Origin of the sequence: Dysgonomonas sp. Marseille-P4677, assembly GCF_016652235.1 — a bacterium.
GTDB lineage: Bacteria > Bacteroidota > Bacteroidia > Bacteroidales > Dysgonomonadaceae > Dysgonomonas.
Window position 1 is genome coordinate 1 of sequence record NZ_JAEPKU010000015.1, and the last position, 51,428, is coordinate 51,428.

Genomic DNA, 51,428 nt, shown 5'->3' on the forward strand with positions numbered 1-51,428 from the left:
GCAATGGCGCGAGATAGGTCCTGTTGCAAGAGAATTGCGTGAGGAAGTCTGGACAAAATTTAAAGATGCTTCGACAGCTATCAATAAAGAATACCAAACCCACTTCGAATCATTAAAAGGTAAAGAGGAAGAAAATCTAGCAGAAAAAACGGCCATTTGTGAAGCTTTGAAAGCAATCGATTACTCTGCTCTTACGTCATTCAAAGAATGGGATGAAAAAAGCAAAGAGGTTATTGAGTTGCAAGCTAAATGGAAAACTATCGGCTTTGTCCCTAAAAAAGTAAATACTCAAATATTTGAAGAATTCCGTGGATTATGCGATGCTTTTTTTGAAAAGAAAAGTGAATTCTTTAGAGGTGTGCGTGATGAGATGGATATTAATCTGGAAAAGAAACGCTCATTATGCGAACAAGCAAAAATGCTGAAAGATAGTACAGAGTGGAGATCAACAGCTGATAAATTGATTGCCATACAAAGAGAATGGAAAACGATAGGACCTGTTCCTCGTAAATATTCGGATGCAATCTGGAAAGAATTTGTAAACGCTTGTGATTATTTCTTTGAGCAAAAGAAGAAAAACGAATCTTCACAAAAAGGAGAAGAGTTAGAGAATCTAACAGCGAAAAAAGAAATTATCGAAAAAATAAAGAATGTAGATCAATCACTAGAATCGTCTGAACTAATTGCGCAGGTACGTACTCTTGCCGATGAATGGCATAAAATAGGATTTGTTCCGTTCAAAGAGAAAGACAAAATCTATAAAGAGTTCCATGAGGCAGTTGACGCTCATTACGACCGACTTAAAATAGATAAGACAGAACGTAGGTTCGAGGCTTTCAAATCGAATGTAAAAGATGCAGCCAGACAGGATAATCCTAAGAAAATATTATATAAAGAAAGAGATCATCTTATGCATCAGTACAATAAGGTGAAGACCGATCTTCAAACATATGAGAATAATATGAACTTCCTTTCTGTATCATCTAAAGGTGGAGGTGGATTATTGAAAGATATCACTCATAAGATAGAAAATCTAAAAAATGAGATGGATTTACTCGTTAAGAAGATCGAAGCTATCGATGAAAGTCTAAATGAACTGGAGAAATAAAATACAAAACAAAAAATGGAGTCTAAAAAATAAGACTCCATTTTTGTATACTGACATTCTTTAATTTTAGTTTTTAGTTAATCCTTTAGCAGTCTCCATCAATCGTACAAATTCGCGGCGATACCCCTGACTATCATTACTATATCCTGATCGAGCCAGCAATATTGCTTTATCGAACGATCCATCACCTTTATATTGAGAATCTTTCATTACTTGTCCAAACATAGCTACGGCAGACGCAAAACGGAAATCATCAGATACTTCATCTCTCTTATTATCAATTAATGGTACTTCTATTTTCTTGCTTGTATCTCCATTGGGTTGTTTATACCTCAACTTCACTGTTAATAAATCCGGGTGAAAACTGGAGTTTATCTGTTTTTGAATTGGAGTTTTGGCTTCGTCCTGATATTTTAGAGGATCAACATTCCCCAGAAGGTTAGTTTTTATACCGACAGGTATAATTTCGTAGAAGGCAGTAACGGTATGGCCTGCACCCATTTCGCCAGCATCTTTTGTATCATCATTAAAATCTTCTTTATTCAGCAGACGTGTTTCATACCCAACTAACCTATATGCCTGGACATTCGCGGGATTAAATTCTATTTGTAGCTTGACATCTTTTGCTACAGTATACATAGTAGCACCAAACTCATTTACCAAAACCTTATTTGCTTCCTGTAGATTATCAATGTACGCATGATTGCCATTACCTGCCTGTGCAAGAGTTTGCATCTTACTATCTTTATAATTACCCATTCCGTAACCTAATATTGATAAGAAGACGCCTGTTTTGCGCTCGTTCTCAATCAATTTTTGCAAACCTTCATTACTTGATACTCCTACATTAAAATCTCCGTCTGTACAAAGGATAATACGGTTATTGCCACCTTTTATAAAGTTTTTCTTGGCTATCTTATATGCCAACTGAATCCCTTCTCCTCCGGCGGTAGAACCACCAGCCGATAGATCGTTCAAAGCTTCTCTTATCCTTTGTTTATTCTCTCCCGAAGTGGACGGAAGCACCTCTCCTGCCGAACCTGCATAAACAACAATAGCTACACGATCTTTGCTCCGAAGATTATTAACCAACAGCTTTAAGGATGACTTAACTAAATCCAGACGAGTAGGTCCTTCCATAGACCCTGATACATCTATAAGAAATACAAAATTAGACGCAGGCAAATTATCCGAAGCCATACTTTTAGCTTTTAAACCAATCCTCACCAAACGATTTTGGGTATTCCACGGACAAGATCCAACTTCGGTGGTTATCTTGACGGGATCATCGCCCGTTGGTTCGGGATAGTTATAACTAAAATAATTAATCAGCTCCTCTATACGCACAGCATCTTTATACGGTAACTCTCCCTTATTTATAAATCTCCGCATATTACTATATGACGCAGCATCTACATCTACTGAAAATGTAGAAAGTGGTTCTTCTCTAGCAATACGAAACGTATTTTCTGCAAACTGACTATACTCTTCGTTCTTTTGCCTATCATACTGAGAGGGTGCTATATAACAAAAGATCTGAGGCGCCTCTTCAGCGACTATCATTTTATGTTCCTTCAATTCAGCTATACTTATCGCCTGTTTATCATCACATCCCACAATATTTTCAACACTTACCATTTCCTTTTCATCAGGAGCAATTACAGGTGGCACAAATTTCTGATTTGCCATCATTGGTGGCGGTGGTAACTCCTCCTCAACCTGAATATTTTCTAATACCATATAAGCCTCATCTGTCGAAGTCTTTTGTTTATTTCCGCCACATGAGAAAAAGAATAATCCGGATAGAAGAAAGATTCCCAATTTGTATGTTTTCATAATCTATTTGTATTAAGTTAATAATTTTAATAATTCAACGTTTAATACATAGATCAAAAAAATCTCTTATTCCATAATTACATCAAAGAAAACAGCCCCACCCTAAAAAGAAAAGTACCTCAACATTATATAGCTGAGGTACTTTTCAAAAAGAGAATTAAATATTTTTTATTCTGCTGGAGCCGCTTCCGAACCTTCCAGTTTCTTTATTTGCTCTTCAGCTTTATTTCTTAAGTTCTGGCCTTGCTTTTCAGCTTCTTGAACCAATTTTTTCCCGGCCGCCTTAGCTGCAGTTTTTGCTAATGGGTTACTTCCTGCTTTATCGACTAAGGCTTGTGATTGTTTTTCAGCTTCTTCAACAAGTTTTTTAGCTGTATTATCCGCTTCTGTTCTTAGTTTTTCTATCTGTTTTGCTTTTTCTTCAGATAATGAAGCCGAGGCATCCCCATCTTTTCCTCCAAGCAATTGATTAGCCAAAGATGAAGCGGCGTCAGTCAATAGACCTTTAGTATCTACACCAATCTTAGGATTTGAGAAAGTACCACCTATTGTAATCGGAACATTATTAATAAAATTATTAGCCATTGATTTAGGTAAGGTTACAGTTCCTTTATAATTGATGCTTTGATCTAGTCCTGTCGAACCTTCCAACTTCATCATTCCGCCATTACCTATATTAATATTAAATGGTTTTGTTATTAACTTACCATTATCAATAGAAAACGGTAAATTTAAATCTTTAGGGGATATCGTTTTCAGAGCATCGGTTTTCAGAGCAGAAGATAAAGCAGTTAATGCTGCTACATTCTGCACCTTGATATCACTGGTCTGCAAAGCTCCACTACCGGTAAGACTGGCTAATGTTTGCATAATAGATTGGCCAAGTGATGTATTAAACTTCAGATTCATAGAATAAGTACCAAGTAGGTTTTCGAATATCGGGGCAAACTTCTGAATAGATTCTACTGACTTAAATGTTTCGGCAAACGACACTTTTGATAGTGCTATATCAAAATCTACTTTTGGAGTCTTAGGGTCAGATGTATTGTATGAACCACTAACTTTACATGAGCCTCCTAAAGCATTTGCGCCTACATTATTCAATGTAAGTATACCGTTTCTTACAGTCATAGCTCCTACCATATTGGTGATATTCATTTTACCATACACAATCTGATTAAGAGCAGCATTTAACGTAAAATCTATATTCTTTGGTATAATAATATCCTCCGATGTAGCTGTAGTATCTGCAGCTGCACCTGATGTCTCGCTACTGATAAAATCGTTAGCATTCAGATAATTCGATTTAATATTTAATTGACCTTTCAAAGTCTGGTCTTTCAAAGCATAAGCAATAAAGTTTTCTAAACGTCCATTCGCTGAAATATCATTCTTCCCTATCTTCACATCTAATGCAGGAAGATTTACATAACGAGGTGTAAACTCAAGAGCAGCATTATTTATCAATACCTCAGGCATATCAGCTCCCTTATATACCATATTGCTTAGTTTCAGACTACCTGAAGCAGATACATTCTCATATTGTTCTTTCTCTATAGCCGACATTCTTGTGGCAATATTGAGATCAGCTGCAATCGTTCCATTCAGCTCAGTACCTTTTTCTAATGGATATACTTCTTTTATCATACCCAGATTGATTGTTCCATTAGCATGAGCCTTCAAATTAGGATCGCTCATTGGAGTCGTAATGTTCAGGTTTCCACTGAATGGATTACCCCCCAGATTGAAACTAAACTTACTAATATCGATTACTGTGTTATCTAACGATCCACCTTTACTATTTACAGCTATAGCAACATTAATATCATTTACTGATTTTGGCAAAGATGGATATTGGAACATAGCATTATTTACCAAAATTTTCACATCGAATGCAGGATACGTTTCATCTTGCATCAACCCTTTGATATAAGCATCTAAAGAAGCCGTACCTGATGTCTTCACATCTTTGAAATCGGCTGTATACATAGCAGGAAGTAAAGATAAAATATCTTTGAACTGTGTATCGGGCGCATTTAGTTTCAGGTCGAAGTCCATTCCTTCATAATCCTTACCCACCATTGCAAAAGACCCGTCTATAGAAGCTTTCAACTCGTTTAGCTGTAGATCGCTTTCGGTGAAAGTAAATTTCATATTATCAAGATTGGCATTCACTGTTGCTTTAGCAATAGCCTTTACCCTGTTCAAATAAGGGATACCATCCATAATAAACGAAACCTCATCTATTGTTGAACTCGTTTTAAGAGTAGTTTCACTAGCAGAAAAGTCTCCTGATATCTCACCATTCCACTTATTTAAAACAACTTTCATTTTTGTAGAATCATCCTGATACACAACATTACAGTCATTTAAGGATACTTTCTTCAGGTTCAGTTTGAAAGGAGTTTCGCTCTCTGCTTCAACAGTAGCAGTAGAGTCAACCTTCATTATATCGTAGTTAACCCTGCCATCTGCCAATATCTTAGCATATACTGAAGCCTTATCTAAATTAATTTTAGAGATATTATAATTACTGCCGAACAAACTCATCAAGTCGATGGTCACACTTGCCGATTGGGCCTGCAATAAAGTATCCTTTTCAAAATCTCCTACCCCAATTACTGTTGCATCATCAAGAGACAATGTAGCATTCGGAAAGTTAGAGAACAGATTTAATCCAAAATCTTTGATATCTACTTTAGCATTCAACTGCTCGTTTGCTGCACTCAATACAGCATCTTTTATCTTGCCTTTAAACAAGAATGGGATAGCTATCATAGCTACAATAATAACAGCTAGTATAACACCAACAATAGTTAGTCCTTTCTTCATAATTTTATTGATTTACGTAATTTTTCGTTTAATTTTTAAACGTAAAATTTGTGTTTTTGTTTTCTTTTGTTTGTTAAGAATATAGCTCAAAGTTAGTGTTTTTTTGAATATGGCAGAAATACAATCGAGTAAATGTAACTATATATTACTTTAGTTCTCTTTTATCGACCTTGTTAGCTTGTCCAGCATCGGTTCAATTAACTTATTATAAAAAAGAGACATTGCAAATGATATCACAATAGTCAAAAGCAGGTGTTCTAAGGCCAACAATAATACATCAGGCTGATCTTTTCCATAAACATATCTAATGGTATACGCTCGCAATGGACCATTAATTAAGAACATGAACATACTAATACTTCCAATAAAGAACAACGATTTCTGAATAATCTTAGAAGAATTATTGTATATCGGATAGCATACATATAATATCAGAACAGTTGCCGAAGCAAAACTAAAAGGAAAGAAATATTGAGAAAAATTGGATAAAACAAATAATAAAAGAGCCGGCAATACAATTTTATAATCTAACCTAAACTCTTTAAACATAGCAAATCCCATCGCTAAGATAAATTCAGGCAGATGTCCTATAAAATTAGCAAACAACGGGATATTTAAAGTATTAAAGATTGGATATAGGCCATAGATCAATAAGTAACTGAAGCCAATCAAAATGAAGAATCCTTTCTCTTTATATTTATCCAACAAATAATATAAGATAGGAAATATCAGATAGAGCTGAATTATAAATCCAAAATACCACCACGGACCAGCATAGGGATAAAAAAACAGCGTATCGAAAGAAAAGTTATTGCATAATAAAAGAGAGGATTTGACAAATTCTAAATACAAATCTACCGAAATAACATTGATACGGTAAAGAAGGAGAAAATAACAAGCCAAACCAAAAAGAATCAATCCATATATTTTAATAATCTTAGGTAAAATATAAACCATATACGATGAAGGCTCCCTCTTCATAAACTGCTTTACTAAGCCATAACCACTAGCAAAAATAAATATTTGTACTCCAAAATGACCGAAATAAGTAAAGCAAGCATTTATCAATGAAAGAGGATCATTTGCAACGGTATCTATCAATCCTTGAATATGACTACTTTTAAATACAAATTCATTTTCTCCTATAGAATTAGTCCAATGAAAAAAATTGTGTAAAACAATAGCAAGCATACCCAAGCCTTTCGCCAAGGTAATTTGGTTTTTGGAAAGATTGTATAAGGATATTTTCATTAGTTATTTCTTAAACCGCGCATATACACTCAATGGGAGATTTTTTCCCAACCGCTCCGGTATAATTAACTCTCCAAACTGACAATCCTTTACCTCCGGGAAATAGTCTTTAATTAAGTTTTCTGCAATCACAGCCGAGAAACCCATCGAATATAGATTAAGTATGAGGAAAGAATTCTTGTCTTCCAGCAAACTACTGCACAATGACATTAATTCGGATATATTCTCCTCTAATATCCAACGTTCGCCATCGGGCCCACGACCATATGCGGGTGGATCGAGTATAATTCCATTATATTTTTTTTCACGCTTAACTTCTCTACGACAAAACTTCAGAGCGTCTTCGACAATCCAACGAATATTATCCAACTCCGAGGCTTCCATATTCTCCCGAGACCATGTAATTACCTGACGAACAGAATCGACATGGGTAACATCCGCCCCGGCACTTTTTGCCGCAATAGATGCACCTCCGGTATATGCAAAGAGGTTTAGAACCTTAGGTTCGTCTACAGTTATACCTTTAATTGTATCATAAATAAAGTTCCAATTTTCGGACTGCTCAGGAAAAATACCTACATGCTTAAAAGAAGTCAAACCCAATCTAAATTTGAGAGCCATCCCTTTGTACTTATAATTTATGAACCATTGATCTGGCATACCCTTCTTTTGCACCCATATTCCTTTGTCATTGCCATCTTGGGAGGTCTTCCCTTTTTCACGTTTAAATGTAGCATCAGACCGGCTTTCCCACTCGTATTCGGATAGCGATTTACGCCAAACAGCCTGTGGTTCGGGACGACGGATAATATATTTACCAAATCGTTCAAGTTTTTCGTATTCTCCCGAATCGATCAGTTCGTAGTCGATCCAGTGTTGAGGTTTTAATAATTGCATTAATATTTATTTCTTTTTCGATGATCCTTTAAAGAAAGTACTGATAAATTGTTTTGCTAATGGAACAACAACTCCTGTAGCTATAGTTCCCCAAAAGCGTTTTCGCTGAACAGCTTCCTGACGTGCAATCTTTTCTTGTTCTTTTTGTAACTTCTCCTGTTCCTTCTGAGCTTTGGCTTCGGCTTTGGCTTGTGCAGCCTGTTCTTTTTCGCTCAGGGTTCCTTGCAAGCGTTCTGTCAAGATTTCGTAAGCTGATGCCCGATCTTGTGCTTCTGCGTAGTGCCTGTATAGAAGTGATGTTTCTGTCATCTTCTTACGTTCTGCTATATCGAGAGGTCCTATTTGTCCTTGAGGAGGTAGAATAAAAGCTCTTTCAACTTCGTTAGGCCGTCCTTTCTCGTCAAGAAACGAGACTAAGGCCTCACCTGTACCAAGCTCAGATATAACGGTTTCGGTATCAAATTTAGGATTAGCACGGAAAGTCTGAGCTGCAACCTTAACAGCTTTTTGATCTTTAGGTGTATACGCACGTAGGGCGTGCTGAACCCTATTCCCTAACTGTCCCAATACGGAATCGGGAATATCAGCCGGAGTTTGGGAAATGAAATAAACACCTATTCCTTTCGAGCGAATAAGACGTACGACCTGTTCTATTTTTTCTAACAACGCTTTTGGAGCATCTGAGAATAGCAGATGCGCTTCATCAAAGAAGAAAACCATCTTTGGCTTATCCGGGTCTCCGACTTCGGGCATTACTTCAAACAGCTTTGTCATCAACCACATGAGAAAGGTTGTATAAACTTTCGGCGAATTCATCAACTTATCCGCTGCCAGAATATTTATGACTCCCTTATCCCCTTCTGTCTGAATAAGATCATCTATATTAAGATTCGGTTCTCCAAAGAACTGATCCGCCCCATCATGCTCCAATGTTATCAATCCACGTTGAATAGCTCCGATACTGGCTGTAGATATATTTCCGTATGATGTTGTAAATTTATTTGAATTATTACCTACATATTCCAATAGTTTTTGCAAATCTTTCAAATCAATAATTTCTAAAGATTCATCTTTTGCTATCTTGAATATAATAGTTAAGACAGCCGACTGAGTGTCGTTTAACGACAACAAGCGACTCAGCAGCAATGGCCCCATATCTGCGACTGTCGCTCTGATAGGAGTTCCTTGTTCTCCGAACACATCCCAAAACTGCACCGGAAAAGCTTGAAATTTAAATCCTTTTTCACCCAATTGATAAGACTCTACACGCTGGGTTACACTTTCTTTATTTCCTCCGAGAGCTGCAACACCCGACAAGTCACCTTTTATATCGGCCGCAAACACAGGCACTCCCATTTGGCTGAATGTCTCTGCCATAGTTTGTAATGTCACTGTTTTACCTGTCCCTGTAGCACCGGTTATTAATCCATGACGGTTTGCCATTTTGGGTATCAAGCAAACTTCTTTACCTTCCGATATGGCTATAAAAGCTCTTTTCTCATTATCAAACATTGCTTTTCAATTTAGATGTTCCCAATATATTTTATTATTAGAAAACTTAGAACGAAAAAAAGTTCGTGAATTATAGAACAAAAGTAATCATTTATTTAAATCCCTGATAATTGTACCTTCAGTTTGGCATACTTTTCTTTCAACATGCAAGGCTAATAGTAAAAGCAAATAAAATATCTCCATTTTCCACAGTATATTTTATAGAATTATTATACCTTGGCAAACAGAATTAGACTTCAAAATGTTTTACAAAAAACAATTTAAATTATAAATTGAAACAGAGTAGCAAAATATGGATATGGTGTAATGATAATCCTATAAAAACGATTATCATCATAGGTGTATTCATACGTATTATAATTGCAATTTTGTATGGACATATTACCTTATATCCCGATAGTAAAGATTACATCAATTTAGCAGAACGCCTGTTGAATTTCGATTTAGCAGGTTATCAAGGAGAAAGACCTCCGGGTTATCCCCTATTTCTATCTATCAATGGTATATCTAATATTATCACAGTACTACTCCAATCAGCAATGGGCGTATGTACGCTAATATTTGCCTATAAGACTCTAATATTAGGCGGAGCAAAACGGCAATTAGCATTAACCATTACATTAATTCTGGCATGTTATCTGCCATCTATTTTTTTTGAGTTCGCAATTCTTACCGAAAGTCTCACTTTACTAATTATAACACTTATATTCTATATATTCTTTGGCATTATACAGAATGATAAATCTGAAACGAAACATTATATATGGTTAGCCTTGCTATGTGGATATCTGGTTATGATAAAAATGTTTTACATATATCTTGCTTGCTTATTGTTTATGATATTAATATTTCACAATCATAAGTCAATAAAAACGATTATCAGTAAATATCTTTTAGTCATAATTATTCCTATATCCATTTTTCTTGGCTGGTCTTATGTAAACAAAATAAATACAGGATACTTTACATCCTCCACTTTTTATGGTTTCAATATTGCTCAAAACTGTGTTTGGTTCTCAGAAAACACAACACCCGAATATCAAGAAATAGGAGACATCTATGCAAGCTACAGATATGATGATCCTAAAGAAAAAGAAGTTGCGATGACTATTTGGGAAGCTTACCCTGAATTAGTAGCAAAAACAGATTTATCTTTTCCCGACTTGTCAAAAAAATTATATGACTACAGCATTGCTACAATTAAGAAGAACCCTATTAAATACTTGGAACAAGTCTCTATTTCGTGGCGCGACTTTTGGAAAACATCTCTTTATTGGGAAGCTTATAGTTTTTCTGTACCTCAGGCTAGCAATGTCATTCTCTATATTTGCTATATGGAACGAGTATTGTTACAACTTGTGAAAATGATTTTCGTTCTATTGATTCCATATAATATTTTTATTGCCTTTAGACGAAAAGTAATCGCGCCCCCTATGATTATAACAATTGTAGTCTTTGCAGCATCAATACTTCAAGCCTTTGCCACATACGGCACAAACTCCCGATTCAGCTACCCATTCGAGATTCTAATGATAACATCTGTCATAATTAATATTTTAGAATATACCAGATATAGGTCAAAACAAAAAGCTACATCTTGAACTATCAAAATGCAGCTTTACTCTTTATTCTTAATAAGATTACTTTACTTATCCAACTCTTTATCTGCAATATTCTGTCTGGCTTTAGTCAGAAATTGTAACATAGCAGTACTATCTTTGTTCTCTATTATCTCTAAAAGTAATTTAAGCTCTTTACGAATGCCTTCTACCTGTGCAGGTGTGTATGGATTGAATAATATTTCGGTCAACAAGTAATCATCTTCGGAAAGCAATCCTTTAGCAATATCCATATGACGCTTAAATGTTGTGCCCGGAGCTTCCTGATGTTTCATTACCGAAGTAAAGACAAGAGTAGAAGCAAAAGGAATAGAAAGAGAATACGCAATAGTCTCGTCATGCTCTTCAAAGGTGTATTCAAATACTCTCAGGTTGAGGCTATTATATAAATTTAAGAAAAACTCTTTTCCTTTAGGGCTTGATTCTGATATGACAATAGCACTTTGAGTGCTCAGATTGCGTAAATCTGCAAAAGTAGGGCCAAACATAGGATGTGATGAAGCAAACGGTTGGTCTACTGTTGCATAAAATTCTTTCAACCCTGTTTTCACAGATGCAATATCAGAGATTATACAATCTTTACTAATATAAGGCAATATCGTTTTAAAAGCATCAATCGTATACTTTACCGTAGCTGCATTGATAACCAACTCCGGATTGAAATCGGCAATCTCCCTTGGATCACTCATCCGTACTGTATTGTATATAAATCTCAACTTTTGAGGGTCTACATCAAATACAGCCAGTTCGTGATCGAAACTTAAAACATCGCCAAAAAAAGATCCCATTTTTCCGGCACCGAGTATCAAAATTCTCATATCTTTTTTATTTTCTGCTGCAAAGATACAAGAATATGAAATAATCTATCATCTTATAAAAAATAATTTACGCCTTACAACAAAGTACTAGCAACCTCCGATAAACGGCTTCTCTCCCCTTTCACCAGATTGACATGAGCAAATAAATCCTGTCCGCTCATTTTATCTATCATATAAGCTAACCCATTAGATTGAGCGTCGAGATATGGAGAATCTATTTGCTGAAGATCTCCAGTAAATATCATTTTTGTACCTTCTCCGGCCCGCGTAATAATTGTCTTTATTTCGTGAGGAGTCAGATTTTGAGCCTCATCTATAATACATATCATCTCTGACAAACTTCGTCCACGAATATATGCTAATGCTTCTATTTCAAGTTTCTTTGTTTTCTGCATTTCTTCAATATTCCGAGACTCAGATCCTCCGTAAGGGATATTATTTTTTATAACCAATAAATTATCGAAAAGAGGCTGCATATACGGTGCTATCTTTTGCTTCTCGTCTCCCGGTAAAAACCCTAACTCCTTGTTGCCTAATGCAACAATAGGCCGAGCTAATAATATCTGATCAAAATCTTCACTCTGTTTAAGCGCCGATGCCAAAGCCAGCAATGTCTTTCCTGTTCCAGCTTTTCCAGTCAATGCAACCAACTTTATATCCGGATCACATAAAACCTCCATTGCAAATGTTTGCTCTGCATTACGAGGTTGAATTCCGTAAGCAACTTGCTTATCTATCCGTTTTATCTTATTCGTAAAAGGGTTGTAACGAGCCAAAACACTTTTTCGTCCGTTCTTCATCACAAAACACTCATTGGGTATTACCGGCGATTCCAAATCAAACTCTTTAATATCTACACCGTCTGCATTTGCATAAAGACTATCGATAAGAGAAGCGTCCATGTCTGTAAAAGTCTTATGCTGCTTTTCGAAAATAAAAACATCAGCAACCTTATCATTGATATAATCCTCTGCGATAAGGCCAATAGCCCGAGCCTTCATCCTTAGATTAATATCTTTCGTTACAAGTATTGTTTTATTCTTATCTCTCTCAGATATCTCCAGTACAGCAGATAATATACGATGATCGGGAATTCGTTCGGGAAACATTTGCAAAACTCTTTCTTGAGCTTTAATCCCTGTTTCCACAAAAAGATTCCCCATACCATTGCCTAAAGAAGTCCCTTTGGTGAAAAGATTATCATCTGTTATGGAGTCTAGCTGGCGTAGAAATTCACGTGCATTATAATTGATCTGATCATTACCCTTTTTAAATTTATCCAGCTCTTCAAGAACTACTATCGGAAGGTATATATCATTCTCCTCAAAATTATCTAAACACCTGAAATCGTGCAGTATTACATTTGTATCCAGTACGAAGTTTTTCTTTCTATTTCTGCCCATACTTATCTTGTTTTATTATATAACAATAAATGTAGTCCTTTTGGTTCTCAAGTTACAAATATTATTAAAACAAATCATTACCTTTGCACTTGAAGATATTATGCGGTGTAATTAGACAAGTTAAGACAAATTAAAATTCAAATTCATTCTAGAAATGAATCTTCTTTTCCTTTATTAATTTTTTACAGCATTAATTATTTAAGTGATATAATTAATGCAAAAGGTTATTTTACAGCAAAAAACATGAAAAAGAGAAATATTTTTAACCTCTTGTTGATTCTATTTTGTATTCAACATGGTTTATTCGCTCAGCAAAGCAGCAAATATAAGAACGTTGAATACAAGTTCGACCAAAAAGATGTACATGTAAGCATGCATCTATATCTAAGAGATTATTTCATAAACCGGGGAGACTCTTTAACGCTAACCCCTATTATTAAATCGGAAACCAATACGGCAATCCTTCCCAATATAATTATGATTGGCAACAATTATACATTTTATTGGTCGAATGATAAAAACGTTTTTCTCAAAGACGGAAATAGTCCCACCTACATTACTTATAGGACGAATATTCCTTATGAGCCATGGATGGAAGACTCCAAGCTAATTATAAAAACAAATCTTAACCGAATAGGTGGAGCTGAGCTGTATAATTATACAGAAACTCTAAAAAAAGCTCTTACCGCAGAATACGATCAGCCTATCGGTATTACAACGAACAGGTCTCCAAATATTACGAATACAGAAACTGCTGATAACCACTCCTTGAAATCTAATATATTTTGTCTAAGATATCCCTATAAGAATGCTATAGAGGTAGCAAATACTCAAGAACTGAATGATCTGAAAAACATGATGGATTATATAATGGCTAATAAAGAAATTACATTGATCAAAATAGATATCAATGCAATAACCTCTATAGACGGCATATATTTCGACAATGAACAACTCACACAGAAACAAGCAACTGTATTTAAGAACTACTTACAACGATCCTATAATATCCCTGAATCTTATTTTAGGATAAAAGGGAGCAGTGAAGATTGGGATGGCTTAGCCAAATTAGTCGAAGACAGTAATATGCCTTACAAACAAGATGTATTAAATATAATGAGTAAATATGGTATTTTTAACGGAAGAGAAAGAGAGTTAATGCTATTAAAAAACGGAGAACCATACATATATATGAAAAATCGAATGTTTTCTCAATCTCAAAAAATCGAATGTAAAATTATATATCGTGATATCAAGAAGTAAAATATTAAATATAAATAATGAAGTCCTTGTTGACAGATTAACAAGGGCTTCATTATTTATAATCTCCTAATTAGAACTAGTATTACAAAACTATCTTTACCAAAAATCAAATATAAAAACATAATATTTGTATCTTTGATAAAGATTAAAACCACAAAGCGATCTGCTAGCTAAGTATAACAGATCAATATTATTGGTGCTAAATCTTAAATAAGGCTATAATTCTTTTGTATACTCAGAAATTAAAAATACTATTTATAATATGGATTTGACTAACCTGAAAAATGATAATTTTTTCCTGCTTGCAGGCCCTTGTGTTATTGAAGGAGAAGAGATGGCTCTTCGCATTGCAGATAAAATAAAAACTATTACAGATAAACTAAATATCCCGTATGTATTTAAAGGGTCATACAAAAAGGCAAACCGATCTCGTGTTGATTCCTTCACCGGTATAGGGGATGAGAAGGCTTTAAAAATATTGCAAAAAGTAGGAAAGACCTTTGGTATACCAACGGTTACCGACATACACGAAACTAATGAGGCCGCTATGGCTGCCGAATATGTAGATGTACTGCAAATACCTGCATTCTTGTGCCGCCAGACCGACTTACTGATTGCTGCTGCGAAAACCGGGAAAATCGTCAATATAAAAAAAGGTCAATTCTTGGCTCCAAACGGAATGAAGTTTGCAGCTCAGAAGGTTGTAGACTCAGGCAATAATAATGTTATCATCACCGATAGAGGAACATCTTTTGGTTATTCGGATCTTGTTGTTGATTTTCGTGGAATACCCGAAATGAAAGAATTTGGTTTCCCTGTAGTTCTAGATGCTACACATTGTTTGCAAAAGCCCAATCAGGCATCAGGTGTTACCGGTGGGCAACCCCAACTGATAGAAACAATGTGTAAAGCCGGTATAGCGACAGGAGTAGATGGCTTATTTATAGAAACACATTTCGATCCTGCGCACGCCTTATCCGACGGGGCAAACATGCTTCCTCTAGATCAACTGGAAGGACTGATGGTTAAACTAATTCGGATTAAAGAAGCAATAAAAGAATGAAAATAGAAGTCTGCTTCTCCCCTGCTTTATATCCCTATTATACAAGCAACAACGATAAAATTGTCGTTGTTGTAGATATATTCAGAGCCACAACCTCGATGTGCGCAGCATTAAAAAATGGTGCAAAATGTATTATACCCGTAGCTTCTATCGAAGAAGCTCAGGATTATAAAGCAAAAGGATATTTGGTCGGTGCAGAACGAAATGTAAAACGATGTGATTTTGCCGATTTTGGCAATTCTCCGTTCGACTACACACCTGAGAAAGTAAAAGATAAAGAAATCGTCTTTACAACAACCAATGGCACACAGGCTATCGAAGCTGCAAATGACGCGCATATTTTAATTATCGGGGCATTTTCAAACATAAGTATTATAGCTGATTTTTGTAATAAGGAACAAAAAGATGTAATAGTGCTTTGCTCAGGATGGAATAACCGCTTCAATATAGAAGATACTTTATTTGGAGGAGCTTTGGTTTGGAGACTACTACAAAAAGGATACTCTATTAGTTCAGATGCAGCTAAAGTAGCTCTTTCTATGTGGATGGAGGCTGAATCCGATGTTCGTGAATACATCAATCGGTCAGAACATATAAAGCGTCTGGAAGCTAACAATCTGCAAGATTCTGTAAATTATTGCCTGACTGAGGATACCGTAAACCTAGTTCCTATTTACAATAAAGAAACAAAACAAATTACGGCTCTCTGAAATAATATGGCCGAACATAACGACATAGGAAAAAAAGGAGAAGATACCGCGGTAGATTTTCTACAGAAAGAAGGGTATCAGATAATTGAACGTAATTGGATAAACGAAAAATACGAAATTGATATTATTGCCCGTAACGAAGAGTATATCGTTTTTGTAGAAGTAAAAACAAGAAGTTCTGATAGGTGGGGTAATCCAGAAGAGGCAGTTTCTAATAACAAAATAAAAAGAATAGTGGCCGCTGCCGATTTCTACCTCAAAAAATACGACATAGATATGCCAGCCCGTTTTGACATAATTTCGGCTATATGGACTGGAAAAACTTTTAAAATAGAGCATATCGACGATGCTTTTTTAGCACCTATAAATTAGTCATTATGAATATAGAAGAAGTTCGCGAAGCTTGTCTTTCCATCAAAGGAGCAACCGAGAGTTTTCCTTTTGGAGAAGATACATTGGTGTATAAAGTAATGGATAAGATGTTTGCATACATGGGGCTAGAATCTCGGGATGGTGAATTTTGGCTAAGTCTGAAATGCGACCCGGAAAAAGCCATTGATCTACGCGAATTATATACCGGAATTAGACCTGGATATCATTCAAACAAAAAATATTGGAACACAATTGTCATAGAAAGTGATGTTCCCGATAGAATGATTTTAGAACTCATTCAGCATTCAGTAGATGAAGTAATAAAAAAACTACCTAAGACAAAACAAGCAGAGTATAACAATCAACTTAACGGCTACTAAAACGAAAATGCCTCCAATAATACACCTCATAGAAACCGATTCTACAAATAACTATATTAAAAACCTTTTGGTAGAAGAAACCATAGAAGAAGGGACTATTGTATATACAAATTTCCAAACCGCTGGTAAAGGACAAAGAGGAAACAGTTGGGAATCGGAGAAAGAGAAAAACTTATCATTCAGTATTGTTCTTTACCCCAAAAGAATAAAGGCTAACGAGCAATTCATCTTATCGCAAATAGTTTCACTTGCAATTGCTGATTATATAAGATTTAGGATCGACAATATACACATCGATGATATTACGATAAAATGGCCAAATGACATATATTGGCAAGACAAGAAATTATGTGGTATATTAATTGAAAGCACATTGATAAATGATAAAATAGATGTCTCTGTTATAGGTATCGGAATCAATATAAACCAAACTGAATTTAGGAGCAATGCTCCAAATCCTATTTCACTGAAGCAAATAACAGGACAGAATTATGATATTCAATATCTGATACAAGATATACAAGATTATATACTTGATTATTATACAAGACTACAACAACATAGAGCAGAACTTGCTCTACAATATAAAAATATCCTTTTTCGCAACAATGGTTATCATTTATACAATGATGGAAAAGCCAATTTTACGGCTAGGATAAAAGATATCAAACCTTCCGGAATACTGGTACTAGAAACTAAAGATGGAGAAGAAAGATGTTTTGCTTTCAAAGAAGTAAAATATATCCTCTCTTAACTTCTCCTAGAAATAAGTACTTATTAAGAATTTAGACTTTTTTATCCTGGAAAAGTTTTGAATATGCATATTTATGTATATTTTTGCATCAAAATTGCATATTCATACATAAATGACTAAAAAATATAGACATAAAATAATAAAAGAAATATTGGCTGAAGTAAATGTCAGTAGTCAAGACATGCTTCTTAAGATACTTACAGAAAAAGGGTTTGCACTTACACAAGCTACTCTTTCGCGTGACATTAAAGAACTTCAGATAATCAAATTACCAACATCTCAGGGCGGATATATTTATCAAATGTCAGGTGGATTAAACAGCAATCAAAGTGACATGTCTCATCTCTCGGCCATTGGATTTGTCAATATCGAATTTTCGGGACAACTGGCCGTGATGAAAACCCGCCCCGGATATGCTATGGCCATTGCCAGCGAAATAGACAGTAAAGCATCGGAATATATATTAGGTACAGTAGCGGGTGACGACACAATATTACTGATTCCAAGAGAAAATATAAGCAGAGAGCAAGTTATTGCTTCCCTTTCTACATTTATACAAAACATCCAATAGTAAGTAACAATGAATAATATAGACGAACTTGTATTAAAACAGCCAATGGAGCAGCAAGATCAACTGACAATACAAATAGCTAATGAAAGCCATTTAGAATATGTACAAACCATCTTAGACACTATAGAAGCCGCCGCTAAAGTACGTGGTACCGGTATTGCAAAAAGAAGCCCTGAATATCTGGAGCTGAAGATGAAAGAAGGCAAAGCAATCATAGCGCTCATGGGTAAAGAGTTTGCAGGTTTTTGTTACATAGAGTCATGGGGGAACAAACAATTTGTAGCCAACTCGGGACTTATCGTTGTAGAAAAATTCAGACAGCACGGCTTAGCTAAGAAAGTAAAGCAATATGCATTTTCTCTCGCCAGAGCGATGTTTCCCGATGCAAAAGTATTCGGCTTAACATCCGGTGCTGCTGTAATGAAAATAAATACAGAATTAGGTTATGTACCTGTTACATTCGCTCAATTGACGGATGACGAATCATTCTGGCGTGGTTGCCAGGGGTGTGTCAACTACGATATACTTACTCGCACCGACAGAAAATACTGTATCTGTACTGCCATGCTTTTCGATCCGGAAAAGCAGAAAGAAAAGAAAGAAATAAAAAACTTAATAAAAGACCTAAAAAAGCAATTGAAATGAAGAAGAAAGTTGTCTTGGCATTTAGTGGAGGATTAGATACATCGTTTTGTGCAAAATACTTATCAGCTGATCTGGGCTATGAAGTATACACAGCAATAGCAAATACAGGAGGATTTTCTCCTGAAGAACTCAAAGTTGTAGAAGAAAAAGCATATAAGCTTGGCGCAGCAAAACATGTTAGCCTTGATATTACACAAGAATATTACGAAAAAAGCATCAAATATATGATCTTCGGAAATGTACTTCGTAATGGTACATATCCCATTTCAGTAAGCTCGGAACGTATTTTTCAAGCGATTGCCATTATCAATTATGCAAAAGAAATCGGAGCCGATGCCGTTGCTCATGGTAGCACTGGAGCAGGAAACGATCAGGTGCGTTTCGATCTCACTTTTGATGTGCTAGCACCGGGGATTGAAATCATTACTCCTACCCGCGATATGCTCCTTACACGTGAATATGAAATCAACTATCTGAAAGAGCATGGATATGTTGCTGATTTCACAAAAATGGAATATTCAATAAATAAAGGTCTTTGGGGTACAAGCATCGGAGGCAAAGAGACATTGAAATCGGAACAAACGCTGCCGGAAAATGCTTATCCATCTCAATTGACAAAACATGAATCGGAAGTTTTGACTCTCGACTTCGAACAAGGTGAAATAGTCGCTGTAAACGGTGAGAAGTATGCAGACAAAGTAACGGCTATTCAGAAGATAGAAGAAATTACCTCTGCGTATGCTATCGGACGCGATATGCACATCGGTGATACAATTATAGGGATCAAGGGGCGTGTAGGATTTGAAGCTGCTGCACCATTGGTTATCATCAATGCACATAAAATGTTGGAAAAACATACACTAACCAAATGGCAACAATACTGGAAAGATCAAGTCGGAAACTGGTATGGCATGTTCCTCCACGAAGCTCAATATTTGGAACCTGTTATGCGGGACATAGAAGCAATGCTTTCAAGCTCTCAACAAAACGTAACCGGACGTGTAAGCATCAGATTACAACCATATCATTATACACTTATTGGCGTAGAAAGTGACTTCGACTTAATGAAAGCAGATTTTGGAGAGTACGGAGAAGTTAATAAAGCCTGGACATCTGATGATGCTAAAGGGTTTACTAAAATATATGCTATTCCTACTAAAATATTCCATAGTGTTCAGAAGAAAAACGGAAAAGAATAATACATATATTTTCCAATTATCTATATAAATAGTCATAAAAGAATGGCTTAGCAGATAAAAGTAACAGTAACAAAACGCAAATAAACTGTTACTTTTGTCACTTTTTAGTTAAATATACTAGTCAGGTAAATTTTATAAAGTATTTTTATGGAAAACAAATTGATGTTTTCTCTATAAGTTAAGAACCATAAAGATACATTTCTAAGAATTCCCGAAATAATAAATAATATGATAAGAGCAGGAATTATAGGTGGAGCCGGTTATACTGCCGGAGAACTAATTAGAATATTAATAAATCATCCGAATGTAGATTTGGTATTTGTAAATAGCACTAGTAATGCCGGAAATAAACTCACAGATGTACATTCCGGATTATTGGGTGAAACTGAAATCAGCTTTACCGATCAACTACCTTACGACAAAATAGATGTTTTATTTTTCTGTACAGCACATGGAGATACAAAGAAATTCTTAGAAGCTAACGAAGTGTCAAAACATCTAAAAATAATTGATCTATCAACAGACTATCGCCACAAAGCTGAAGGTAATAATTTCATTTATGGATTGCCGGAGTTGAATAAAGAAGAAATTAAAAAGGCCTCATACATCGCTAATCCCGGTTGTTTTGCAACTGCAATACAGTTAGCTCTACTTCCTATGGCCAAGGCGGGTCTATTAAATAGCGAAATACATGTAAACGCTATAACCGGCTCAACTGGTGCTGGTGTAAAATCCTCTGCAACATCCCATTATAGTTGGAGAGAAAATAATATATCTGTATATAAAGCATTCGAACATCAACATTTGGCCGAGATCCGTCAATCTTTAGAAAAGCTATATCCTGATTTTGATGAAGATATAAACTTTATACCTGTTAGAGGTAATTTTACACGGGGTATTTTTGTGTCTAGTTATCTTGAGTATAATGATTCTATTGATGAAGCTTACAAGCTGTATCAGGAATTTTATAAAGACAGTCCGTTTGTTATAATTTCCGAAAAAAATATAGACTTGAAACAAGTTGTAAATACAAACAAATGTATTCTGCATTTAGAAAAACACGGAAATAAGTTACTTATTCTTTCATGCATCGACAATCTTGTAAAAGGAGCTTCGGGACAGGCTGTACACAATATGAACCTAATCTTCGATCTAGAAGAAACAACAGGATTAAGATTAAAAGCCAGTGCATTTTAACTTATCTCCAAACACGATCATATGAACATAACTTTTGCTACAACATTCCCTTCAATAGATATTAAATACTGGTCTGGAACAGTTTTTTTCATGGCTAAAAACCTAGAAAAAAAAGCATCGGTGGACTACATCACTAATATGGAAGATGTGAATCCCCTATCTCTCAAATTGAAAAGGCGATTATTTAATCGTAATAAAGTCTACTATACCGATAGGTCTCCTGAGGTAGGAAAAGGTTATGCAAAAGAGATAATAAAAAGGATGTCTTCTTCCTCAGATATAGTATTTTCGCCAAGTTCCATCCCATTAACCTATCTTGATGTAAAGCAGCCAAAAGTATTTTACACAGATTCTACCTTTTCGTCTATGATCGGATATTATAATTGGTTCGACAATGCTTGTTCCAGATATATCAAAGAAGGAATTAAAGCCGAACGCAAATCGCTAGAAAACTGTAACTTGGCCATCTATTCTTCACACTGGGCTGCTGAGAGTGCTATAAACGACTATGGAATAAATCCTCAAAAAGTTAAAGTGGTTCCTTTTGGAGCAAATATTCACAGAAGTTTATTATTAGATGATATAAAAGATATAATAAAAAAACGAGATCCACAAATATGTAAAATTCTTTTTCTTGGTGTAGAATGGCAACGAAAAGGCGCAGACATTGTTGTTGAAGCGGTGAAGATCTTAAATGATATGGGATTACCGACAGAATTGCATATGGTGGGTCTTCCCGAACTTCCGATAAATGAAATCCCACCTTATATCAAGAATCATGGATTTATAAGTAAAGCTACAAATGACGGACTAAAAAAGATAGAGGACTTGATTCAATCTAGTCATTTTTTATTTGTACCATCCAGAGCAGAAGCTTATGGCGTAGTATTTAGTGAAGCTATGTCGTTGGGTGTCCCTTGTATATCTGCCAAAACAGGAGGAATTCCTTCTATTGTAAAAAACGAGCTAAATGGAATAATCCTCGATTTAGATGCCAAACCAAGAGAATATGCAAAAAACATATACAATACATATTCAGATAAAAATTATTACAATAAATTATCTTTATCTGCATTCAATGACTTTGAAACCCGACTCAACTGGGATGTCGCCATGGATACCATAATTAAATATATGAAAGGATTATAATATGAAGTTTGAAGTTGACTCGCAAACCTTAAAAGACTTGGAAATCTTTGATACAGTCAAAGACGGTACATCTGTTTTTAGTCTATTCAATTTTACCCAATGTCATGGTGGTAGAAGAGTGCTTTATAACTTTCTGTCAAATCCGCTGACCGACATAGATACAATCACCGAACGAACAGATACAATTGCTTTCTTTCAGAAATATCATCCGGATGGTCTGAGGGTAGATAAGAATTCTTTAGATTTTGCCGAATACTACCTCAGGCATAATGATTTTCCACCGCGCACGCCATCCTGGTTTACGGCAATCGAACGAATGATAAGTGATCGAATAAGCGCTAATGCTGAATATTATTTTGTAAAGAAAGGCGTGGAGTCAATTGTCGATTTAATAAAATCGATCAACAAATTCTTTCATATAATTACTCAAATATCTGATAAAAATAAACTCCCTAGGCTTTTAGAAAAAAATAATGAAGAGCTATCAAAAATACTCTCTAAAGGAGAATATGCTGATGTATTGAAGTTAAATACTATCAGAGCTTATGATACGTCTACTTTAGACTATATGTTTCGTAAAACACATAAGAAAGATATTTCCTTTTTTTTGGAACTTATATATGAATATGATGCTTTCTTATCTGTAGCAAAAGCAGCTATAAAACACAACTTTAGCTATGCTAAAATTGTACCTGATTCGGAGAATTGTTTTGATATAAAAGGCTTGTATCATCCATTTGTGACTAATGCTATAGCAAACGATGTAAAATTTGAACAAGCATCCAACCTCCTATTCATCTCCGGCCCCAATATGGCAGGAAAATCAACTTTTCTAAAAGCAATGGGGCTAGCTATTTATTTGGCCCATATAGGATTTCCTGTTCCGGCTTCAGTCATGAGGTTAAGTGTATTATCCGGACTATGTACTGCTATAAATATTTCCGACAACTTAAATTCGGGATATAGTCATTTCTATGCCGAAGTAATGAGGATAAAAAATGTTGCCTACAAACTGAAAACAAATAAGAATATGCTGGTTATATTCGACGAATTATTCAGAGGTACAAATGTAAAAGATGCTTACGATGGAACATTGGCTGTCGTATCAGCTTTTACCGATATAAAAAGTTCCTTCTTTGTTATATCATCTCACATTGTTGAGGTCACTAAAGAATTACAGGAAAATAAAAGTATCGAATTTGCTCATTTCGAAATCTTAGAAGAAAACGGGCATCCCCAATATACATATAAATTAAAAGAAGGTATATCGGATGTAAGATTGGGTATGTATATAATAAATAAAGAAAATCTGATAGAAATAATAAACGATATAAATAAAGAAAACTAAAATGAAACTATTTGACGTATTCCCTCTATTTAACCTAAATATAGTAAAAGGTGAAGGCTGCTATGTATATGATGATAAAGGGGATGAATATCTAGATCTATACGGTGGCCATGCTGTCATTTCGGTAGGACATACACATCCTTATTATGTAGAAAAAATAACTGATCAATTAAATAAAATTGGGTTTTACTCCAATTCTGTAATAAATGAGCTTCAACAAGAAGTTGCACAAAAACTAGGGGAACAATGCGGTTATCCTGATTACTTCCTATTTCTTATCAATTCAGGAGCAGAAGCAAATGAAAATGCAATAAAACTGGCATCATTTCACAATGGACGTAAAAAAGTTTTAGCATTCAAAAAAGCATTTCACGGACGGACATCTGTAACTGTTGCCACCACAGATATTCCGGCCTATTCTGCACCTGTAAACGAAAATACGAACGTAACCTTTGTTCCGTTCAACGACATCAATCTTGTAAAAAAAGAACTAGAAACAAAAGAATATTGCTCTGTAATTATTGAAGGAATACAAGGAGTTGCCGGCATACAAATACCGGATGACGAGTTCATGAAACAACTTCGTAAGGTATGTACCGAAACCGGAACGATCCTCATTCTTGATGAAATACAATCGGGATACGGACGTAGCGGAAAATTCTTTGCCCATCAATATACAGGAATAGAAGCCGATATCATTACGGTTGCGAAAGGAATAGGAAACGGTTTTCCTATGGCTGGTGTCTTGATTAATCCTATGTTCAAAGCTGTATACGGACAGTTAGGTACAACCTTTGGAGGCAACCATCTGGCTTGTACTGCAGCTATTGCTGTTTTGGATATAATGAAAGAAGAAAGATTAATTGAAAACTCATACAAAGTTGGAGAATTCCTGATAGATGAACTCAGAAAATTCCCTCAGATAAAAGAAGTCAGAGGCCGCGGTTTAATGATAGGTATGGAATTTGACAAACCTATTAAAGAAAAACGGAGCAAACTGTTGTACGAAGAAAAAGTCTTCACTGGAGCTACCGGAACAAATGTATTTCGCTTATTGCCTCCACTTTGCCTGACAATAGAACAAGCAAAAGTATTTCTGGAAAGATTCAAAAAAGTTTTATAATAGAGGGGAGTCTACCTCTCCTCTTATTTTATTGAGGAGGAGCAAGATAATAAAAAGGCCAGAGTGGAATATTTCTTAAAATAAAGAACAAAATAACTGATATAAGAAGGCTGTATCCAAAAGTTGATGAGAATACAAAGCTCGTTAGATATTGCTCTTGTTTCAATATATAAACCCTTACAGCCATATAATAAAAGTAAGTAAGAAAAGGCAAAGCGACAAGAAAGAAGATATTATAGCGAAAGGCATTTAATATATCGCCATGAAGGAGTAAATGCAAGGCGCGCTGCCCGCCACATCCGGGACATTCCAATCCGGTAATTTCTCGAAAGCTACAAAGTGCATTATCTCCTGTCATATTATAAAACAGATAATAGACAAGGACAATGGCAAAGGGAAATAAAATCGACAGCAGAAGTAACAGATATTTCTTCATAAAAGAGAGGAAGGTAATTCCGATGAAATTACCTTCCCATTTATAATAGATATAAAACTTTCAGGATTAACGATATGCTTCCATCATTGTTTCATACTGTTCCATAATAGCAGCAATACCACCGGCCATAACAATAGAAATTATGATCCAAACGATAGAAAGAACAACAGTACCTATAGCTATTAATGACAGTAATTTAGCATTCTTTGCTGAACTTTCTGCTCCTGCATAATCGCCCGCAAAATATTTTGAATCTACCTGTGTAGAGAAAACAATAGCTATAATACCGAGAATTACCCCAACACAGCTTACCCAACCACAACAGGTAATTAAACTTACTATTGTTGCAATAATTGCTAGAGCTAGATTATTATTAGGTTTTTCCGGTTTCACTTCGCTATCCCATGCATTAGTTTGTTGAGCAGGATCTTGATAACTTGGATTGTCTAATTCTGTCATAATAGTATATGATTTTAAAGATTGTTAATAGAATTCAAATATATAGAAAAATATAATATGCAGAAAGAAAAATTAGTTATAACTTCGTTGCCGCTCCAAATAATGCTTAGTCATGAATAAAAGACATGTTCTATACATCTTTATAACTATCACCTTGACAGCCATTCTTTGTGGAGGGCTATATATAGGTTTTACCAACGGATATATCCGCATGAACTATCCATCATTCGAGAATTATCCGGTGCAAGGCATTGATGTTTCTCACCATCAACAGAAAATAAATTGGGGTAAACTGGATAAAAAGGCTGTTCAGTTCGCATTCTTAAAAGCTACTGAAGGAGGAAATCATAAAGATTCCATGTTTCAAGAAAACTGGAGAGAAGCCATCCATCATAATATTCCTGTTGCGGCCTATCATTTTTTCACCTTTTGTAAAGATGGAGAGGAACAAGCCCGCAACTATATCCATTATGTTCCTAAAGACAGCATTGATCTTCCGCCTATTATCGATCTTGAATATGGGGGAAACTGTGCAATTGAAAATCGTAAAGAAGACTTAATCTCTGAAATAGAAAAATATTTCGAAATTATCGAGGACCACTATCAGAGAAAGGTTATAATTTACACAACGAACGAGTTTTATAAGAACTATTTGATAAATCAATTCCCGGAAAATCCCATATGGATACGTGATATACTATCCGAGCCTAACCTCCCTGATGGGCGCAATTGGATGTTTTGGCAATTTACAAACAAAGGAAAACTCGAAGGTATCAATACCCCTGTCGACTTAAATGCTTTTAATGGAAGTAGAGAGGAATTTGAGAAACTACTAATAATTAAGGAGGAGCAATAAATCGAATCTTGTTTATTATTTTCTAAATCCTTTATCTATACTTTAAATCGAAGGTATTCTCATATTAAGAACTAAAAATAATTTCTCTCTAGAAACAGTAATAAACCCGATTTTACTATTCATTAAATAAAAAGATAGCAAAACGCTTGTTTTATTCAAAAAATTATTACTTTTGCATCTATAATCATAACAAAGGTTATTAGAATGAAGAACTTTTCTTATACATACTTTTTCTTTTTTTACTTTTACTTTTTTAGAAGGTAGAACAGGATTTTGTATGAGAAAATTGAAAGTTAAGTAAAACAATCAGATATATAGAATCCTGTCAAGTATGACAGGATTTTTTTTTGAGAATAACATAACAACATGAAAAAAGTAGCCATACAAGGAGGATTAGGAGCATATCACGGTATTGCAGCAGAGAATTTCTTTGGGGAAGAAGTAGAAATAGTACCATGTATCACATTCAGGGATATCTTTTCTACTATAAGGAAAGATCCCAACACAATAGGTATAATGGCTATAGAAAACACTATTGCCGGAAGCCTACTTTGTAACTACGAATTGTTAAAAGAAAGCAAACTTCCTATCGCCGGAGAGTATAAGCAACGTATATCACACTGTATCGCTGCGCTACCCGGACAATCAATCCATGAGATAAAAGAAGTACAATCTCATCCCATTGCTTTGATGCAATGCACCAGCTACTTAGACACATTACCGGGTATTAAAATAGTTGAGCATGAAGATACGGCACTTGCAGCAAAAGATATTGCGGAAAAACAATTGACTGCTACCGCTGCAATATGTAGTGTTAGAGCTGCCGAAATTTATGGACTTAATATACTGGCGAGAGGAATTGAAACGAACAAGCACAATTTTACTCGCTTTCTTGTTTTTGGAAATAAGTGGATCACACAAGAGATTCAGATAGACGAGGTTTTGAACAAATCATCGATTGTATTTACCACACCTCACGATGAAGGAAGTTTGTCTAAAGTTCTCTCTGTATTTTCTTTTTATGGTATCAATCTGACCAAAATCCAGTCGCTGCCTATTATTGGACGCGAATGGGAATATCAGTTTTATGTAGATCTTACATTTTCAGACCTAGAACGCTATCATCAATCTTTAGATGCAATTCGCCCTCTCACTAGCGGACTTCAGATACTGGGAGAATATCCCGAAGGCAGACAAAGTGAATTATAACATCGCTAAACAATTAATCCGAAATCTTTAAATATATGAATATAATTCCGGCAGATCGCCTCAATACTTTTAGTGAATATTACTTCTCTACCAAATTGAAAGAAGTAGCTGAAATGAACGCCGCAGGCAAGAATGTTATTAGTTTGGGTATCGGTAGCCCCGACCTGCCTCCTTCTGAAGAAACTGTTATAGCCTTAAATGAATCGGCCTCAAAAAGCGATACACATGGCTACCAACCGCACGTGGGTATTCCCGAATTAAGAAAAGCATTTACAGACTGGTATGCAAGATGGTATGGAGTTAAGCTTGATTCGGCAAAAGAAGTACAGCCATTAATAGGATCTAAAGAAGGTATTCTACATATATCACTTGCATTTCTAAATCCGGGAGATGGAGTATTAGTCCCTAACCCAGGCTATCCTACCTATACATCGGTAAGCAAACTGGTAGGTGCGACAATTCAATCTTATAATCTGGATGAAAATAATGATTGGCAACCGGACTTTGAGGCTCTTGAAAAGATGGATCTATCCAAAACTAAATTAATGTGGGTAAACTACCCGAATATGCCAACCGGAGCAAATGGCTCTTTAGAACTGTTCAGAAAGTTGGTTGACTTCGGGAAAAAGCATAATATTGTCATAGCACACGATAATCCTTATAGCCTTATCTTAAATGAAAGCCCAATCAGCATATTGCAAATCGAAGGAGCGAAAGATATTTGCGTCGAACTCAATTCGATGAGTAAATCCCACAACATGCCGGGATGGAGAATTGGAATGGTAGCATCTAATCCTCAATTCATTCAATGGATATTAAAAGTATTAAGTAACATAGAAAGTGGTATTTTAAAACCAATGCAATTAGCGACTGTTGCTGCACTTAACAATTCGGATGAGTGGCACAAAAAGAATAACATTGAACTATATGCCAGCCGTCGTCAATATGCAGAAAATATAATGACTCAGCTTGGTTGCACTTTTGATAAGAGCCAGGTAGGTATGTTTCTTTGGGGTAGGATACCTGATCATTACAAGAATAGTGAAGAGCTTGCCGATAAGATATTATATGATGCAAATGTATTTCTTACACCCGGATTCATTTTTGGAGATAAAGGAGATAGATATATTCGCATATCACTTTGCTGCAACGAAGAAATGTTGAGAGAAGCATTACAAAGAATAAAAAAGATACAATCTTGAAATACAAACTTATGGAAATGGTAAACTACGACACATTACTAGAGAAGCATGCAGGTATCGCTTTTGAGAAACAATACAATCTGGCTGAGATAATCGGTGAAAATAACTGGGAGATAGATATGAGTACCGGACTTATATATTTCGGTGACGAACTCAAGTTCCCGATGCAGATACTAGGCTCCTATTCTTTCGATTCGGGAACATGGCTATGGGCATGGGCAAATGAAGCCTCTAATATTCCTGACAGCCTACTTATAGAGACAAACAGGCTAAAAGAAATAGGAGAAACCTATAATATTGAGTTCCTTACTATGCCTGAATATAACATGGAACCAACTGATGTCCATGCACTCGGATTAATTGCATCGGGTGAATTTAATTCGAGCGCTTATTATGCAGGAAACTATGGCAACGGTATCCTATTGCTTACGTTGAAAGATGAATCGATAGAGAATGTACCTTATAATGAGCAATTACGCATATTAAGCATATATCCGGAAATAATTTCAAACTTCGCTATAAACCACAGAAGAACGTTTAAGAACTATCTGGATTCTAAAGGATATAGCATACAAGAAGAAGGAAATAAGCTAACAACGAATAAAGGAGAAGGCCTGATATCAGCTGAATTCGATGACATGGACCGATTAGTCAAAATAAATGGAGAAGCAAAATAATAACAAAATATAATCATAAAACCCAATAAAGATGAAACTAGATTCAATTTTACTACCGGGCATAGACCCTAAACGTCCTTTGGTTATAGCAGGCCCTTGCAGTGCCGAAACCGAAGATCAGGTAATGAATGCAGCAAAGCAACTATCAGCCAATGGCATTAAGATATTACGTGCAGGCATATGGAAACCCCGTACCAAGCCGGGAGGATTTGAAGGTGTTGGAAGCGAAGGCCTTGCTTGGCTAAAGAAAGTAAAACAGGAAACAGGCATGTATGTATCGACTGAAGTCGCTACACAGAAGCATGTTTATGAAGCATTGAAATATGGTGTGGATGTACTTTGGATCGGTGCTCGTACAACTGCTAACCCTTTTGCTGTACAGGAGATCGCAGAAGCGCTACAAGGTGTAGACATTCCAGTATTAGTAAAGAACCCTGTAAACCCAGATCTTGAGTTATGGATAGGAGCTTTAGAACGCCTGAGCAATGTAGGGTTAACTAAGCTTGGTGCCATTCACCGCGGATTTAGCTCGTATGATAAGAAGATTTATCGGAATCTTCCTCAATGGCATATACCTATCGAATTGAAACGCCGCTATCCTGATCTTCCAATCATTTGTGACCCTAGTCATATTGGAGGAAAACGTGATCTAATTCAACCGCTTTCGCAACAGGCTATGGATCTTAACTTCGATGGATTGATAATAGAGAGCCATTGCGATCCTGATAATGCTTGGAGTGATGCTTCACAACAAATTACCCCTATCAGATTGAATGAAATCTTAGATGGATTGATCATCCGTGATAGCAAACAATCCACAGAAGACTTATCTGCCCTACGCAGACAAATAGATGAACTGGATGATCAGCTATTGGAATTACTTGCAAAGCGTATGCGTATTTCATGCGAAATAGGTACTTTCAAGAAGGAGCACAATATGACCATCGTACAAACAGACCGTTATGACGAAATACTTCACAAACGCATAGCTCAAGCAGAAGGGATGGGTATGAACCCGGAGTTTATGCGAGTAGTATTAGAAGCAATACACGAAGAGTCTGTCAGAAAACAAATAGATATATTAAATAAGTAAAACCTACTTATACATATAAAAACAGGATGCTAAAATAGCTTAGCATCCTGTTTTTTATATATCAACCTGATAATAATCACCAAATATCGGCACGTTTTTCCTTCGGAATAAACAATGAATCTTTTTCGGTTATATTGAATGCTTCATACCAAGCATTTATATGAGGTAATGTACCGTTCACGCGCCACTTACCAAGTGAGTGTGGATCAATTTTAGTGAGGCGAAGTACTTCTTCATCACGTATATTTCCGGCCCATACTCCTGCATAAGAAAGAAAGAAACGCTGAGCCGGTGTAAATCCATCAATTTGATCTCCTGTCTTGGCTTGTTCTGTCTTCTCAAAAGCATTGTAAGCTATTTGCAGACCTCCAAAATCTCCTATATTCTCACCTAATGTAAATTCTCCATTAGCAAATACATTTGGAAGCACCTCTATTTTATTAAAGTGTTGAACCAAAACTTGAGCTCGTTCGGTAAACTTCTTCGAATCATCAGCAGTCCACCAATTTGCAAGATTACCGTCTTTATCATATTGACTACCCTGATCATCAAAACCATGAGACATCTCGTGACCGATAACAACACCAATAGCACCATAGTTTACAGCATCATCAGCATCAAGGTAGAAGAAAGGAGGCTGTAAAATACCGGCAGGGAAGCATATCTCGTTAGTAGTTGGGTTATAATAAGCATTTACCATTTGCGGAGGCATATGCCATTCTGATTTGTCGACCGGTTTACCTATTTTATTGATCATCTCTGTATAGTCGAATTCACTTGCTCTAACAATGTTAGCCCAATAAGAATCTTTCTTTATCTCAAGTGTCGAGTAATCTTTCCATTTGTCAGGATAACCGATTTTGACTGTAAATGCATTTAGCTTTTCTTGAGCTTTTTCTTTTGTCACATCACTCATCCAAGAAAGATTATTTATACGTTCTCCCAATGTTTCCTGTAGATTCTTCACTAACTTAATCATTCTATCTTTAGCCTCGGCGGGAAAATATTTAGCTACATACATCTGCCCTACAGCTTCACTTAAAGCTCCATCAACTGTCCTTACAGTACGTTTCCATCTTGGTTGTAATACTTTACGTCCGGTTAGTTGCTTTCCATAGAAATCGAAATTAGCATCAACAAATTCATCGCTCAGATAAGAAGCGGCACTATTTATCACACACCATGAAAGATATGCTTTGGACTCATCCAAAGGTAAGGTCTGTATCAGTTTTACAGCAGTAGTTATCGGTTTCACCTGAGAAACATTTAGTTCTGTAAACCCTTTGGCACCCGCAGCATCAAAGAATGCAGTCCAATCAAAGTTGCCAACAGACTTATTAAGGTCTTCAACTTTCATTTTATGATAGTTCAATTCAGGTTTGCGAGTATCTTCTTTTTTGAAATGATCTTGAGCCAAGGCTGTTTCTATCTTAAGAACTGCATCAGCAGCCTTTATTCCTTCAGCTTCGCTATACCCGGCATTTACGAATTGTACTTTAATCAGATTTTGGTATCCTTTGCGAAGAGCAATAGACGTAGAATCCTGAGCAACATAATAATCGCGCTCTCCCAATCCTAGTCCTCCCTGATACAACTGTACAAGGTTCATGGAGCTATTCTTATCGTCAGCACCAACATACAAGCCAAAGAAAGGAGAATTTGCATATCTTCTTATTTCCCCGGCCAGTCTGATTATATCGGCAACATTAGTAGCACTTTTAATCGCATCTAATTCTGAAGCTATTGGTTTTGCTCCTTCCGAATTTAGGGTTACGCTATCCATCCCCATAGCGAACAAGTCTCCTATTTTTTGCTCAATAGAACCCTCTTTATGAGTCGTCTTGCCTAAATCTTCAATAATTTCCTTCACTTGCTCCTGATTCTTCTCCGCTAATTGGTCGAAAGAGCCATAACGCGCATATTCATCCTTTATCGGATTGGCTTTTGCCCACCCTCCAGTGGCATATTGATAAAAATCGTTACCCAGGATAGCCGTTGTATCCAAATTAGCAATGTCGAAATTTTTCACCTCTTCTGTTTTTTCTGTATTTGTTTTATCCTTGCAACTAAATGTAGCAAAAGCAAATACTGCAATTGGTAAATAGTAAATTCTTCTCATACGTAAACTCTTATTTATTCTATAATTGTTCTGATCTTTTCTATCCAAATAGTATAGCCATCTTCGTTCAAATGTAGACCGTCACCGGTATATTTCGCATTCAGCTTTCGCTTCGAGATAAGAAAAGAGGGGTATAAATTTATAAAAACTATATTCTCTTCTTTACAAAATCTATGAATATCTTTATTTAAACGTTCGATCTGCTTTTCTTTATTCAACAACCTCTTGTATCTATTATTCTCATTATTGATAGGTAATAAGCTTTGTACAAAAATTTCAGTTGTAGGAGAGCCTGCTTTCACCTGATATATGATTGATTTAATCCCAATCATTATCTTTTCGTTTGATCTGCCTAACGAAATATCATTAATTCCGGTCAAAATAAAAAGCTTACTTGGCTTGGCTTCTATAATTTCATGTAAACGGCCAAGGATACCTAACGTGTTATCGCCTGCAATCCCTCTGTTTGCAGGTTTCTGTATAGGAAAATACTCATCCCACTTACCTCCTTGGGTCAAACTATTACCGAGAAAAACAATCTGCCCTTGCTTCAACGGATTGTTTCTAAAATAAGCCATTCGGTCGATATAAGTCTGGTTTTCGAGTATATTCTCATCTATTTCCTGCCCCATAACATGTAATGAAAGTAACATGTATATCAATAATATAATTTTGAACTTCATATCTCAATTTGTAAAAAAAGGTGACAAAAGTTACACTTTTAGATTGTTTTTAATATACTGTATACCATCTACCTGAAGCAAACACACTTACTTTGACTATAGATAAAAGCAATGATTTCTAATAACATTTACTAAATATTATCGTTCATATTACTCAGCTCTATAGTTAGTTCTTCCCATTTGCTCATATCGCTTTCCAACTCTTTTGTGAGTAAACCGTGTTTCTCGAAAAGAGAAGTATCGGAAGCCCCTTCAGGTGTGGCAAGTTTATTCTCTATTTCGGCAATTTCAGTCTCCTTATTTTCGATTACCTTCTCTACATCTGCAATTTGTTTTTCAATTCGCTTTATCTGCCGACTTAACTCCTTCCGCTCTTCATACGTAAGTTTATTAACCGATTCTTGCTCTGTTACTTTTTCCTGAACCTGATTCTTCTGAGGTGTATTTGTTGACACTTCTAATTCTTTGAGGCTATCCATTTTCTTTTTCTCAAGAAATTCATATATGCCGCCAAGATGTTCTTTAACTTGCTGATTACCGAATTCATAAACCTTATCGACCAGCCCATTCAAAAAATCACGGTCATGGGAAACAACAATTACTGTACCTTCAAACTCTCTCAAAGCATCTTTCAAAACATCTTTCGACTTCATATCAAGATGATTTGTTGGCTCGTCAAGAATAAGCAAATTCACAGGTTCCAGTAATAAACGAATCATGGCCAAACGGCTACGCTCTCCTCCCGATAGTACTTTTACCTTTTTGTCGGAGGCTTCTCCGCCAAACATGAAAGCTCCGAGTATATCACGTATTTTCGTACGGATATCGCCTACTGCAACATAATCGATGGTTTCGAAAACCGTCTTCTCTTCATCCAGCAACTGAGCCTGATTCTGAGCAAAGTAACCAATCTTCACATTATGTCCTAATTCCAATTTTCCTTTAAAATCGGTTTCGTCCATAATACATTTAACCAAGGTGGACTTACCCTCCCCGTTTTTACCGACAAATGCTACTTTATCTCCTCTATTGATAGTTAGTGTAACATTCTTAAATATAAGATGTTCCCCATAACTTTTCTCAACATCTTCTATTATTACAGGATAAGAGCCCGAACGTGGAGCCGGAGGAAACTTCAAGTTCAACATAGCATTGTCTTCGTCGTCCACTTCTAATCTTTCCAACTTATCTAATTGTTTTATACGAGATTGTACCTGTACGGCTTTAGTTGCCTTATAACGAAAACGCTCTATAAACTCTTCCGTTTTTTGTATTTGTTTTTGCTGATTCTCAAAAGCCCGCATTTGCTGTTCCCTATGCTCTTTTCGTAGCTCTACATATTTCGAATAAGCCACTTTATAATCATATATCCGCCCCAAAGAGATTTCAATGGTACGTTGGGTAACTGCATCCAGAAAAGCCTTGTCGTGCGAAACCAATACTACGGCATTTGCACGTGTGGCAAGAAAGTTTTCGAGCCATTGGATCGATTCTATATCCAGATGGTTGGTAGGCTCATCGAGTAATAACACATCGGGGCGTTGCAATAATAATTTCGCCAATTCGATGCGCATACGCCACCCCCCGCTAAATTCGCTGGTAGGACGTTCAAAGTCTTTGCGACTAAAGCCCAATCCAGTTAACGTCTTTTCTATTTCGGCCTGAAAGTTGTTGCCTCCCGACATAAGAAATTGCTCGTGGAGATGAGTCGATTTTTCTATGAGGTTATGATATGCATCCGATTCATAATCTGTCCTTTCGGTGAGCTGTTTGTTCACTTCGTTCAACTCAGCTTCCATTTTTTGAATATGTTCAAAAGCTAATGAAGCTTCCTCAAAGACAGTATTACCTTCTTTGAGTGTCATGTGCTGCGGCAAATAGCCGATAGTTATATCTTTAGGATATGAAATATTGCCACGAGTAGGAGCTTGCAACCCTGCAAACGTTTTGAGCATAGTGCTTTTTCCAGCACCATTCTTTCCTACTAAAGCAATCCGTTCCTTTTTATTTACGACAAAGGATATGTCATCAAAGAGTGTAAATCCACCGAATTCGACCGTCAGGCCTTCTACTGAAATCACAATTAATTACGTTTTTAAATATATGCAAAAGTAGGGAATTTTAAGTGAAAGCCGATATTTATTCTTCTATTTCTACTTTCTTATTAAGTGTCGAAAAACTCCAATTGTACTTCTTATAAAGGAATAAAATAAGGATTAAACCAAATATAACCAGTGAGATCAATTCTTTATACGGATTCATTTCCTGTATACTAAATACAGCGTCTGTCTGAAAAGTCGAAGCGGCATGCGTGGTAAACAAACTAATAAACACATTATTTGCGGCATGTATTCCAATAGCCAATTCTATTCCATCGTCGAGAATACTTATTAATCCGAACATCATACCCATAAGTATATACTGAGGCATCATAATCCAGAAGCCAAATTCCTTTACCTCAGGATTAGCAACATGCAAAAGTCCGAAAATAACGGAAGGTATAATCATTACCATCCACCTATTTTTAGTTAAGGCTCCAATGCCTTGAGCAAAATATCCTCTCATAGCCAATTCTTCGAAGCTAGATTGTAGAGGAATCATAAGTAATGATATAAATACTAACGGTATAAATGAGATTATATCAAATTGACAAACAAAGTTTGACGGATCGATGATATAGTCTATAATCAAACTCACAGCCAGAATAGCAGCCCACATTCCTGCTCCGACAAAAACCCTTCTCCATCGAACATTTTTTGTTCCATTAATGATCTCCTGCCATGTCCGATGATGGAAAAGTTTTACAAACAGAAAAAGAATAAAAACACCTAAAACAAGTGGTAACATGATCAGGAATAAAACCACATTCGATGATATGCCAATTGATGAGAAAGCAGATATATCGGAAAAATTAGCTAATTCAATTAAATTTCCGCCACTTTGTATAAGTTTATAAATAAGGACGATATACAATGGTATTGATCCGACAAGGCTAGCTAGAAAGAAAGAGATTATCAATACAACAATATATTTCCAAAACTGATTACCTGGTGTTAAAGCTTTTTCTAAATGTTTCATTTTGTAGTATTTGAATTTATATATACATATATGTCGTAAAGGCTCTATAAAAAATCACAAAAGACTGCATAATGACAAAGTCAAAATGCAGTCTTCAACCACCTAATAAATAAACCGATTATTCATACTGAATAACAGTCCAACCTTTAATTAACCTTACCTAAGAAAATAACCTAACACCTAATTGATTAATTTATTTTTTATGTTTGAATAGCCACGGTGCTAATTCTTTTTCCTGAAAAGCATTTATCCAACTACCATGGTTAACACCTTTGTATTCGGTGTATTCGACATCGGAACCAAGTTCTTTCAAACGGGAATAAATTTCTCTGGAATTTTGGACAGGAACCACCGAGTCTTCGTCTCCATGAAAAATCCACACAGCAGTATTCTTTGCATAAAGAGACAGTTTATTTACATCTCCGCCTCCGCAAATAGGAAATGCCGCAGCAAAAGTTTGGGGCATACGCCACAAAAGCTCAAATGTCCCCATACCTCCCATAGAAAGGCCTCCTACATACACTCTACTTATATCCACCCTACCCGAAGATAACCAGTCCTGAATAAGTGACATAAGTGTAGACATAGACTGTGTTGGCTGGTCGGTGAGGCCAAAAGTCAACGTCATCTTATTATCAATCTGATGTCTTACGACATTTGCCCAATAATTATTTGCCGGACACTGCGGAACTATAACAATGGCAGGATAATCGGAAAGGAAGTTATCTATAAGAAACTGCTTCCCGTGCGTAAGTTGAGCCTCATTATTATCTCCCCTCTCCCCTGCTCCATGCAGCATGACAAGCAAAGGATACTCACGAGAAGAGTCATAATTATCCGGAAACATTACCTGGTATGGTAAAGTAAATCCATTTACCATAAATGAGGCGTTCTTAAATTGCCCGAAACTAAAAATTGCGCAAAGTAAAAAACAGCAGATTAATAATGTTCTTTTCATAATTTATTATTTTTAGAGGGCTTCAGCTCTTGTCCAAGTAGAAGTCCCATTCTCATTTATTGCTTCTATCGCAAAATAATATGGCTTTGTTCTATCCATACCCGGATAATAGTATTCATTTACATCATAAACCATTACACAATTGTATAACTTATCCGGTTCTTGCCCTATATAGATATTATAAGCATATGCGTTTTCAACAGGTTTCCATTTCAACCAAGCATTACGCCTGTCTGTTTCATCAGAACGTAAAGCCATAAACACTTCTACCGCATCAGGTTTTTGCCCTGCCCCCAAACCAAAGACCCTAAATCCCGAAATAGCGAACTTGCCTGTAGGCATATGTATATTTTCCATTTTCAAATAACGTGCCTTCACCGGCTTTTGAAGCTCTACATAATCGTGAGGTACATCTTTCTTATTTTTACTCTTATCAATCAATACATTCCATTTTTTACCATCCAACGAATAGTAAATAATATATTGATGATAAATCCCGTGTTGTTTTCCCAAAAACTCAACATCCTGGTCGGCATAGTTAATCTGAACAGCCTTTACAGTAGATAGTTCTCCCAGATCAGTCATCAACCATTCGCCTTTATCTGCTGTTTTGGCACTCCAATACGTTTTTACATCCTCATTTACCAAATTATTTGCATAATGAGTACCTAGTGTAGAAGACACTTGTACTGGTTTATTATAATTTAGAAGCATCCAGCCTGTAAACTGATTTTTCAGATGATCCGCTTTCCCCGTTGGCAAATAATGAGGATAATCACCGAACGCAGTATTACAATACATCACATCGTCCTTATCAAAACCCGCAGGCCAGATACCGATACGACGTTCAAAATTATTCTTGACATTGATAACCATTGTCGAGGTATGCCAATAATTCTTCCAATTATCCTGAAATGTTGCACCATGTCCTGCCCCTCGAATAAACCCTCCGGCTTTCATGCTGAAAGGCAAGGATACATGTTGAAAATGGTTATCTTCTCCAAGTGGATGATTACTTATTGCTACACCGTCTCCATAATGGCTAAATTCTGTTCCCGGGCCACCCCACTGAAGATAATATTTTCCATTGTGTTTGGTCATCCAAGCTCCTTCCATAAATGGCTTAAGAAATGTATTATCCATGTGCTCACCAAAGCGGTGCCATCCGATTTTCTGGTCGTCTAGTAATAAAAGTTCTTTACGTGTTCCTATAGGTTGAAAAGTCGTTCTGTTTAATTCTATACCATATAGCGGGTATACATTACTGCTTCCGTTATACATATACAGGCGTTCGTCGTCATCGATAAAGAAAGCGGGATCCCACCCTCCTATATCGAAATGCTCTACCGCCTTACTCCACTCATTCCCTTTAGGGTTGGTACTAACCCAAATAGGGAAAATACGCGAATAAGTAGACCCGAATACACACAATGAATCTCCTTGTACCCAAGCAGCCGGAGCACAAAGGTCGTCCCATTTGTTGGGTGTGGCATCAATAGCTTCTTGTGTTAAGAAATGACGAGAAACAAAATGCCAGTCAGACATATCGCTACTCCACCAATAACCGTTTTGATTGGTCGAAAAAAGATAAAAATCTCCTTTATAATTTACAATTACAGGATCAGCTGTAGAGCGATGTTTACCCCATGTAGTAAAGTTTGGTATAGGTCCGTAACCATAATCGAGGTTTACAGGATTACAATATGTTTTTTGCTGTGCAGATAGCTGAATAACTGTGACAAATAACGATATGAGTAATATTAGTTTTTTCATGTTATGATTTATAACGTAAAGCTAAGAGAAAACTATAAAATTTCCCCTTAGCTTCAAGTATTTATTTTAATGAAGGCGATTCAAAGCCTAGCTTTTTCAACCCTCTTTGTACATCAGGATGACTCATAAATAGTTTCCATAATAATTGAGAACGATAATTCTCGATCATCACTGCAATTGGCCCTTGATCTATGGCCAAATAACGCTGTGGATACCAATTATCGGTTTCACTATAAGCATCATAGAATCCATATGGCCCCATTATTTTATCACCCTTACTATAGAGGTATCTTATCACTTTCATTGATTCCTCAGGTGTATAAACGATAGAGGATAATGCCGCTGTAGGTGAAATTACACCATGATCTCCTTCTTCCTTAGGTTCGTGAGCTGCATATCCTTTGACTGAGTAACTTGCTGATAATCCCCAACTATCTTCACCATACCCTTTATAACCTTTCGGATTACGAATACAGTAAGCTCTGTTGATAAGCGTATAGTTCTTCATTTCCTCAAAATAATCTGCATATCTGTCTTTCAGTCCATTCGGATTAAGTCCGAGGAAAGAGTAATGTGCCCAAAACAAAGGACCTGCGCCACTTATGCTTTGATAACGCATATTCAGCTTATAGCCTTCCATCTCGTGCGGCGCAATCATAGCGCCTCCTTCGGCCCACCCCTGATGATATACTTCTGCAGGCACACCATGCGAAGGAGAACAAGCAGCTAGAATATATGTTATAAGACATTCATTATATCCGCGAATGGCAAAATTCATTTCCCATGAATGTTCAGGGCTCCAATGCCAGTATAATACATTCTTTCCGTTACGATGCCAATTCCAATCTACAGCTTTCCATAATTTATCTATGCGCTGAGCTAAAGCTTTTTCCCCATCCGACCCATCTACATAGTATTGGTGTAAAGCCAACAATCCTTGCATAAGAAATGAAGTTTCAACCAGGTCTCCTCCATTATCTTTATCGCTAAAGCCTCTTACTTTTCCGGTTTCACCATACCACCAGTGCGGATAAACGCCATGAAAAGAATCTGCATTTTCCAGAAAGTTTATAATACGGGTCATACGATCCAATCCTTGCTCGCGAGTGATATACCCTCGTTCGATCCCTGAAATCAGAGCCATTATGCCAAATCCACTACCACCTGAGGTGACAACGTTCTTATCATTTTGAGGATATTCTCCATCTACATGGAAACGTTCGCGAGCCATACCACTGGTTGGTTCTGCCCCATCCCAGAAATACAAGAACGTTTTGCGTTGCACACTATCGAGAAGTGCATCATCTGATATCTCAACCAGATCAGTTTCTCCTGTTTGTTTACTACTGGTAGCTTTGTCTTTACATCCTGCAATACCAATCAGTAAAGCAAATAATATAATAGAAGTCTGTATTTTTTTCATATATACTTATTTTTATAAAAAAGAGATTGTACATTTTTTCTCAAATAAGACAACCTCTTTTTTAGAAAGTATTTATTTTTAATTTAGCGTGAATCGGGCTGATTTTACATCTCGACTATTTCCTCCAATCATAACCTCGAATTCCCCTGGTTCAAATACATATTGAAGATCATAATTATAAAACTTCAACATTTCAGAATTAATTTTAAAGTCTATAATCTTAGACTCCCCGGCTTTAATAAATACCTTATCAAAACCTTTCAGTTCTTTAACCGGACGGGTTACACTGCCTACTAAGTCGCGGATATAAAGTTGAACAACTTCAGATCCATCCACAGTACCGTTATTAGTTACAGTCACACTAGCCGTCAACTCGCCATTGGCATCAATAGTGGTTGAGGTAAGCTTTACATCACTGTAGTCAAATGTTGTGTAACTTAATCCATAACCAAATGGATAAAGCGGTTCGTTAGATACATCCAAATAATTACTCCGGAACTTTTCGAACCACTTACCTTCGCCCAACGGACGGCCTGTATTCTTATGATTATAGAAAAGTGGAACTTGTCCTATATTCTGAGGAAAAGTAGTTGTTAGTTTTCCACTTGGATTTACATCTCCGAACAACACATCTCCAATAGCTTCAGCAGCTTCGCTACCACCAAACCATACATTAAGAATAGCAGGAACATTTTCGTCCTCCCATGTCAAAGTCATAGGACGCCCTGTAAATAGAACTAAAACAACAGGTTTGCCTGTTTTTAATAGTTCTTTTAACAGACGTTGTTGCACATCAGGAATCCCTATTCCGGTACGACTACTAGATTCGCCTGAGAATTCTGAAGATTCGCCTAAAGCCGCCACAATAACGTCAGCATTCTTTGCTATCTCTAAAGCTTCATTTCTCAGGTCCTCTTCTGTACGGTCATCGCGACCTAAAGACCGGCCAAACATAGTGGCTCTTTCTTCTAAAGCCTGATCAGCAGTTAGATTGCTTCCTTTCGCATATACTATACTTGCGCTATTACCTGCTACAGATTTTAATCCATCCAATAAAGATTTAGGTTTATCTAAATTCACCGCAACGCTCCAAGTTCCGGGCATATTAGATCCTGAGTTTGCCAAAGGACCGACAAGGGCAATAGTACCTTCTTTCTTTAAAGGTAATGTTTTATTTGCATTTTTCAACAACACAAAACTTTCTGATGCTATTTTGCGGGCTACAGCACGATGTTCGTTTGTATATATTTCTTTTTTAGCTCTATTGACATCACAATATTTGTACGGATCAGCAAATAAGCCTAATTTATATTTAGCTTCAAGAATACGACGACATGCTGCATTTATCTCTGCTTCTGTAACTTTTCCTTCATCATATGATTTCTTTAGAGTTGTAAGGAAACCTTCACTCACCATATCCATATCTATTCCGGCTTTCAGGGCACGAGCAGAAACAGTCTGTAAGTTTCCGATACCGTGATCGATCATCTCACTGATACCTGTATAATCGGTCACAACAAAACCGCTGAACCCCCATTGCTTACGTAAAACATCAGTCATCAACCATTTATTAGCAGTAGCAGGAATTCCATCCACTTCGTTGAATGAAGCCATTGCACTACCAACGCCTGCTTCTACCGCAGCTTGATAAGGATACATATACTCATTAAACATGCGTTGACGGCTCATATCTACTGTATTGTAATCACGACCGGCTTCACCTGCTCCATAAAGTGCATAGTGTTTTACACAAGCCATAATCTGATTGTTAGAAGAGTAAGCTTTATCACCTATACCTTGATAACCGCGAACCATCGCCTTAGCGATTTGTCCGCCCAGATACGGATCTTCACCATTACCTTCCGAAACACGTCCCCAACGAGGATCTCTTGATATATCTACCATTGGGCTGAACGTCCAGCAAATACCATCGGCACTGGCTTCTACTGCTGCAACTCTTGCTGATTGCTCAATTGCAGCCATATCCCAAGAACAAGATAGCCCTAATGGGATTGGGAATACTGTTTCATAACCATGGATTACATCCATTCCGAAAATCAAAGGTATTTTAAGACGGCTTTCTTCTACAGCTACACGTTGTACATCTTTAATCTTCTCAACGCCTTTTATGTTGAATAACCCTCCGACTTGTCCTTTTTTTATTTTATCGGCGATATTACTACTTTTTGCTTGTCCGGTTGTAATATCTCCGGAACTGGGCAAATTAAGTTGACCAATCTTTTCTTCAATGGTCATCTTTTTCATTAAATCGTTTATGAACTTGTCCATTTTAGGGTCTTCCGACACCGAACTTTTTACTTGAGCACTTAAGCTTAAGATACCTAAGCTCAGTGCTACAATCAATAACCTTTTCATCCTTTTACCTAATTTAATAATTAGCAAGGGCTACCTGGATAGCCCTTACTATGAAAATATAGTGATACCAAACAATTATGAATTATAATCTGGATTTTGTATCAAAACGCCATTCGATTTATCTATTTCTACCTGAGGAATAGGAAGATAACGATGTTTATCCTGATAATTTGTTTTACCTGCAGCATGTAATACATCTTTCGCTATACCCCAACGTACTAAATCATAGAAACGGTCAAATTCCAGACCTAATTCAACCCTTCTTTCGTGCTGAATTGCTTTTCTCAATTCTATCTGATCTGTTGTTATTACCTTTGGTAAAATAGAACTATTAGTACCTCTCGCATGAGCTCTTACTTGCTCTAGATAATTAAGAGCATCTGTTGTATTTCCGAGTTCATTCTCAGCTTCTGCAGCCATCAGAAGAACATCTGTATAACGTATAAGACGAATATTCACCCAAAAACCGCCATTAGTATATTGCTTTCTCTTCGAAGGATTAGTATATGCCTTCTTATTAAAATAAGCACCATCTGCTGATGATTCTGGAGACTCTCCATATGGAGTATTTGTATTCTCTGGAGTTTTTTCTTCTCCCGGCTTTCTGAAATATAGAAGAGTTGCATCTTTACGTGGGTCTCCAGACTCAAAAGCAAGTCCCATTTCTTTAGTCCCCATATGCCAACCCCATCCTAAATTCCATTCACCAGAACCACGCACGCCTTGGACTTCACAGAATTGACTACCAATTGCGAGATCAGCTGGTTTTCCAGCTGTAGATGTACATTGTAATTCAAAAATAGACTCTCCACAATTCTCACCCTCATCGGTGAATACCTTATCATAAGGTGTATTCAGATTATATACTTTGGAATTAATAACCTCTTTAGCTGCGGAAGCCATATTAGCCCAATCGTTTCGCATCATATATGTCCTTGCATGCAAAGATCTTGCCGCTCCCCAAGTAAGGCGTCCAATGTATTTAGACTCCCAGCTTATCGGTAAATATTTTTCAGCAATAGTCAGATCTTCATCAATCAGCTGATAAATTTCCAAGGCCGATGATTTTGGAATATTAGCCTGCGCTGCGTCATCGACTCTAAAATCAATTTTTGGAACATCACCAAATGCTCTTACCAAATTAAAGAAGCAATAAGCTCTAAAAAATTTAGCCTCCGCTAAGTTGATAAGATCTAGTTCTCCCGGATTCGTTTTTTCTTCGATACTAGTTATTACTGTATTACAATTATAAATGATAGTATAATTGTGAGTCCAGTATGCACTTACTACACCATTATTATTTGTGTAATTAAAATCATCAAAGAAAACAGCCTGATCAGCTCCATCTGAAGCCTGGCTTCCTTTTTCTGAATCTTCAGAACGAAAGCAATGTATAGCAAATGCAGGGATACCAGCTGTAATATTATAGCTCCTCATTTGCGCATATATGCTAAACACTTTTCCCTCTTCCATTCCACCTTCGGGAGAATCATTTTCAGTGAGGCTTCCTTGTGGACTTCTGTCCAAGAAATCATTACAGCTTGTAAAAGTCAAAACAGATGCTGCAATTACCACTCCACATATATATTTATTAATTATTCGTTTCATAATTTATATATCGTTTTTAATTAAAATGTAAGATTCAGACCGAATGTATATACTGCAGGCATGGGATATGTACCTTTATCGATACCAAATGCCGTTGCAGAACCTCCAATTTCCGGAGTATAACCCGTATTATGTTTCCAAGTCTTTAGATTCTGAATATTTACATAAACTTTCAATGCTCTCGCTCTGATTTTTTGTAAGATGCTTGTATCAAAAGTATATCCTAACTGTACATTCCTTATTCTAAAGAAGCTTCCGTCTTCAATGTAATATTCAGAATTTTCATTATTTACAGTATGTTTTGTGTTTAATAATGGTTCTGAGTTAGAAGTGCCTTCTCCATGCCATCTGTCTACACGAGCAGCCAAATAGTTAAATTTAGACCAGTTGTAATTGTCCCAAGTCCTATATATTTCATTTCCTTGTACCCCCATCATATCAACTGATAAATCAAAGTTTTTGTAACCTAGATTAACCGAGAAACCATATGTAAAATCAGGTGTTGGATTACCAATCATAGTTCTGTCAGCAGTTGTAATAACTCCATCTCCATTAACATCTACAAATTTAAGGTCTCCTGGTGTAACTTTATATTCTTTGTTTTCAGGAGAGTTAGCAATATCGTCCAACGATTGATAAACTCCTTCGACCTTATAACCATAGAAATATCCAATCGGATACCCTGCTATAGTATGAGATACACTCTTATCTCCATCAATAATAGTATAACCTGACTGAACTAATGAAAGAACTTTATTTTTTATAGTAGTCAAGTTACCACTCACTCCATAAGTAAAGTCACCTAATTTATCGGTCCAAGAAAGAGATAGTTCAACCCCTTTATTCTCCATCTGCCCGAGGTTTCCTAAACCAGGAGTAGTACCGGCAATACCAGGAACTGTAGCTAATAGGTCTTTTGTATTTTTCTTATAATAAACTCCTTCGAAACGTAGTCTATTTTTTAGAGTATATGCTTCCAAGCCAGCTTCCCATGCTTCTACCTTTTCCCATCTCAAATTTGGATTTGGTAAATATTTAAGAGAGTATCCCGGTATAATATTGTCACCAAACACAGCAGAAGATGTATTTATTAAGATAGGTTCTGCCGGGTAGGCCATACTCATATTTTGATTTCCTAAAGTACCCCAAGATCCTTTTATTTTTAAATAATCTAAAAAAGATTTAGTATTTTCCATGAATTTCTCTTCGGAAACTACCCATCCACCTCCTACCGAGTAAAAGTTTTGCCACTGATTACCTGTATAATAGAATGCAGAAGAACCATCTCGTCGGAAGGAACCGTTAAACAAATACTTATTCTTATAATTGTACAGAACCCTTAATAATCCCGAAAGTGTAGTACGTTCCCATTGCTCACTACCGTTTGTAGAGGCATCTGCATCACCTATGCTTACATACCATTTGTCTGGATTATTTGCAATCGGCAATCCCATTCCTTGTCCTCGAGAAGCAGTAAGACTGGACAAACTGTTATAATAAGTTGTAAAACCTCCTGTTGCCGTAACGTTATGACCTCCAAAGCTATTAGTATATGTTAATAGATAATCACTTTGAACCTTTGTCTCATTCAATTTAGTCTGAGATATAGCTGTTTTCTTTGTTCCTAATGTAAGAATAGGTTCTCCTGTTGTAATACCTTGATCATATACATTCATAATAGGAGTGTAATTTCGGCTATCATCAGATCTGTAATCAAGCGAAAACATTGCTCTGAAATTAAAGTTTTTAAGAAAATTAACTTCTCCAAAGACATTACCACCACCTCTATAGTTAATTGCTCTTGTAGTTTTTTTCTTCAATTCTACATCAACCATCGGGTTATTAATTTGCGCTTTTTGAAAATCAGGAAGCGTTGTATACAACTGATATTCTTCATTATAAATAGGAGCCACAGGTGTCGCACGTATTGCACCCAGTACATCTTTTGCGTCCGGTGGCAAAATCCGAGCTCCGTTAAATTGGAATCCAATCTTAATATCTTTTGTTAAGTTGTAATCGCTGCTTAGATTAACTGTAATTTTACTAAATTCCTCATGTTTAATATTACCTTGCTCTGAAGAATAACCTACTCCCATATAGAATCGGCTTTTCTCACCGGCACCCGTAACACTAATATTGTTATTAGTAATAAAACCATTCTGTAATATTTCATCTTGCCAATCTGTATCTGCATTCCAATTAGAAAAATCGAAAGGGGAAGAACCTTCATTCGTTAATTGTTCGTTATACAATTCTTTGAATTGGGCAGCATTAGTTAATTTAATTTTATCAACTACAGCTTTAAAACCAAAAGAAGTATTAATATTAACAAGAGTCTGTCCCTCTTTGGCTTTCTTAGTTGTTACTATAATAACACCATTAGCCCCACGTACCCCAAATATAGCCAAAGATGAAGGGTCTTTTAAAATTTCCATAGACTCAATGTCTGATGGATTCAAGAAGTTAATATTATCATTAAACAATCCATCAACAACATATAATGGAGTAAATCCATTTATTGAATTTGTTCCCCTTATCCGAATCTCTGGATCTTGACCAGCTCTACCAGTATTGATAACCTGCACACCTGAGATCTTACCTTGTAGAGAAGCTAATGGGTTAGCAGAAGGCTTGTTTGCTATCTCATCCGCTTTTATACTTACAATAGAACCTGTTAGATCCCGCTTCTTTGCACTACCATAACCAATAACAACTGTTTCACTAAGTAGCTGGGCATCGTCTTCCAATGTCACATTAATCGAAGTTTGAGTACCAACTGTAATAAGTTGAGTTTTCATACCTATATAGGAAAACTCCAAAACATCACTCGATTTGGCTGATAGCGAATAAGCCCCATCAATATCGGTGACTGTACCGACTGTAGTTCCCTGTATCTTTACACTTACGCCTATCAGCGGTTCGTTGACGGCATCAGTAACTTTACCTGAGATCGTCTTGTTTTGAGCATAAATACTTACAGTACTTGCTAGAAGAAAGCACGTAAGGAATAAGAATCCCTTCATAAGAAAAGAACCTGTTCCCATTGTAAAAAATGTTCTTTTAGGTTTAATTTTCATAGTTTTACTTTTTATTTAAACACATCTCTCAAATAAAATCTACTATGACGACGGATAGAAATCGAAATGGCAATTATTGGAATCGTTAAGGTATATTTATTGTTATTCTTTATTTATAAAAATAAACTTAAGCTTACCATTGTATTTTAATCGGATCGTGATACTAGATTTTTCTTTCAAATGTAGAGAATGTGACAAAAGTGTTTTAAAAAGTTAATACACCCTAAATACACGCCCTTGTTTTTTAACAGTACCACTACCTCATTATCACCTCTCAAATAAAATTAAAACATTGTATATAAACAAAATAATATATACTCAATCTATACTCAAAAAGAACTCATTTAAATTCTGGGAAGGCTGAATATTTAACTTTTTGCGTAAACGATAGCGACTATTTTCAATTGCTCTTACTGATAAATTCATTAATGATGCTATTTCTTTTGTCTCCAAATTTAGTTTAAGGCAGGCACATAGTCGAAGATCGTTATTAGTTAACTGAGGATATAAAGCTTTCATTTTTTTGAAAAATCCTGTATGCTTTTCCTCAAACTTTATCAAGAACATTTTCCAATCATCTTCAGAGTTCATATTATTATTGAGCAAAGCATTTATTTTTTGATACAATGGCAGTAAAGAATTAATTTTATTTTTAGCATAAAATTCATCAACAATATCTTTAACCTTAAGTATTAACTCATTCTTCTGGATTATAAAAGATGTTTGCGTAAATAATTCCGCATTTTTCTGATCTACTTCTTGCTGAAGTTCTCCGGCTAAAGTTCTTAATCGCTTTGTTTCTCTCAATCTTATTTTCTGTAGATGAAGATTTCTATATCGCCTCAATATCAGCATCCATACAGCATACAATATCACAATAATCAACACTATATACAATATATATGCCCAAACAGTGAAATACCAAGGAGGAGATATTACAAACTTATATGAAACAGAAGGCGAGTAGTTACCTAAGTGATCTACTGTGCGTACCATAAATGTATATTCTCCGGAAGGCAAACGTGCATAAGACACACTATTAATCCTTTGGGGTATTGACCAATCCAGATCTACATTTTCTATCATATACTGAAATGACAGATTAGAGGCAAAGGCATTATTCGAAGAAAAACTAAACTGTAAAGTATTATAGTCGTAAGAAATCTGAGGCGTCTCTAATAAATTTTCATAATCTGTATTTCCTGCCATATTTGAAGTTTGCAACGACTCCAAATATGGAGTAGGTAGCTCTTTATATAAATTTATTGCTCTTTTATCAGTACCATTATTATATAAAAGGAATCCATTATCGAGACAAATAAGGCTAGTTGAATTATTTAATATGCTTACATTCTCATAAGCATTAACCATAGATAAATTCATACCCAAATTATAGTTCTCGAGAATAGATGCGTCGTAACCATCGAATGAGAATTTATAAATAGAAGTTGTTGTTAAAGCCCAAAAGACATCTTCTCCAATAGGTATTATTTGTTTGATATTCTTTATATTTTCGAAACACCTGTTGAGTAAAGTACTTGGTACTATTTTATTCCCAATATCATCATATGTATAGAATTGGTCGTTACCAAGAAGCATAATACGCCCTCCGACCTTGAATATTCTAAGTTTATAAGGTAAGCTATCTTTATTGTTTCCTCCATAATAAGAGAAAGTTCGAAACCCTGATAAATCCTCTTCCAATTTGCAACGATATACACCTCTATTAAAATGCTCAAGCCAAAGATTTCCCAAATGATCAAACTGAGCATTTATTATAGGTTCCGATATTTGCCCAGGAGTTAATATCTCTTTTGTTCTTGGATCTAATATCTGTATTGATTGATAAGTAGATAATATAAAATAATCTTTGTCTTTTATTTTTGATTCGAACAAATTATATACACCTATACCAACCTTCCCGACATCAACAACCGTCAGATTCTTACGAATTTCTTTCAAGCCTCTATTATGTGAACAATATAAAACATCGTCAACAACTTTCAGATTCCATGTTTGTCCCTGAGTACCATCAATCAATTTCATATTAGCTAAAGCATTTGGCTTGTTAAGACCGTCTTTATCAATATAAAATACGCCTTGATTAGTTCCTACAAATAATCTATCACCCCATAAAGCAGCACAATATACCGCACCCGTACTTCCTCCGGGATCTGTATAGCAACTCATATTTTCTATATACTGAATATATGCCAGCCCTCGGTCCAAAGCAGCCCAGATATTACCAAGATTATCCTCTGACAGGGAAAGTATTGTATTATTTTGAAGATTATTTCTTGAAGAAATATGATCTATTATTTTCCCCTCAATATCTACTTCATATATTCCATCCAGAATGGTACCTAAATAATATGTTCCTTTTGTACTTAATAAACCGCAATTCAACTCCTTCGAATTCATTATGGCAGAAAGACTCGGATTCCATTCTGTAAATTGAACTCCATCATATAAATAAATGCCCTTCGTTGTTGTTCCTATCAGATATTTATCTCTAAGGTAGGGCAATATAACCCTGACATCCGTATCATTGAAAATATCACTGCCTTCTATTTTTGACAATTTCTGATCTTTTAGACGAAATAAAGCTCCTCTCATTTGTTGCACAATAAATTCATCTCTCACCTTCGTTAGGAAGAGAAAACCCTTCTCTGACGGTATCCTTTTCACTGTCTTATAGTCATACATATATATAGAAGAAAATGACTGGAAATAAACACAATTTTCGGCAATCCATATTTTCCAGAAATCGTCATTTTTGAAAAGAGCTTTATCTAAACTATCACTCAGTGATGTATAGACGAGTTTACCGGAAATAGCTCTATCCCATCTCCCGAATTCTTCATAGCTTCCTGTGAATATCGTCTTGTGAGAAAGAACAGCCAGAGATCTAAGGACTAATGAATTAGGAAGACGATTCAGATTCCATTCTACTCCGTCAAAGTCTAACAAGCCAACATCATTTCCAAAATACATCGTTCCACGTTCGTCCTGACCTATCGACCAGTTTTTATTATCGGCATGATATTTCTCTCGGTATATATTAATAATATGTGGTTTATTGGGATAAATGTCTTTTGCAACAAATATAACTACGATAAAAAATATTTGTCTCAGATACTTTCTCATAAAAAAGTTATTTTACTTGTGTAATTATATATAAAACTTTCAAAAATAGTACATTTATTAAAGAACTATGTCAAACTAAAATATGTTAACATCTAGAAACAACAATAGTTTTTACTTATCCTTACATAAAAGTAAAAGATGGATAGAGTTTCAATCTACATTAAAATCCCAAAATATATCATAATTTTGTATTAAATATTAGAC

The 51,428-nt window shown here is 36.0% G+C and carries 40 protein-coding genes; 20 read left to right on the forward strand and 20 right to left on the reverse strand.

What is annotated here, in order from left to right; all coding sequences use genetic code 11:
• On the forward strand, positions 1–1,108 hold a 1,108-nt coding region (locus JGH11_RS04995; protein ID WP_201110471.1), incomplete at its 5' end, for a DUF349 domain-containing protein.
• A 66-nt stretch (positions 1,109–1,174) separates the two neighbouring features.
• Here JGH11_RS04995 and JGH11_RS05000 read toward each other — a convergent pair.
• The 5 genes from JGH11_RS05000 to JGH11_RS05020 form a co-directional block, all read right to left on the reverse strand.
• Positions 1,175–2,944, reverse strand: a complete 1,770-nt coding sequence (locus tag JGH11_RS05000; protein ID WP_201110472.1) for a VWA domain-containing protein — start codon at positions 2,942–2,944, stop codon at positions 1,175–1,177.
• Positions 2,945–3,112: 168 nt separating this feature from the next.
• Positions 3,113–5,776 (reverse strand): AsmA-like C-terminal region-containing protein, encoded by a 2,664-nt coding sequence (locus tag JGH11_RS05005; RefSeq protein ID WP_201110473.1) that lies wholly within the window; start codon positions 5,774–5,776, stop codon positions 3,113–3,115.
• Positions 5,777–5,926: 150 nt separating this feature from the next.
• Positions 5,927–7,027 (reverse strand): acyltransferase family protein, encoded by a 1,101-nt coding sequence (locus JGH11_RS05010; RefSeq protein WP_201110474.1) that lies wholly within the window; start codon positions 7,025–7,027, stop codon positions 5,927–5,929.
• A 3-nt stretch (positions 7,028–7,030) separates the two neighbouring features.
• Positions 7,031–7,924, reverse strand: coding sequence for a class I SAM-dependent methyltransferase (locus JGH11_RS05015; protein ID WP_201110475.1), 894 nt, complete (start codon positions 7,922–7,924; stop codon positions 7,031–7,033).
• Positions 7,925–7,930: 6 nt separating this feature from the next.
• Positions 7,931–9,436, reverse strand: a complete 1,506-nt coding sequence (locus tag JGH11_RS05020) for a helicase HerA-like domain-containing protein (RefSeq protein ID WP_201110476.1) — start codon at positions 9,434–9,436, stop codon at positions 7,931–7,933.
• A gap of 272 nt (positions 9,437–9,708) precedes the next feature.
• On the opposite strand from JGH11_RS05020, the gene JGH11_RS05025 reads away from it, so the two are divergent.
• Positions 9,709–11,037: a glycosyltransferase family 39 protein gene (locus JGH11_RS05025; protein WP_201110477.1), complete on the forward strand. Its 1,329-nt coding sequence runs from the start codon at positions 9,709–9,711 to the stop codon at positions 11,035–11,037.
• Positions 11,038–11,081: 44 nt separating this feature from the next.
• On the opposite strand, the gene JGH11_RS05030 is transcribed toward JGH11_RS05025, so the two are convergent.
• Together JGH11_RS05030 and JGH11_RS05035 are read right to left on the reverse strand one after the other, a co-directional pair.
• Complete coding sequence (locus tag JGH11_RS05030) at positions 11,082–11,873, reverse strand: prephenate dehydrogenase/arogenate dehydrogenase family protein (RefSeq protein ID WP_201110478.1); 792 nt, start codon at positions 11,871–11,873, stop codon at positions 11,082–11,084.
• A 74-nt stretch (positions 11,874–11,947) separates the two neighbouring features.
• Positions 11,948–13,276 carry a PhoH family protein gene (locus tag JGH11_RS05035; protein WP_201110479.1) on the reverse strand — a complete coding sequence of 443 codons (1,329 nt, stop codon included), beginning with the start codon at positions 13,274–13,276 and terminating at the stop codon, positions 11,948–11,950.
• Between the two features lie 243 nt (positions 13,277–13,519).
• On the opposite strand from JGH11_RS05035, the gene JGH11_RS05040 reads away from it, so the two are divergent.
• The 13 genes from JGH11_RS05040 (at position 13,520) to JGH11_RS05100 (ending at position 25,050) form a co-directional block, all read left to right on the forward strand.
• Positions 13,520–14,539 (forward strand): hypothetical protein, encoded by a 1,020-nt coding sequence (locus JGH11_RS05040; protein ID WP_201110480.1) that lies wholly within the window; start codon positions 13,520–13,522, stop codon positions 14,537–14,539.
• Between the two features lie 262 nt (positions 14,540–14,801).
• Positions 14,802–15,602: a 3-deoxy-8-phosphooctulonate synthase gene (gene kdsA / locus JGH11_RS05045; RefSeq protein ID WP_201110481.1), complete on the forward strand. Its 801-nt coding sequence runs from the start codon at positions 14,802–14,804 to the stop codon at positions 15,600–15,602.
• Entirely contained in the window at positions 15,599–16,312 is a 714-nt protein-coding gene (locus tag JGH11_RS05050; protein WP_201110482.1) for a 2-phosphosulfolactate phosphatase, read from the forward strand. The genes kdsA and JGH11_RS05050 overlap by 4 nt, the downstream gene beginning before the upstream one ends.
• Before the next feature lie 6 nt (positions 16,313–16,318).
• Positions 16,319–16,684, forward strand: coding sequence for a YraN family protein (locus JGH11_RS05055; RefSeq protein ID WP_201110483.1), 366 nt, complete (start codon positions 16,319–16,321; stop codon positions 16,682–16,684).
• A 5-nt stretch (positions 16,685–16,689) separates the two neighbouring features.
• Positions 16,690–17,064: an MmcQ/YjbR family DNA-binding protein gene (locus JGH11_RS05060; RefSeq protein WP_201110484.1), complete on the forward strand. Its 375-nt coding sequence runs from the start codon at positions 16,690–16,692 to the stop codon at positions 17,062–17,064.
• A gap of 7 nt (positions 17,065–17,071) precedes the next feature.
• Positions 17,072–17,818, forward strand: coding sequence for a biotin--[acetyl-CoA-carboxylase] ligase (locus JGH11_RS05065; protein ID WP_201110485.1), 747 nt, complete (start codon positions 17,072–17,074; stop codon positions 17,816–17,818).
• Between the two features lie 112 nt (positions 17,819–17,930).
• The gene (locus JGH11_RS05070) at positions 17,931–18,389 is read left to right on the forward strand and encodes an arginine repressor (RefSeq protein ID WP_201110486.1); all 459 of its coding nucleotides are present in this window, start codon (positions 17,931–17,933) and stop codon (positions 18,387–18,389) included.
• Positions 18,390–18,434: 45 nt separating this feature from the next.
• Entirely contained in the window at positions 18,435–19,034 is a 600-nt protein-coding gene (locus tag JGH11_RS05075; protein ID WP_201110509.1) for a GNAT family N-acetyltransferase, read from the forward strand.
• Positions 19,031–20,233 (forward strand): argininosuccinate synthase, encoded by a 1,203-nt coding sequence (gene argG / locus JGH11_RS05080; RefSeq protein WP_201110487.1) that lies wholly within the window; start codon positions 19,031–19,033, stop codon positions 20,231–20,233. The genes JGH11_RS05075 and argG overlap by 4 nt, the downstream gene beginning before the upstream one ends.
• 228 nt (positions 20,234–20,461) lie before the next feature.
• Positions 20,462–21,430 (forward strand): N-acetyl-gamma-glutamyl-phosphate reductase, encoded by a 969-nt coding sequence (gene argC / locus JGH11_RS05085; RefSeq protein WP_201110488.1) that lies wholly within the window; start codon positions 20,462–20,464, stop codon positions 21,428–21,430.
• A gap of 21 nt (positions 21,431–21,451) precedes the next feature.
• On the forward strand, positions 21,452–22,579 hold the full coding sequence (locus JGH11_RS05090; RefSeq protein ID WP_201110489.1) for a glycosyltransferase family 4 protein: 1,128 nt from the start codon (positions 21,452–21,454) through the stop codon (positions 22,577–22,579).
• A gap of 1 nt (position 22,580) precedes the next feature.
• Positions 22,581–23,927, forward strand: coding sequence for a hypothetical protein (locus tag JGH11_RS05095; RefSeq protein ID WP_201110490.1), 1,347 nt, complete (start codon positions 22,581–22,583; stop codon positions 23,925–23,927).
• 1 nt (position 23,928) lies between these two features.
• Complete coding sequence (locus JGH11_RS05100; RefSeq protein ID WP_201110491.1) at positions 23,929–25,050, forward strand: aspartate aminotransferase family protein; 1,122 nt, start codon at positions 23,929–23,931, stop codon at positions 25,048–25,050.
• A gap of 28 nt (positions 25,051–25,078) precedes the next feature.
• Here the strand turns inward: JGH11_RS05100 and JGH11_RS05105 are convergent, their stop codons facing one another.
• Positions 25,079–25,486, reverse strand: coding sequence for a DUF2752 domain-containing protein (locus JGH11_RS05105; protein ID WP_201110492.1), 408 nt, complete (start codon positions 25,484–25,486; stop codon positions 25,079–25,081).
• A gap of 66 nt (positions 25,487–25,552) precedes the next feature.
• Positions 25,553–25,945, reverse strand: a complete 393-nt coding sequence (locus JGH11_RS05110; protein WP_201110493.1) for a CD225/dispanin family protein — start codon at positions 25,943–25,945, stop codon at positions 25,553–25,555.
• A gap of 112 nt (positions 25,946–26,057) precedes the next feature.
• Here JGH11_RS05110 and JGH11_RS05115 point away from each other — a divergent pair, with 112 nt between their 5' ends.
• From JGH11_RS05115 to JGH11_RS05135, 5 genes are all read left to right on the forward strand, one after another.
• The gene (locus JGH11_RS05115; RefSeq protein WP_201110494.1) at positions 26,058–26,801 is read left to right on the forward strand and encodes a GH25 family lysozyme; all 744 of its coding nucleotides are present in this window, start codon (positions 26,058–26,060) and stop codon (positions 26,799–26,801) included.
• 366 nt (positions 26,802–27,167) lie between these two features.
• Entirely contained in the window at positions 27,168–28,010 is an 843-nt protein-coding gene (locus tag JGH11_RS05120; RefSeq protein ID WP_201110495.1) for a prephenate dehydratase, read from the forward strand.
• A 35-nt stretch (positions 28,011–28,045) separates the two neighbouring features.
• Positions 28,046–29,212, forward strand: coding sequence for a pyridoxal phosphate-dependent aminotransferase (locus tag JGH11_RS05125; RefSeq protein ID WP_201110496.1), 1,167 nt, complete (start codon positions 28,046–28,048; stop codon positions 29,210–29,212).
• Positions 29,209–29,889 (forward strand): DUF6882 domain-containing protein, encoded by a 681-nt coding sequence (locus tag JGH11_RS05130; protein ID WP_201110497.1) that lies wholly within the window; start codon positions 29,209–29,211, stop codon positions 29,887–29,889. The genes JGH11_RS05125 and JGH11_RS05130 overlap by 4 nt, the downstream gene beginning before the upstream one ends.
• Positions 29,890–29,914: 25 nt before the next feature.
• The gene (locus tag JGH11_RS05135; protein ID WP_370567563.1) at positions 29,915–30,982 is read left to right on the forward strand and encodes a chorismate mutase; all 1,068 of its coding nucleotides are present in this window, start codon (positions 29,915–29,917) and stop codon (positions 30,980–30,982) included.
• 76 nt (positions 30,983–31,058) lie between these two features.
• On the opposite strand, the gene JGH11_RS05140 is transcribed toward JGH11_RS05135, so the two are convergent.
• From JGH11_RS05140 to JGH11_RS05190, 11 genes are all read right to left on the reverse strand, one after another.
• Positions 31,059–33,101, reverse strand: a complete 2,043-nt coding sequence (locus JGH11_RS05140; RefSeq protein WP_201110499.1) for a M13 family metallopeptidase — start codon at positions 33,099–33,101, stop codon at positions 31,059–31,061.
• A 14-nt stretch (positions 33,102–33,115) separates the two neighbouring features.
• A complete protein-coding gene (locus tag JGH11_RS05145) occupies positions 33,116–33,784 on the reverse strand; it encodes a GDSL-type esterase/lipase family protein (RefSeq protein WP_236263865.1) in 669 nt (222 codons plus the stop codon).
• A gap of 131 nt (positions 33,785–33,915) precedes the next feature.
• Entirely contained in the window at positions 33,916–35,865 is a 1,950-nt protein-coding gene (locus JGH11_RS05150) for an ABC-F family ATP-binding cassette domain-containing protein (protein WP_201110500.1), read from the reverse strand.
• 58 nt (positions 35,866–35,923) lie between these two features.
• A complete protein-coding gene (locus tag JGH11_RS05155; RefSeq protein WP_201110501.1) occupies positions 35,924–36,862 on the reverse strand; it encodes a CPBP family intramembrane glutamic endopeptidase in 939 nt (312 codons plus the stop codon).
• Between the two features lie 193 nt (positions 36,863–37,055).
• Entirely contained in the window at positions 37,056–37,820 is a 765-nt protein-coding gene (locus JGH11_RS05160) for a prolyl oligopeptidase family serine peptidase (protein WP_201110502.1), read from the reverse strand.
• A gap of 12 nt (positions 37,821–37,832) precedes the next feature.
• On the reverse strand, positions 37,833–39,593 hold the full coding sequence (locus JGH11_RS05165) for a family 43 glycosylhydrolase (protein WP_201110503.1): 1,761 nt from the start codon (positions 39,591–39,593) through the stop codon (positions 37,833–37,835).
• A gap of 61 nt (positions 39,594–39,654) precedes the next feature.
• Positions 39,655–41,016, reverse strand: a complete 1,362-nt coding sequence (locus tag JGH11_RS05170; RefSeq protein WP_201110504.1) for a glucoamylase family protein — start codon at positions 41,014–41,016, stop codon at positions 39,655–39,657.
• A 78-nt stretch (positions 41,017–41,094) separates the two neighbouring features.
• A complete protein-coding gene (gene bglX / locus JGH11_RS05175; protein WP_201110505.1) occupies positions 41,095–43,392 on the reverse strand; it encodes a beta-glucosidase BglX in 2,298 nt (765 codons plus the stop codon).
• Between the two features lie 75 nt (positions 43,393–43,467).
• The gene (locus tag JGH11_RS05180) at positions 43,468–45,000 is read right to left on the reverse strand and encodes a RagB/SusD family nutrient uptake outer membrane protein (protein ID WP_201110506.1); all 1,533 of its coding nucleotides are present in this window, start codon (positions 44,998–45,000) and stop codon (positions 43,468–43,470) included.
• A 20-nt stretch (positions 45,001–45,020) separates the two neighbouring features.
• Entirely contained in the window at positions 45,021–48,044 is a 3,024-nt protein-coding gene (locus tag JGH11_RS05185) for a TonB-dependent receptor (RefSeq protein ID WP_236263867.1), read from the reverse strand.
• Between the two features lie 351 nt (positions 48,045–48,395).
• Entirely contained in the window at positions 48,396–51,224 is a 2,829-nt protein-coding gene (locus JGH11_RS05190) for a triple tyrosine motif-containing protein (protein ID WP_201110508.1), read from the reverse strand.
• Positions 51,225–51,428 lie beyond the last annotated feature (204 nt).

Bases quoted from the DNA above. Each gene is read 5' to 3' on its own strand.
- JGH11_RS05065 (WP_201110485.1), top strand. From the start codon at position 17,072: ATGCCTCCAATAATACACCTCATAGAAACCGATTCTACAAATAACTAT.
- JGH11_RS05110 (WP_201110493.1), bottom strand. From the start codon at position 25,945: ATGACAGAATTAGACAATCCAAGTTATCAAGATCCTGCTCAACAAACT.
- JGH11_RS05040 (WP_201110480.1), top strand. From the start codon at position 13,520: ATGAAAAAGAGAAATATTTTTAACCTCTTGTTGATTCTATTTTGTATT.
- JGH11_RS05180 (WP_201110506.1), bottom strand. From the start codon at position 45,000: ATGAAACGAATAATTAATAAATATATATGTGGAGTGGTAATTGCAGCA.
- JGH11_RS05075 (WP_201110509.1), top strand. From the start codon at position 18,435: ATGGAGCAGCAAGATCAACTGACAATACAAATAGCTAATGAAAGCCAT.
- JGH11_RS05170 (WP_201110504.1), bottom strand. From the start codon at position 41,016: ATGAAAAAAATACAGACTTCTATTATATTATTTGCTTTACTGATTGGT.
- JGH11_RS05010 (WP_201110474.1), bottom strand. From the start codon at position 7,027: ATGAAAATATCCTTATACAATCTTTCCAAAAACCAAATTACCTTGGCG.
- JGH11_RS05035 (WP_201110479.1), bottom strand. From the start codon at position 13,276: ATGGGCAGAAATAGAAAGAAAAACTTCGTACTGGATACAAATGTAATA.
- JGH11_RS05115 (WP_201110494.1), top strand. From the start codon at position 26,058: ATGAATAAAAGACATGTTCTATACATCTTTATAACTATCACCTTGACA.
- JGH11_RS05145 (WP_236263865.1), bottom strand. From the start codon at position 33,784: ATGAAGTTCAAAATTATATTATTGATATACATGTTACTTTCATTACAT.
- JGH11_RS05000 (WP_201110472.1), bottom strand. From the start codon at position 2,944: ATGAAAACATACAAATTGGGAATCTTTCTTCTATCCGGATTATTCTTT.
- JGH11_RS05060 (WP_201110484.1), top strand. From the start codon at position 16,690: ATGAATATAGAAGAAGTTCGCGAAGCTTGTCTTTCCATCAAAGGAGCA.
- JGH11_RS05140 (WP_201110499.1), bottom strand. From the start codon at position 33,101: ATGAGAAGAATTTACTATTTACCAATTGCAGTATTTGCTTTTGCTACA.
- JGH11_RS05100 (WP_201110491.1), top strand. From the start codon at position 23,929: ATGAAACTATTTGACGTATTCCCTCTATTTAACCTAAATATAGTAAAA.
- JGH11_RS05120 (WP_201110495.1), top strand. From the start codon at position 27,168: ATGAAAAAAGTAGCCATACAAGGAGGATTAGGAGCATATCACGGTATT.
- JGH11_RS05155 (WP_201110501.1), bottom strand. From the start codon at position 36,862: ATGAAACATTTAGAAAAAGCTTTAACACCAGGTAATCAGTTTTGGAAA.
- argG (WP_201110487.1), top strand. From the start codon at position 19,031: ATGAAGAAGAAAGTTGTCTTGGCATTTAGTGGAGGATTAGATACATCG.
- JGH11_RS05185 (WP_236263867.1), bottom strand. From the start codon at position 48,044: ATGGGAACAGGTTCTTTTCTTATGAAGGGATTCTTATTCCTTACGTGC.
- JGH11_RS05165 (WP_201110503.1), bottom strand. From the start codon at position 39,593: ATGAAAAAACTAATATTACTCATATCGTTATTTGTCACAGTTATTCAG.
- JGH11_RS05190 (WP_201110508.1), bottom strand. From the start codon at position 51,224: ATGAGAAAGTATCTGAGACAAATATTTTTTATCGTAGTTATATTTGTT.
- JGH11_RS05055 (WP_201110483.1), top strand. From the start codon at position 16,319: ATGGCCGAACATAACGACATAGGAAAAAAAGGAGAAGATACCGCGGTA.
- JGH11_RS05095 (WP_201110490.1), top strand. From the start codon at position 22,581: ATGAAGTTTGAAGTTGACTCGCAAACCTTAAAAGACTTGGAAATCTTT.
- kdsA (WP_201110481.1), top strand. From the start codon at position 14,802: ATGGATTTGACTAACCTGAAAAATGATAATTTTTTCCTGCTTGCAGGC.
- JGH11_RS05030 (WP_201110478.1), bottom strand. From the start codon at position 11,873: ATGAGAATTTTGATACTCGGTGCCGGAAAAATGGGATCTTTTTTTGGC.
- bglX (WP_201110505.1), bottom strand. From the start codon at position 43,392: ATGAAAAGGTTATTGATTGTAGCACTGAGCTTAGGTATCTTAAGCTTA.
- JGH11_RS05020 (WP_201110476.1), bottom strand. From the start codon at position 9,436: ATGTTTGATAATGAGAAAAGAGCTTTTATAGCCATATCGGAAGGTAAA.
- argC (WP_201110488.1), top strand. From the start codon at position 20,462: ATGATAAGAGCAGGAATTATAGGTGGAGCCGGTTATACTGCCGGAGAA.
- JGH11_RS05050 (WP_201110482.1), top strand. From the start codon at position 15,599: ATGAAAATAGAAGTCTGCTTCTCCCCTGCTTTATATCCCTATTATACA.
- JGH11_RS05005 (WP_201110473.1), bottom strand. From the start codon at position 5,776: ATGAAGAAAGGACTAACTATTGTTGGTGTTATACTAGCTGTTATTATT.
- JGH11_RS05105 (WP_201110492.1), bottom strand. From the start codon at position 25,486: ATGAAGAAATATCTGTTACTTCTGCTGTCGATTTTATTTCCCTTTGCC.
- JGH11_RS05160 (WP_201110502.1), bottom strand. From the start codon at position 37,820: ATGAAAAGAACATTATTAATCTGCTGTTTTTTACTTTGCGCAATTTTT.
- JGH11_RS05070 (WP_201110486.1), top strand. From the start codon at position 17,931: ATGACTAAAAAATATAGACATAAAATAATAAAAGAAATATTGGCTGAA.
- JGH11_RS05015 (WP_201110475.1), bottom strand. From the start codon at position 7,924: ATGCAATTATTAAAACCTCAACACTGGATCGACTACGAACTGATCGAT.
- JGH11_RS05125 (WP_201110496.1), top strand. From the start codon at position 28,046: ATGAATATAATTCCGGCAGATCGCCTCAATACTTTTAGTGAATATTAC.
- JGH11_RS05090 (WP_201110489.1), top strand. From the start codon at position 21,452: ATGAACATAACTTTTGCTACAACATTCCCTTCAATAGATATTAAATAC.